The sequence below is a fragment of the Arthrobacter zhaoxinii genome, from assembly GCF_024385505.1.
GTDB lineage: Bacteria > Actinomycetota > Actinomycetes > Actinomycetales > Micrococcaceae > Arthrobacter_B > Arthrobacter_B zhaoxinii.
Window position 1 is genome coordinate 285,019 of the sequence record NZ_JANFLT010000005.1, and the last position, 56,221, is coordinate 341,239.

Consider the following 56,221-nt stretch of genomic DNA (forward strand, 5'->3'; position numbering starts at 1 on the left):
AGGAGTTGCCGGCGGAATCGGTGTTGTTCTTAAAGAGATAGACGCTGCCGTTGAACCCTTCGGCTTTCAGCCGGTCTTCCGCTTCCTCCACCAGGTCCTCGAGGATGAGCTCCCCCGCGCGGTCGTGTGCCACCAGCTGCGCCAGATCGTCACACTCGGCGGTGGCGTACTCGGGGTGCGATCCCACATCGAGGTACAGGCGTGAGCCGTTGGTCAGGAAAACGTTGGAGGAGCGGCCCCAGCTGACAACCTTGCGGAACAGGTAGCGGGCTACTTCCTCGGGGGAAAGGGGACGTGAATCGGGTCCGGAGTAGGCGATGCCGAATTCGGTTTCCACCCCGTAGATCCTGCGGTCCATCAGTCTCCTTCCGCGCTGGACAACAGACGGTCCAGCTCAACGGTGTTTATCCTGCGGAATGCCCTCACGGTACCGCGGGTGGACAGCGGATCCCGGTCCAGGACGGCTACTTCCAGCAGCCCGGCACCCAGTGGTTCCGCCGCCTGTCCGTTGCCGGAACCTTCGGGCGACCGCGTGGCTGAGAGTGCCTTGACGGCCGTGCGGACGGCGGAAGCGAAATCCGCGTCCTGGTTCCAGCTCCGGCTGAGCGCTTCGTTGACGATTTCAGCCTGGCCGCCCATTACCGTGTAATTGCTTTCGTCCGCGATGGAGCCGTCGAAGTTCAGGCGGTAGAGGCGGTCCGAATACGGGTCCTCCCCCACCTCCGCTACGGCAAGCTCGACTTCGAACGGTTTTCCCTCGGTGGTGAACACCGACCCCAGGCTCTGCGCGTAGACACTGGCCAGGCCCCGCGCCGAGACGTCGTCGCGGGAATAGGAGTACCCGCGTACGTCGGCGAACCGGATGCCGGCCTGGCGCAAGGACTCGAATTCGTTGTACTTCCCGACGGCGGCGAAACCGATCCGGTCGTAGATTTCGCTGAGCTTGTGGAGGGAGGGTGAGGGGTTCTCCGCCACGAGGGCGATGCCGTCGCGGCAGGTCAGGACCACTACCGAGCGTCCCCTGGCGATGCCTTTCCGGGCGAAGTCCGCCCGGTCCTTCATCAGCTGTTCGGGCGAGACATAGAACTGCTGGGTCACGGCTACGCCTCCAGTCCGGCGGCGGTGCGCCTTGAGATCAGGTCACGGGACAGCTGCTGCAGTTCCCGCTCGGGGATCTCCCGGTTGCCTGCACTGTTGACCACATAGACCACCGGCCAGAGCCGGCGCACCATGTCCGGGCCGCCGGTGGCCGAGTCGTCGTCGGCCGCGTCGTAGAGGGACTCCACTGCCACCCGGACCGCATCCTCCTCGTCAAGGTTCGGCTGCCAGAGCTTCTTCAGGGCACCGCGTGCGAACACCGAGCCGGAGCCGACGCTGTGGTGCTCGTACTCCTCATACCGGCCCCCGGTGACGTCGTAGGAAAAGAGCCGTCCGGTCCGCCGCTGGGTGTCGAACCCGGCGAACAGCGGCACCACGGCCAGCCCCTGCAGGGCCAGTGGAAGATTCGAGCGCACCATCGCTGCGAGCCGGTTGGATTTGCCGTCCAGGCTCATGGGTGTGCCTTCGATTTTTTCGTAGTGCTCCAGTTCCACCTGGAACAGCCGGATCATGTCCAGGGCGAGCCCCGCCGTTCCGGCGATGCCCAGCACGGAGAAGTTGTCCGCCGGGAAGACTTTCTTGATGTGCCGGCTGGCAATCATGTTGCCCATCGTGGCCCGCCGGTCCCCTGCCATCAGCACTCCCCCCGCGTAGGTGAGGGAAACAATGGTGGTGGCCTGCGGTGCCAGCTCCGCCGCGGAACCGTTCGACGCCGGCCCCAGGGACCGGGAGGAGGGCAGCAGTTCCGGGCGGTGGCGGGTGAGATGGTCGGTAAAGGAAGAAGACGGGGCTTGATGAATGGAGTCGGCAGGGTCCCGGGGGGCCATCCGTTACTGACCGCCCTTCTGGATGAAGCCGCGGACGAACTCCTCGGCGTTGCTCTCCAGCACGCCGTCGATCTCGTCCAGCAGGTCGTCCACGCCCTCTGTCTCGGTAGAGGCCTCCGCTTCGGCTGCGGGGGGCGGGACGGCCTCGGTTTCCTCTTCTTCGACGGGATGCGTTCCGGTGTTTCTGCGGTCCTGGGTTGCCATGATGCCTAGCCCTTTCTTGCCCGGGGGTTGAATCCTAGTCCTATGGTGCCACGGCGGTGTCGGAACCGGTCAGGAGTCTGGTGACAAAATCCTCCGCATCGGCCGAAGCGTTGAAAAGTTCCTCGGTCAGTGCCCGGGTTCCGCGGAGCGGTTCCCGGGTGGGGATCCGCTGGAGCCGCCGGCGGGAGGGTAATTCGAAGATGATCGAATCCCAGCTCGCCCCGATCACTTCCTTCGGGAACCGGGTGAGGCAGTTCCCCCGGAAGTAGGCACGGGTGTCATCCGGCGGGGAGGCGACGGCACGGGCAATCTCCTCATCGGTGAGCACCCGTTCCATCTGCCCCCGGGCCGCCAGGCGGTAGTACAGGCCCTTCTCGGGCCGCATGTCGGAGTACTGCAGATCCACCAGGTGCAGCCTTGCGTCGGACCAGGCCAGCCCGTCGCGCTCGCGGTAGGCCTGCAGCAGTTTCAGCTTGGCCACCCAGTCCACGGAAGCGGCTGCCTCCAGCGGATCCCGCTTCAGGGTGCCCAGCAGCCCGGACCAGCGGGCAAGGATGTCTTCGGTGTCCGGATCCGTTTCGCCGCCGGCCCGGGAATGGGCCGCAGCCGCTTCGAAGTAGATCTCCTGCAGGTCCAGGCCCGTGACCATCCGCCCGTCGGCCAGCTCCACCAGCTGCTCCAGCGACGGGTCGTGGCTGATGGCCTGCAGCGCGCCCACCGGGTCGCGGAGCTCGACGGCGGGGGCGGTGCCGGCTTCGATCATGGACAACACCAGCGACGTGGTGCCGATTTTCAGCAGGGCGGACACCTCGCTGAGGTTGGCGTCCCCGATGATCACGTGCAGGCGCCGGTACTTTTCCGCCACCGCATGCGGCTCGTCCCGGGTATTGATGATGGGGCGGCGGATCGTGGTTTCCAGTCCCACTTCGGTTTCGAAGAAATCCGCCCGCTGGCTCAGCTGGAAGCCCTGCCGCTGGTTGTTGGTGCCGATGCCCACCCGGCCGGAGCCGGCAATGACCTGCCGCGACACGAAGAACGGCACGAGTCCGCTGGCAAGGGCTCCGAACGGGACGCTGCGGGGAACGAGGTAGTTCTCATGGGACCCGTACGAAACACCCTTGTTGTCGGTGTTGTTCTTGTAAAGGTGCACGGGTGCGAATCCGGGCATCCTGGCAATGTGCCGCATGGCGGCCAGCACCACTGCATCCCCCGCCTTGTCCCACAGCACCGCGTCGCGCGGGCGGGTCACTTCGGGCGAGGAATACTCGGGATGGGCGTGGTCCACGTACAGGCGTGCACCGTTGCCCAGGACCATGTTCATCAGTACCGGATTGTCCTGCGTCTGCTCTCCGTAAAGTGCTGCCGGGCCGCCGCCCTCCATGGCGATCTGTTCCGCGTCCAGCACCGGCGGTTCGTCCGTGAGCTGGGTGGGATCCGCTGCAGCCCGGGGAACGGCAAACCCCCGGGCGTCATTCAGCGGTGCCTCGTCCGTATAGTCCCAGCGGGTACCGGACAGGTTGCCTGCACCGGTCCGCAGAGTAGCGGCATAGGCGTTGACGATCTGGCTGGAGAGCACGGTGGCGTTGGCGGACGGCAGGGACGGAGCCAGGACGCCGTACTCGGTTTCCGTCCCCATGACGCGGCGCACGGTCACAGATACTGCCCCGGATTGGCGGCGGTTTCGATGGTCCGGCCCGGTTCCTGGCCGGCCTTGCCCTGGACGATGGTGCGGATGTACGTGATCCGCTCGCCCTTCTTCCCGGAGATCCGTGCCCAGTCGTCCGGATTGGTGGTGTTGGGCATGTCCTCGTGCTCACGGAATTCGTCCACGACGGCGCGCATCAGGTGTTCAATGCGCAGGCCGCGCTGGTGCAGCTGCAGCAGGTCCTTGATGGCGTACTTCTTGGCCCGGTCCACCACGTTCTGGATGACGGCACCGGAGTTGAAGTCCTTGAAATAGAGCATCTCTGTGTCGCCGTTGGCGTAGGTGACCTCCAGGTATTCGTTGGCCTTGTCCTCGGCGTACATCTTCTCCACCGTGCGCCGGACCATGTCGTTGACCGTTTCCACCGGATCGTAGCCGTGCTCGGCCAGGTCGTCCCTGTGCAGCGGCAGGTCCGGTGTCAGGTACTTCGCGAAGATCTCCGCCGCGCCCTCGGCATCGGGCCGCTGGATCTTGATCTTCACATCCAGGCGGCCCGGACGCAGGATGGCCGGATCGATCATGTCCTCGCGGTTGGAAGCGCCGATGACGATCACGTTCTCCAGCTTCTCGACGCCGTCGATCTCGCTGAGCAGCTGCGGAACAATGGTGGTTTCGACGTCGGAGGACACCCCGGTGCCGCGGGTGCGGAACAGCGAGTCCATTTCGTCGAAGAACACCACCACGGGGCTGCCGTCGGAGGCCTTCTCCCGGGCGCGGCCGAAGATCAGCCGGATGTGGCGCTCGGTCTCCCCCACGTACTTGTCCAGCAGCTCGGGACCCTTGATGTTCAGGAAGTAGCTGCGGGCGCCGAGCGTGCCGGTCTGCTCCATCACCCGTGCCGCCAGGGCGTGTGCCACGGCCTTGGCGATCAGCGTCTTGCCGCAGCCTGGAGGGCCGTAGAGCAGGATGCCCTTGGGCGGCTTCAGTCCGTGCTCACGGTAGAGGTCGGGGTGCATAAACGGCAGTTCGACGGCGTCGCGGATCTGTTCGATCTGCGGACCGAGGCCGCCGATGTCCGCGTAGGAGATGTCCGGCACTTCTTCCAGGACCAGGTTCTCCACTTCGCTGCGCGGGATCTTTTCCAGCGCGTAGCCGATGCGGGTGTCCACGGTGAGGGCGTCCCCCACCCGGACCTTTTCCCGGCCCAGGGGGCCGTTGAGCCGGACCACGCGTTCGTCGTCGGCCCGTCCGATCACCAGCACCCGGTCCGGGTCCAGGAGTTCCTTCACCGTGAACAGTTCTCCGGCGCGTTCGAAGCCGAGGGCGGCAATGACGGTGAGGGATTCGTTCAGCAGCACCTCCTGGCCCGGGACAATCTGTCCCAGGTCCAGGAGGGGCGACACTGCCACGCGGAGCTTGCGGCCGGACTGGATGATGTCCAGGCTTTCCTGGGCAGCCGCGATGGTGGTGACGCCGGGAACTGCGTCGCGGCGCTGATTCACGGCGATCACCGTGCCGAAGCTGAACGGCGTGGCGCCCTCGTTTTCCAGGGCGTCCTTCAACCGGATGATCTCGGCTTTCGCGGTCTCCAGCATGGCCACGAGCCGGGCGTTGTTGTGGGTAAGGGCAGCAAGCTGCCGGTCCAGATTCCTGAGTTTGTCCCTCAGGACGTTCAGTTGGCGTGCCTCGGTGCCTGTTACGGCCGCTGCGGACGCGGGCCGGGATCCCCCGGTCCCGGTCCCTGCGTTTTCGGGTTCAGCCATGATACCGACCGCCTTCACGTAGGTCTGGTTCTGTCCAATGACAGTAACCCAGCCCCGCGGAAGATACACCGGGTCCGGCGTCTTGTGTTTCGCCGGTTACCCCCGCTATGGGGTATCGGTCTCCTGCTGGAATTTCTCGGCGTTTTCGAGGGCTCCGCGCTGCACGGTGGAACTCGCATCCTTAGCCGCGCGGCGCAGCTTGTGGGCGGAGACTTCCCGCTCTCCCACGGCCGCGGGAGTCCAGGCGTTGAGGTCCTCTTCGCTGAAGTTGGTTTTCGAGGCCCGGCGCTTGGCGACGAGCCCGGTGGCACCTTCGGCCAGGCGGCGGGCGGTCAGGAGGAAGCCGGTGTGGGCCACCATGCGGTGGTCCGGGCGAACGGCCAGGCCCTCAAGGTGCCAGCCGCGGACCATGGATTCCCAGCCGTCCGGCTCGGTGAAGCGGCCGTCGGCGCGGATGGCTTCCGCGGTGCGGGAGAGCTGGGTGACGGTTGCCACGTACGAGATCCAGACCCCGCCCGGGGCGAGCACGGTGGCTACGGCGTCGGTGCACTCCCACGGGGCGAGCATGTCCAGGACCACGCGGTCCACGCTGCCCGGCTCCTGCGTCTTCACTACTTCGTCCTGGAAGTCCCCGAGGGTGATGTCCCAGGCTGGGTGCGGTCCGCCGAAGAAGGTTTCCACGTTGCCGCGGGCGATCTGCGCGAATTCCTCGCGGCGTTCGTAGGAGTGCAGGCTGCCGTGGTCACCGACGGCACGCAGCAGCGAGATGCTCAGCGCGCCGGAGCCGACGCCGGCTTCCACCACGCGGGCGCCCGGGTAGATGTCCGCCATGGTGACAATCTGGGCCGCGTCCTTGGGGTAGACGACGGCGGCACCGCGCGGCATCGAGAGGACGAAATCGGAGAGCAGCGGGCGCAGGATCTGGTACTGGTGGCCGGCGGTGTTGGTGACCACGGATCCTTCGGGCAGCCCGATGACGGTGTCATGCTGCAGGTACCCGCGGTGGGTATGGAAGGCGCCGCCTTCGGTCAGGGTAATCGTGTTGCGGCGGCCCTTTTCATCGGTCAGCTGGACCCGTTCCCCGGGCCGCAGCGGACCCCTGCGGATCTCGGCGCCGTGGGGTGCAGCAGCGGTGGGCTGCTCCTGGTTTTCGGAGTTCATGGTGTTCCTTTGGTTCTTTTGCGGGGTTATGGGCGCCGGCATGGCTGCGCCGGGCGGGCAGTTGAAGCCGGAGGTGTCAGCGTCCCGGGCGGGCGGGTTTTCCGGTCACGGCGGCGACGACGGCGGCCTGGCGCAGGAGGCCGGTCACGGTTCCGTCGCGGTCAATGACGGCGTATTCGCTGCCCTGCAGCTGGGCCAGGTACTGGACGAGTTCGGATCCGGCGGCGGCTTCGGGAACATAGGCGCCGGCAGCCAGCGGACGAGCGGCGGCACTCACCGGGACCAGTTCGGCCTGGTCGGCGGGAACGGAGGCCAGGGCCCCGCGGTCCACGAGGGCTTCGGGCTGGCCGGTGGCGGCAGTGATGACCAGGGTGGCTGACGGATGCTCACGCGCCAGCCGGAGGGCCTGCGACACGGGTGTTCCGCCGGGCAGGGACACGGCCGGTTCCATCAGGGCGCCGGCGCTGACCTGCGGCAGCCGCAGGCGCACCCGGGCGTTCGAAACAGCGGCCCCTGCCCCCATCCAGAGGAAACCGCACAGCAGGGCGGCCAGCAGGACCAGGCTCAGGGAGGGGGCGACGCCCCGGAGGTAAGGCGGCACAATGACGGCAGCCAGAAGCAGGACCGCGATGATGCGTCCGGCCCAGCCGGCAGCAACGGTGCCGCGTTCCTGGGACCCGGTGAGCTTCCAGACCGCGCTTTCCACCAGGCGTCCGCCGTCCAGCGGAAGTCCCGGCAGGACATTGAAAACGCCGATCAGTACGTTGGCGGACACAAAAATGAAGGTGACCAGCTCTGCCACTCCGCCGTCCGGGAGGAGCTGCAGGATGCCGAATCCGGCTGCGGCCAGCAGGAAGTTGGCTGCCGGGCCGGCCAGGGCAACGAGCAGTGAGCGGCCCGGAGTGGAGCGGAAGTCGCCGAACTGGGTGTGCCCGCCCCACAGGGTGAGCACGATCTTGGAGGTGGGCCAGCGGTAGGCCCTCGCGGTCAAAGCATGCGCTGCCTCGTGTGCCAGGACCGAGAGCAGCAGCAGGATCGCATAGCCCAGCGCAACGGCGTAGGCGCCGTTGCCAAGGCGGGGGAAGGCATCCTGCACCTGCGGTCCGAATACGGCCACAATCAGCGCCGCAATGAGGAACCAGGAATAGGCGAGGATTACCGGGACGCCGGCAATGCTTCCCAGCGGAATGCCTTCCCGGCGCTGCGTTCCGGGTCCGGTACCGCTCACCTGACGGACTCCAGGACGGAGCCGGGAAGCAGCTGGCGCAGAGAGTCCACCCCGCGTCCGGCCAGGGAGTCCCATTCATGCTCGAAGACCCCCGGCGGCAGCGGAACGAAGTTCGGTACCGTCAGCGTCACCAGTCCTGCCGCCTGTGCAGAGGTGGCACCGGGCAGGGAATCTTCAATAGCGACAACCCGGCCCTTGTCCAGGCCGGGAACGGAACGGGCAAGCGTGTCGAAGGCAAGCTGGTAGGGCTCGGGGTCCGGCTTGCCGTTGCCGACCATATCGCCGGTCACCACAACGCCGAAGGTCCCGGCCGGCAGGGCGCGGAGGATCTCCTGCGCCAGCACCTGCTCCGACATGGTGACCAGGGCACAGGGAATACCGGCGGCCTGCAGCTGGGTCAGGAGTTCACGTGCCCCCGGCCGCCAGGGCACCTCGCGGCGGACCTGCGCTGCCACCTGGCCGATCAGCCGGTCGATGATGTCACGGATTCCGAGATCCACACCGGCCTGCCGGAGCATCCCGGCACTGACTTCCAGTGCCTGTCCGACCATGGCTTCGGCCTGGGCATCCGTCCAGTCGACGCCGAAAGATGAGGTGAGGTCCTTCTCGGCAGCGATCCAGTACGGCTCGGTATCCACGATGGTGCCGTCCATATCCCAGAACACGGCCTGCAGTGCTGCGTCGGCTTGGCTGCGGGAAGAATCATCTGCGGTATTCAGGGGCATGTCCTCAGTCTACGTGGCGGCGTAAGCCGGTGTTTCTTTTGCTCTCCGCGAAGCACCGTGACGCGGTCCTGACATGCGGGTCGGACGGGGCATAGTGTGAAGTGGTGAGCAATACCGAAGGCTTTGAAGCCACAGGCCTCCAGGATTTTTTTGGCGACGAGACGTCCCCCGAGCGCGTCACGGTGATGCTGGCTGCGTTCGAAGGGTGGAACGACGCAGGTGAAGCAGCCTCCGATGCCCTGAAATTCCTGAGCCGGCACTGGGACAGCGAAAAAATAGCCAGTATCGACGCCGACGAGTACTACGATTTCCAATTTACGAGACCGTCGATCAAGCGCACCGCCTCCGGCGGGCACCGGATCAAGTGGCCCACCACGCGGATTTCCCGGGCAGAGGTCCCGGACAGCAACCTGGACGTCATCTTCGTCACGGGCGTCGAGCCCTCGTACAAGTGGCGGGCCTACACCGCTGAACTCATTGCCCTGGCCAAGGAACTGGATGTGGACTGCATTGTGCTTGCCGGCGCACTGCTCGCCGATGTTCCGCATTCGCGGCCCATTCCGGTGAGTGCGTCCTGCGAGGAAGTCGACCTGCAGGAAAGCCTGGGCCTGGAGTCGTCCTCCTATGAGGGGCCCATCGGCATTGTGGGAGTGGTGTCCGAGATGGCGGGCCTGGCGGACATCCCTTCCATCTCGCTCTGGGCCGCGGTACCGCACTACGTGGGGCAGGCGCCGTCGCCCAAGGCGCAGCTGGCCCTGTTGAACCGCATTGAGGAACTGCTGCAGGCTCCCCTGGATACGCATCCGGTGACTGAAGAGGCCGAAGCCTGGGAACGGGGCGTGGACGAGCTGGCCACCGAGGATCCGGAGGTTGCCGCCTACGTCCGCCAGCTCGAAGAAGCGAAGGATACGGCCGAGCTCCCCGAAGCCAGCGGGGAATCCATAGCCCGCGAATTTGAACGCTACCTGAAGCGCCGCCGCAGGGACTGAGCGAGGCCGCGGATACGACAACGCCGGCCGTACCCGATGGGTGCGGCCGGCGTTGTCGTATCCGGGAAGCGGTCCGGTTTCCGTCTAGAGCTGGACTCCGAGCAGCGCGTTCAGAGCGGCGCAGACGAGTTCCGCTCCGGTCTGGGTTCCCGGCGTTCCCTCGGCAGCTGCCGCGCCCGCCCAGGCGTCAACAGCCTGCAGTGCGGCCGGGGCATCCAGGTCATCGGCCAGCGCGGCGCGGATCTGCTGCAGGAGCGCGGCGGCGGCGTCGTCGTTGGTGGACTGCAGGGCACGCCGCCACGCGACGAGGCGTTCTTCGGCGCCGCGCAGCTGGTCGGAGGTCCAGAACCAGTCGGTGCGGTAGTGGTGGGAGAGCAGCACCAGGCGGATGGCTGCCGGCTCGACTCCCTCGGCACGCAGCCGGGAGACCAGGACCAGGTTGCCCAGCGACTTGCTCATCTTGGCGCCGTCCAGCCCCACCATGCCGGCGTGCGCGTAGTGCGAGGCCAGAGGGGTGCCTTCGCAGGCAAAGGCGTGGCCGGCGCTCATTTCGTGGTGCGGGAAGACCAGGTCCGAACCGCCGGCCTGCACGGTGAAGGGACGGGGCAGGAAACGCTGGGCAATGACTGAACATTCAATGTGCCAGCCCGGGCGTCCGGTTCCGAGCCGGCCGCCGTCCCAGGACGGTTCGCCGGTGCGCTCCACGCGCCACAGCAGCGGGTCCAGGGCACTGCGCTTGCCGGGACGCTCCGGGTCTCCCCCGCGTTCGGCAAAGACCGGAAGCATCTGCTCGCGGGTCAGGTGCGAGACCTGCCCCAGCCACCAGGCATCGGGGTCGCCATCGGCCAGCCGGGAGGCGGCGTCGACGTCGAAGTAGAGGTCGCCGTCGGGCTCACCGGCGGTACCGGGAACCCGGTAGGCCAGGCCGCGGTCCAAGAGATCTTCGACGACCGGAACAATCCACTCCACGGCCTCCACCGCACCGATGTAATGGTCCGGGGCCAGGACGTTGAGGGCTTCCATGTCGTCGCGGAAAAGCTGGGTCTGCTCCCGGGCGAGTTCGCGCCAGTCTGCGCCGGTGGCGTTGGCGCGTTCGAGCAGCGGATCGTCGACATCGGTGACGTTCTGGACATAGCGGACCGTGTGGCCGGCGTCGCGCCACTGGCGGTTGAGCAGGTCGAACGCCACGTAGGTGGACGCGTGGCCCATGTGTGTGGCGTCGTAGGGGGTGATCCCGCAGACATACATGCTCGCCTCGCCGGCGGGCCGCACAACCACCCGCGCCTGCGCGGCGGTGTCATAGAGCCGCACGTCGTCCGACGTGCCGGGCAGGGAGGGCAGGGAGGAAGATTTCCAGGCAATCACCCTTCCACTCTAACGGGCAGGGTTAGGCGGTAAGGACGCCGAAGCCCAGCAGGAGGTAGATGCAGACGCCCAGGAGGATGCGGTACCAGACAAAGAGGCGGTAGCTGCGGGTCGAGACGTAGCGCAGGAACCAGCCGATAATGACGAAGCCCACAACGAAGGCAACCACGGTGGCGGCGCCGGTCTGCAGGCCGGTGTAGGGCATGGGCTCGTCCAGCGACTTCACCAGCTGGAACAGTCCGCTGCCGAAGACGGCGGGAATGGCGAGCAGGAAGGCGTAGCGTGCCGCAGCCTCACGGGTGTAGCCCATGAACAGGCCGGCGGTAATGGTGCCGCCGGAACGGGAGACCCCCGGGATGAGGGCCAGCGCCTGGGCGAAACCGTACAGGATGCCGTGCCGGTAGGTGAGCTTATCCAGCGTGCGCTGCTGGCGGCCGACGGCGTCGGCCACCGCCAGGATGATGCCGAAGACAATCAGCATGGTGGCGACAATCCACAGGCTGCGGAAGGTGCTTTCGATCTGGTCCTGGAACAGGAGGCCCAGCACCACGATGGGAAGGCTGCCGATGATGATCAGCCAGCCCATGCGGGCATCCGGATCGCTGCGCGGCACGCGGCCGAAGAGGGAGCCGAACCATGACTTCACGATCCGGACAATGTCCTTCCAGAAGTACACCGCCACGGCGGTTTCGGTGCCCAGCTGGGTGATGGCGGTAAAGGCCGCCCCCGGATCCTGGGCTCCGGGCAGCAGCTCCCCCATAATGCGCAGGTGTGCGCTGGAGGAGATGGGGAGGAACTCTGTCAGGCCCTGGATCAGGCCAAGGAAGATCGCTTCAAACCAATTCACACCTAAGACTCTAATTGACGGCCGGGACGCCGCCGTCCACCCGCAGGGGCGCGCTACCGGTTGGCGGAGCGGCCCAGCGGGTTCCCGTTGTCCTGGTCCTCCGCCGCCTCCGGCTCGTCATCCAGGACTTCGTCCACCTCGTCCACGCCGTCGTAGTCGCCGTCGTCCTCGTCGTCTTCGTAGATTTCCAGCGGGGTCACCTCGCCGTAGGCGTCGTAAAGGACTTCCTCGTAGACTTCGAAGGCATCGGCGATGGCCAGATACGCACTTTCGACCACCGGATCCTTTTCGCCGCGGCGGGCGGCCGCAGCCGCGAGGTGCTCCTCGAACGCGGTGACAAGGGACTGGAGCGCGATGCGCGGATCTATGCTCATGACCTAGACGTTATCGGTAAAGTAGGGAAAATTGGAGGGAAATGCGCGAACAAATTCTTGCACCTGATGTCTCCCGCCGGCGCGAAAATTCCCGGGACTATGAGTACCTGGTGGTGTCGGTGGATCCGAACGAATCACTGCCCGACGCCAGGCGCCGCCTGGTTGAGCACGCCGAATACGGCAAATGGGAACTGCACCGCAGCCGGATCTACAGCGGCGGCGGCCGGCGGTTCTGGCTGCGCCGCAGGGTGCTGCGCGTCCAGCGGACCCCGTAGCCGCCCGGGCTGTTCTGCCCCGGCTGTTTCCGGGGCCCTACTCCACCGGACCCAGAAGCGCGTTGGCCACGCTGCCGTGCACCGAATCCTCGCTCGAAGGGTGGAACATTCCGGCGAGGACGTCGCGGTAGAGCCGTTCCAGCTCCGCTCCCCGGAAATAGCTGCGGCCGCCCGCAACCCGGACGGCGGTTTCCACCACGCCGCGGGCCGTTTCGGTGCTGCGGTATTTCAGGCCCGAAAGCAGCGGGAACCAGTAGCTGCCGTGATCCGTGCCGTCCTCAAGGTCCCGTGCCACGGCGCCGAGCTGCAGCCGGATACCGTCCATCCGCAGGGCGGCGTCAGCTATCTTCCAGCGGGTAGCGGGGTCCGCCGACGCCGGAACGCCCTCACGTGAAGAACGTTCCCGGGCGGTCTCGACCGCCAGGTCCACGGCCCGGTCCGCGATGCCCGTGTAGACAGCGGACAGCAGGGTTTCAAACAGGGCGAAGATCCCGAAGACAAAGGGATCCCGGTGCGGGCCCACCGGCGTCGTGCGGACCATCCGCGGTGCCGGCACCACGGCGCCGGCCAGACGGGTGGTGCAGGACTGGCTGGCCCGCATGCCCATCGTGTTCCAGTCGTCGGCAATGGTGATGCCCTCCGTACCGCGGTCGGCGAAACCGAAGACCAGCCGCGGCTCCTCCGGATCCGAGGCGTCCTTTCCGAAGATGCCCAGCCGCGTCCACGCCGGCGACAGGCTGGTAAAGATCTTGGTGCCGGTGAAGGCATATCCGCCGTCGCCCGTCGGACGGGCCTCAGTGTGGGAATCGAAAAGCACGGCCGGGTTCGATGGCTCGGACACTCCGAAGGCAAACAACTCCCCCGCCGCCGCCTCGCGCAGGATGAAGTCCAGCGACTCATCCCCCTTCAGTGCCAGCAGGTGGGCCACCCCGCACCAGACCAGGTGCATGTTCACGGCCAGCGCCGTCGCCGGAGCGGCCGCGGCCAGCAGCCGCTGGCAGGCAACGACGTCCGGAATGCCCATCCCGGCTCCGCCCCCGTCACGGGAGGTGAACAGGGCGAGGTAACCGGCCGCGCGCAGGTCTGCCAGGTCCTCCGTAAAGAAGCTGTTGGTCTCGTCATAGCCCGCGGCACGGGAGCGCAGGCATTCCAGCAGTTCCGGGGAAAGGACATCGGTGGCCGGCACGGGGGTTCTCCTTCGAAAGGCGGGGACGGGCTCAGTAATCGGTCAGGAGGCGGGAGAGGACCCGGGTCCCGAACTTCAGCGAGTCCACCGGCACGCGTTCATCCACACCGTGGAACATGCCGGTGAAGTCCAGGTCTTCCGGCAGACGCAGCGGGGCAAAACCGTACCCGGTGATGCCCAGCCGGCTGAGGGACTTGTTGTCCGTACCGCCCGAAAGCGTATACGGCAGCACCGGTGCCCCCGGATCCTCGGCCTGCAGGGCGGAGATCATCGAGTCGACCAGGTTGCCCTTGAACGGTACTTCGAGGGACACGTCCTGGTGCTCGTAGCTGATGTCGATGCCTTCGCCGGCAAGCTCGCGGATGGTGGCCAGCACCTGCTCCTCCTGCCCGGGCAGGGTGCGGGCATCGATCAGGGCCTCGGCGGTGCCGGGGATGACGTTGTGCTTGTAGCCGGCCTTCAGCACCGTCGGGTTGGAGGTGTTCTGCAGGGTCGCGCCCACAAACCGGGCCACGGTGCCCAGTTCAGCGAGGATCCGGTCCGGGTTGTCCGGATCGAACTCGACGCCGGTCAGTTCGGTGACGCCGTCCAGGAAGGCACGGGTGGTGTCCGTCAGTTCGATCGGCCAGGGGTGGCTGCCGATGTTGGCGACGGCGCGGGCCAGCCGGGTGACGGCGTTGTCGGTGTTGATCTGCGAGCCGTGCCCGGCACGGCCGTGCGCGACCAGCCGCAGCCAGGAGATGCCCTTTTCCGCAGTCTGCAGCAGATACGTCCGCTTTCCGCCGATGGTGGCCGAGAAGCCGCCGACCTCGGAGATGGCCTCGGTGGCGCCGTCGAACAGTTCCGGACGGTGTTCCACGGCCCAGCGGGCACCGTAGTCGCCGCCCGCTTCCTCATCGGCGAAGAACGCAAAGACAATGTCCCGGCGCGGCCGGGTTCCGGTGGCCGCCATGGAGCGCATCACGGACAGGATCATGGCGTCCATGTCCTTCATGTCCACGGCGCCGCGGCCCCAGATCAGCCCGTCCCGTTCCTCGCCGCTGAACGGGTCCACCGTCCAGTCCGCTTTCTGGGCCGGTACAACGTCGAGGTGGCCGTGGACCACGAGGGCGGGCAGGGAGGAATCGGTGCCCTCCATTCGGGTCACCACGGACGCGCGTCCCGGGGCCGACTCAAAGAGGTCGGCGGAGAGCCCGGCTTCTTCGATCAGTCCGGCGGTGTACTCGGCAGCCGCACGCTCCCCCGGACCGGAGTTGTCGCCGAAGTTGGAGGTGTCAAAGCGGATGAGCTCCTGGCAGATCCGGGCCACCTCATCTTCGGCGCGGGGCTGCTCGGCACGGACGTCTGTGGGCATGGGCTTCTCCTTCGGTGAACTGTGCAGCCAGCTTAGCCAGACCGGCGGCGCGATGGGCCGCATTTCGCTGCACGGGGGCGCCGACCGGCCCCCGGCTTGGGCCGATTCGTGCTTAGCGCCTAAACCGTGTTAGAGTTTTTCCCGTTGCTTCCACAGGTTTTGAACAACTAAAGAGCCGGTGGAAATCACCCAAGCGCGGGTGGCGGAATGGCAGACGCGCTAGCTTGAGGTGCTAGTCCTCTAACGAGGGTGGGGGTTCAAGTCCCCCTCCGCGCACAGTGAAGTCCTCCTGGAATCTACGGATTCCGGGAGGACTTTTTTGTTTGTCCGGAACGGTCCGGTGTGATCTTTACCTCACATCACCCGCAGGCCTTCGGTACGCTCGCACCATGGACGGCAGCGGCGTCTTTAATCTCCTGCTCGTGGTTTTCTTCATTCTGCTGGGCGGAATCTTCGCCGGCGCGGAAATGGCGCTGGTGTCCCTCCGCGAGAGCCAGATCAGCGGCATCGAACGGAGCGGGAAGCAGGGCAGGCGCACCGCGCACCTGGCCCGCAACCCCAACCTGTTCCTGTCGGCGATCCAGATCGGCGTGACCCTCACCGGTTTCTTCTCCGCCGCCTACGGTGCCTCGGCCCTGGCCCCTGCGTTGGTTCCCCTTCTGCGGCAGTGGGGGCTGCCCGGGTCCACGGCGGAAGCGACGGCGTTCATCCTGCTGACCCTCGCCGTGGCTTACCTGTCCCTGGTGTTCTCGGAACTGGTGCCCAAGCGGCTGGCCACGCAGAATGCGGTCCTCTACGCCCGCGTCCTCTCCCCCGCCCTGAACCTGTTCGCCGTGCTGATGCGCCCCGTTATCCGGCTCCTGTCCTTCTCGACCGACACCGTGGTGCGTCTGCTGGGCGGTAATCCGAAGGTGAAGACCGTGCCGGTGAGCAGCGAGGAACTCTGGGACATGGTGGCGGCCAGCCCCATGCTGGCCGAAGACAGCCGGCGGATCCTCTCAGACGTTTTCGGAGCAGGCACAAGGCTGGTCCAGGAGGTCATGCGGCCCCGGACCGAAGTGGTGTTTGTCCGTGCGGACCTTCCCCTGGCAGAAGCGCGACGCCGGGTGCGGCACCAGCCCTATTCCCGGTATCCGGTGACCGGCACCTCCGTGGACGACATTCTCGGGTTCATCCACGTGCGGGATCTGATGCCGGATCCGGACGCCCAGGAGCCGGACCAGCGCAGTGTGGCCGACATCCTGCGCCCGATCCTGTTTGTGCCGGGGACCGCCGCCGTCCTGCCGTCACTGGGCCGCATGCGCCGCGGAAACAGCCACATTGCGATTGTGGCGGACGAATACGGCGGGACGGACGGCATCGTGACGCTGGAAGACCTGGTGGAGGAACTCGTCGGCGAGATCTACGACGAATACGACACCGGGCAGGACCCCGAAGACCGCTACCGCAGGGAAAAGGGGCAGCTGGTGGTGGACGGCGCACTGATCCTGCAGGAATTCGAACGGCTGACCGGGTTCGGGCTGCCCGAGGGCCAATACGAGACGGTCGCCGGGTACATCCTGGAACGTCTGGGCCGCATGGCGCGGCCGGGCGACACGGTGCAGGCCCCGGGCTGCAGGCTGGAGGTCCTGGGCGTGCGGCGGCGGCGGATCGGCGCGGTCCGGGTGATTCCCGGGGCGCCTGCGTAGGGCAGCCCATTGCCAGATCCGCCGTCCACCGCGCAGAATACCGTCCAACGCGGCATCCCTGAACGTCCGGAAGGACAACCATGGCTGACATCAAAGCGGAAACCGTCCAGCCCGAGCTCAAGCGGGTCATGGGCACCAAGCTGCTGCTGCTCTTTATCGTCGGCGACATCCTGGGCACCGGCGTCTATGCCCTGACCGGACAGGTGGCCGGCGAAATCGGAGGTGCCGCCTGGGCGCCCATCCTGCTCGCGTTCGCGGTGGCAACCATTACTGCTTTGTCCTATCTGGAACTGGTGACGAAGTATCCGCAGGCGGCCGGTGCCGCCCTGTACACGCATAAGGCCTTCGGCGTGCATTTCCTGACCTTCCTCGTGACCTTCGGGGTGCTCTGCTCCGGGATAACGTCCGCTTCGACGGCCTCGAAATTCCTCGCCGAGAACTTTATTGTCGGGTTTCAGCTTGAGTGGGGACAGACCGGAGTCACCTGGATCGCTGTGATCTTCGTGCTGCTGCTCGCTGCCGTCAATCTCAGGGGCGCAGCGGAAAGCGTGAAGTTCAACATTGTGCTGACCGCCATCGAGCTGACCGGCCTCCTGATCGTCATAGCCATCGGGTTCTGGGCCATGAGCCAGGGCAACGCGGACTTTTCCCGGGTGGTGGTGTTTGAAACCGAAGCGGGCAAAAGCGTGTTCCTCGCCCTCACCGGCGCCACCGCTTTGGCATTCTTCTCCATGGTCGGCTTCGAGGACTCGGTGAACATGGCGGAGGAAACCCGTGACCCGTCGAGGATCTTCCCGAAGGTGATGCTCACCGGCCTGACCATTACGGTCTCGGTCTATCTGCTGGTGTCCATCGCCGCCGTCGCCGTGGTGCCGGTGGGGCAGCTGTCCGAATCCGCCACCCCGCTGCTGGAGGTGGTGCGGGCCGGTGCCCCCAACCTCCCCGTGGACGTTATTTATCCGTTCCTGTCCATCTTTGCCGTCGCCAACACCGCCCTGATCAACATGCTGATGGCCAGCCGGCTGCTCTACGGCATGGCAAAACAGGATGTCCTGCCCCGCGGGCTGTCGGCGGTCCTGCCCGGACGCCGCACCCCCTGGGCGTCCATTGCGTTTACGACGGCGATCGCGGTGGGCCTGATCATCGTGGTCACCAACTTCATGGGCCGGGAAACGGTGACGGCACTCGGCGGGACCACCGCACTGCTGCTGCTGGCCGTCTTCACCGTGGTGAACATCGCGTGCATCGTCCTGCGCCGAACGCCGGTTGACCGGCCGCACTTCCGCTCCCCCGGCATCATGCCCTTCATCGGTGCCGGAACCTGCGCCTTCCTGCTCGGTCCGTGGGCGCAGGACGCCATTGAGTACCGGATCGCCGGGCTGCTGCTGCTGCTCGGGCTAGTTCTGTGGGTGCTCACCTGGATCTGGAACCGGGCAGTGAAAGCACGCAGGACCCGTTTCAGCGACCCCTCGCAGCTGAGCTGAGCGAGCCAGTGGCGAAGCAGGCAGGAAGAAGGAAGCCATGACCGTCGTCGTCGGATACGTCCCCACACCGGAGGGGGAAACAGCGCTGCGCGCCGCGCTCCGCGCAGCACGGGACCTCGCCACCGGACTCGTGGTGGTTAATGTGGAGAGCACCCGCAAGCCGCGGCCGGAACATACCCCCGACTATCTGCAGACGCTGACCGGCGTCCTGCAGGGCAGCGGGGTTTCCCATGTCCTGCTTCACCCCGCCGGGGACTTTGATGCCGCCGAGGAAATCCTGAAGGCAATCCAGGACCACGGTGCCCGCCTGGTGGTGGTGGGGATCCGGCACCGGACGCCGGTGGGCAAGCTCATTCTGGGCAGCACGTCCCAGCGCGTGCTGCTGGAGGCCGCCTGCCCGGTGCTTGCGGTCAAAGCCGGCCAGGCCTGAGGCTTCAGAGTTCGGCCAGTACCGCTTCGATCCCGGTGAAGGTCTCCGCGAAGGACGTGGACAGGGGTGACAAGCCCAGCCGAATGCCGTCCGGATTGCGGTAATCCGGGATGATGCCCTGCTGCCAGAGGGCAGCGGTCGCTGCCTTGAACTTCGGATGGTCGATGGTGATGTGGCTGCCGCGGCGGTCCGGGTCGCGCGGCGAGGCCAGCACGACGCCGCGCGGTGCCAGCAGAGCGTCGACGGCGGTGAGCGCGTATTGGGTAAGCGCCTGTGACTTTGCGCGGACGGCATCCATTCCGGCCTCCCGGATCAGGGCAATCATGTCCTGCATCGCGAGCATGCCCAGGATGGGAGGGGTGCCCGAGACCAGGCGGCGAATGCCTTCGGCCGGAACATAGCCCTGCGCCATGCCGAACGGATCGCTGGACCCCAGCCAGCCCTGGATGGGCTGGGAGAAGTCCGCCTGGTGGCGGGCGGCCACGTAGGCCCAGGCGGGTGCACCCGGGCCGCCGTTGAGGTATTTGTAGCTGCAGCCGACGGCGTAGTCCGTCCCCTCGGCGTCCAGCTCGGCAGGTACGGCCCCCACCGAATGGCACAGGTCCCACAGGACCAGCCCGCCGGCGTCGTGCACGATTGTGTTGATGGCCGCTGAATCGGCAAGGTACCCGGAGCGGTAGGCCACGTGGCTGAACACGGCCAGTGCGGTCTGCGGGCCGACGGCGTCCGCCACCGCTTCGGGGGTGACTCCGCCGGCATACTCGGCGGACACCCAGCGCAGGGTCAGGCCGCATTCGCGGGCCACGCCTTCCAGGACGTACCGGTCTGTCGGGAAGTTGTCGGCATCGAGCAGAATCTCGGTGCGGCCGGGCCGGGCGGCGACGGCGGCCCGTGCCAGCTTGTACAGCAGCACAGTAGTGGAATCCGCAACGATGCACTGTCCGGGAGCGGCACCGAGCGCCACCTCGCCGAGTTCGTCGCCGATCCGGCCGGGCAGCTCCAGCCACTGCTCGTCCCAGCCGCGGATCAGCCGCCCGCCCCACTGGCGCGAGATAAAATCCTGCAGGTTTTCGGCGGTGGCGCGGAGCGGGCGGCCCAGCGAATTACCGTCCAGATACGCCCGGACGCCCTCTGCCGGCAGGAACCGGTCCCGGTAGCCCGCGAGGGGGTCGGCGGCGTCGAGTTCCTTGGCGGCAACCAGCAGGCCGGGAGCATCAATCATGAGGGAACCTTAGCATCAGGACATCCAAAAGCCCGTCCGCTTCCGGGTGCTCCCGGAGGCGGACGGGCTGTGCGGATGTGCTCAGGCGCGGGGTGCGGCGCTGAATCCCTTTCCGTCGGACGCAGGGTCCAGCGGCGTGACCGAACCGGAGAAGTGCCGCCGGTGGGAACGCGGATTCCAGCCCGTGAAGGTGGAGCCGGCCCATTCGCCCGCTGTCCCGTCGTCGTCGATCGCCACCGCAACCGTGGCAGGCAGGAACACCGGCGACTCAAAGTCGATGCTCCACTGGAACGGTCCCTCATGGGTCTGCACCGTATCGGCAACCACCCGCGAGGCCAGGTACATCCCGTGGGCCAGGGACTGCTTCATGCCCAGGGCCTTCGCCGACAGCCGGCTGAGGTGGATGGGGTTGAAGTCGCCGGAGACCCGGGCGTAGTTACGTCCGGCGTCGGCGCCCAGGCGCCAGAGCGCCGTCGGGAGCGGAGGAACGAACTCCGTCCGCACCGCCGACTTGTCCGGCCGGTCGATCTTCGGCAGGAAAACGCCCTTGGCCAGGTAGGTGGAACGGCCGCGCCAGACAGTCTCGGAGCCGCCGTCCGCCTCTACCGTGACTTCGGCGACGAGTTCCACCTGGGTTCCGGCCCGGTGGCCGGCGAGGTTTTCCGCCCACGCGGTAACCGTCAGGGGTTCGCCGTAGTGGATCGGCCGGAAATGGTGCACCTCGTTGCGCAGGTGCACCATCCCCAGCAGGGGCAGGGGGAAGTCCTCGCGGGCCATCAGGGACATGGCCACCGGGAACGCGAAGGTATGCACGTAGCCGGTGGGCAGGTAATCCGTGGCGCTGTGCAGGACCAGGCGCTGGAAATCGGTGAGCCGGGCCAGGTCTACGGAGGCCCCGCGCACCACGTGCCGGTCCGTCGGCAGGCTGCCGGTGGTTTTCGACGGCGACAGGCGCGACTTCGCCGCGCTGCCCACCGCACCGGCATAGAGGCGCCCGAGGGCGGGGATCTCGCTCAGCTGGGTATCCGTCATGCACCCACCATATTCTGCCCGCAGACGCGTACTACCTGTCCGTTGACGCCGGCAGCCGAATCGGAGGCAAGGAAGGAAATGGTCTCCGCGACGTCGACGGGCAGTCCACCCTGCTGCAGGCTGGACAGCCGGCGTGCCACCTGACGGGTGAGCGCGGGAATGGCAGCGGTCATGTCGGTTTCGATAAAGCCCGGCGCGACGGCGTTGATGGAGGCGCCGCGCGGTGCCAGCAGCGGCGCGGTGGCGCGGACCATGCCGATCACGCCGCCCTTGGACGCTGCGTAGTTGGTCTGCCCGCGGTTGCCGGCAATGCCGCTGGTGGAGGCCAGCGAGACGATCCGGCCCTCGGGGCTGAAACCGGCGGAGGACAGGAAGGTTTCATTCATCCGCAGCTGCGAGGCAATATTCACGGCAATGACCGAGCCCCAGCGGGCTTCATCCATGTTGGCCAGCAGCTTGTCACGGGTGATGCCGGCGTTGTGGATCACGATGTCCAGGTGCCCGTAGCGTTCGACGGCGTGGGTGAGGATGCGGTCCGCGGCGTCTTCACGGGTGATATCGACCTGGAGTGCCGTGCCGGAGATTTCGTTGGCTACCTTCGCCAGCTGTTCTCCGGCCGCAGGCACATCCACCACGATCACCGATGCGCCGTCGCGGTGCAGTACCCGGGCAATAGCGGCGCCGATGCCGCGGGCGGCACCGGTCACGACGGCGACCTTGCCGGCCAGCGGCGCGTTCCAATCGGCCGGAAGCTCGCCGGCGTCGGAACCGACGGTGATGAACTGTCCGCTGACGTAGGCGCTCTTGCCCGAAAGCAGGAACCGGAGGGCTGCGGCCACCGAGGGCGCCGTGGCCTGCACGCCGTTGGCCAGCACAATGCCGTTGGCCGTGGCTCCGCCGCGCAGTTCGTGCGCAATGGAGCGCAGCGTACCGTCGACACCCTGGCGGGCCGCTGCGGCTGCCGGGTCCTGTGCTTCCGCCGCCGGGCGGGAAACGGTGATGACCCGTCCGCCGGGGGCAAGGTCGCGCAGCGCTGCGCCGGCGGCCAGGGTCGGCTCGCCCAGATCCGTCGGCGCCGCGGCGTCGTCGAGCACCATCAGGATGGCGCCGAGCTTTTCCTTCGGCGTCGCGTGCCGGCGTACGTCCTGGTCCCAGCCCAGAAGCAGCCGGGACAGCTCGTCGGCGGCAGTGCTCTTGCCGAGCACGAGCACCGGGCCCGGCACCAGGGGTCGAGACGGGTCGAAGCGGCGCAGGATAGCCGGCCGGGGCAGGCCGAGCTTCTTGGACAGCTCCTTGGTGAAGCCGCTGTTTACGAGGTTCAGGTAGGTATCACTCATGGTCAGCGCGCCTCGAGGATTGCGACGAGGCCCTGGCCGCCGGCAGCGCAGATGGAGATCAGGCCGCGGCCCGAGCCCTTTTCATGCAGCATCTTGGCCAGCGAGGCGACAATGCGTCCGCCGGTGGCCGCGAACGGGTGTCCGGCGGCCAGCGAGGAGCCGTTGACGTTGAGCTTGCTGCGGTCGATGCTGCCGAGCGGTGCGTCCAGGCCCAGACGGGTGCGGCAGAATTCCTCATCCTCCCAGGCAGCCAGGGTGGAGAGGACGGTTCCTGCGAAGGCCTCGTGGATTTCGAAGAAGTCGAAATCGTCGAAGGTCAGGCGATGGCGGGCCAGCAGGCGCGGTACGGCGAAGGCCGGAGCCATCAGCAGGCCGTCCTTGCCGTGTACGAAGTCAACGGCGCCGGCTTCGGCGTCCACAATGTTCGCCAGCATCGGCAGGTCGTGTTCGCGGGCGTAGTCCTCGGAGCCCAGCAGGACCACGGAGGCGCCGTCGGTCAGCGGGGTGGAGTTGCCGGCGGTCATGGTGGCCTCATCGCCCAGGCTCTTGCCGAAGGCCGGCTTGAGCTTGGCCAGTTTTTCCATGGTGGTGTCGGGGCGCAGGTTCGCGTCCTTTGCCAGGCCGCGGTACGGGGTCACGAGGTCATCGAAGAAGCCGCGGTCGTAGGCGGCTGCCATGTTGCGGTGGCTGTTGAAGGCCAGTTCGTCCTGGGCTTCGCGGGTGATCTTCCACTGGGCGGTGGTCAGGGCCTGATGCTCGCCCATGGACAGCCCGGTGCGAGGTTCGCCGGTGGACGGCGCGTTCGGGGAGAGGTCCTTGGGACGGATCTTGGCGACGGCCGCCAGCTTCTGCTTGGTGGTCCGGGCGCGGGAGAGGTCCAGCAGTGCCCGGCGGAGGCCTTCGCTGACGGCAATGGGAGCGTCCGAGGCGGAGTCGACGCCGCCGGCAATGGCGGATTCCAGCTGTCCGAGCTTGATCTTGTTCGCCAGGCTCACCACCGTCTCCAGGCCGGTGGCACAGGCCTGCTGTACGTCATAGGCGGGGGTTTCCGGCGACAGTGCCGAACCCAGGACCGCTTCGCGGGTCAGGTTGAAGTCGCGGGAGTGCTTGAGAACGGCGCCGCCGGCAACTTCGCCGATGCGCTCGCCCTGCAGGCCGAAGCGGGCAACCAGCCCGTCAAGGGCGGCCGTGAGCATGTCCTGGTTGGAGCTGTAGGTGTACTTGCCGCCCGAGCGGGCGAAGGGAATGCGGTTTCCGCCGATCACCACCGCCTTGCGCACCGATGAGCCGGCGCCGTTGTTCGTGGGGGTAGCTCGTGCGGATTCAGGCTGTGCAGCCATTCGTCGTTCTCCTTGGGAGTCCATGGGGGTTCGATGTGACGTCAGTTACTGTTACCCAGCGTACCTGATACGCTCAGTATCGTGAACAACGTACTTGAAGATCCTTCCGCGCCGTCCCCGGCTGCGGACGGCCGCGCGCTCCGCTGGGAAGCGCACCGGGCCGAGCGCCGTCGTACCCTGATCAAAACCGCCCGCCGGGCCGTGCATACCCTGGGCTGCGCGGCGTCGATGGAAGAGATTGCCGCCGCCTCCGGCACTTCGAAGTCCGTGTTCTACCGCTACTTCGGGGACAAGGCCGGGCTGCAGAAAGCCATGGGGGAAATGGCCGTGGCCCGGATGCAGGAAAAGATCGTGGAAGCGGGCCGCACCGCAGTCTCCGCCCGGTCCGGCCTGCGGGCCATGGTGTCGGCCTACCTGCAGATGGCGGAGACCTCCCCCAATGTCTACCTGTTTGTCACCGGCCAGCTTGGCGACGGCGGGCCGGGACAGATCGACACCGCCCTCTCGTCCTTCTTCGACACCATCACGGCAATGATGGACTCGGCCGTGCGCGACTACCTGGCCGGCCGTGAGGTTCCTCCCCAGGCCAGCGCCACCGCACAGTACTGGCCCACGGCCGCCCTCGGCATGATCCGGGCTGCCGGAGAGCGCTGGATCGCCGCTCCCCCCGGCCCCGGCAAGCCGACCGAGGAACAAATGACCGACCAGCTGACTGCCTGGCTCTTTGACGGCATTGGCTACGACCGGGGGCATCTGCCCCCGACCCCTCCAGCTACTCCCTCCAACCACGAGAAGGAAACGCAATGACGCAAACGCTCTCACCCACCGAACGCCAGCTCCCGGCCAGTGCCACGATCAGCGACAACGACGCCGCAGTGGTGGACGTCGAGGCGCTGGGCCGTGTCCTGCTCGGCAAATGGGCTGAAAAGCGCCTGCAGGCCCGCAAAATCGCCGGTATGGAAGCCATGCAGACGCCTGCAGGCCTGACCCATACAGAGCACCGCGAACGGGTCATGGACCAGTTGAAGATCCTGGTGGAAAGCAAGTCGGTCCACGGTGCCTTCCCCAAGTACGTGGGCGGCGAAGACAGCCACGGCGCGAACGTTGCCGGCTATACGGAACTCGTGGTGGCTGATCCGTCCCTGCAGATCAAGGCAGGCGTCCAGTGGGGCCTGTTCGGATCCGCAGTGATGCACTTGGGCAACCGGGAGCACCACGAAAAGTGGCTGCCGGGCATCATGAGCCTGGACATCCCGGGCTGCTTCGCCATGACCGAAACCGGCCACGGGTCCGATGTTGCCAGCATTGCCACCACTGCCGAATATGACGCAGTGACTGAAGAATTCGTGATCAACACACCCTTCCGCGCTGCCTGGAAGGACTACATCGGCAACGGTGCCGTCAACGGCAAGGCCGCCGTCGTCTTCGCGCACCTCATCACCAAGGGTGTGGACCACGGCGTACACGCGTTCTACGTGGACCTGCGGGACGACAACGGGTTCCTGCCCGGTATCGGCGGCGAGGACGACGGCGTCAAGGGCGGCCTGAACGGCATCGACAACGGCCGGCTGCACTTCTCCAACGTCCGCATCCCCCGGACCAACCTGCTGAACAAGTACGGCGACGTCGCCGCCGACGGCACCTACACCTCGGACATTAGCAGCCCCGGACGCCGCTTCTTCACCATGATCGGCACCCTGGTGCAGGGCCGCGTTTCACTCGACGGCGCAGCCGTCAACGCGAGCAAGCTGGCGCTGAAGACGGCCATCCAGTACGGCACCGAACGCCGCCAGTTCAACGGCGCATCGGACATCAAGGAAGAGGTGCTGATGGACTACCAGCAGCACCAGCGCCGCCTGCTGCCCCTGCTGGCCACCACGTTCGCCGCCACCTTCGCCCACGAGGAACTGCTGCATAAGTTCGACGACGTCTTCTCCGGTGCGCATGACACCGACGCGGACCGCCAGGACCTGGAAACCCTTGCCGCGGGCCTGAAGTCCCTGTCCACCTGGCATGCCCTGGACACGCTGCAGGAATGCCGGGAAGCCACCGGCGGTGCCGGGTTCCTGGCCGAGAACCGGTTCACTGCCCTGCGCGCGGACCTGGATATCTATGCCACGTTCGAGGGCGACAACACGGTGCTGCTGCAGTTGGTGGCCAAGCGCCTGCTGGCAGATTACGCCAAGGAATTCGCCGGTGCGGACTTCGGCGTCCTCGCCCGCTACGTGGTGGGACAGGCCACGGACGTGACCCTGCACCGCACCGGACTGCGCCGGATTGCGCAGTCCTTCCGTGACTCCGGGTCCGAGAAGAAATCCGCCATTGCCCTGCGCGATCCGCGCACCCAGCATGACCTGCTGGCCGACCGCGTGGGCACCATGGTGGCCGAGGTGGCAACCGCACTCAAGGAGGCCCGCGGGCTGCCGAAGGACAAGGGCGCGGCGGTGTTCAACGAGAACCAGCACGCCTTGATCGAAGCCGCGCGTGCCCATGCAGAACTGCTCCAGTGGGAGGCCTTCACCCGGGGGCTGGACCGGATTGAGGATGCCGGCACCCGGCAGGTCATGACCTGGGTCCGGGACCTGTTCGGGCTGTGCCTGATCGAGAAGAACCTGGGCTGGTACCTCATGAACGGCCGCCTGTCCGCCCAGCGTGCACGCACCCTGGGTCCGTACATCAACCGCTTGCTGGCCAAGATCCGTCCGCATGCCCTGGATCTGGTGGACTCCTTCGGTTACGGCCAGGAGCACCTGCGCGCCAAGATTGCCTCCGGTGCGGAGAAGGCCCGCCAGGACGAAGCCATGGAGTACCAGCGGATGCTGCGCGCCAGCGGGGCCGCTCCGGTGGACGAAAAAATCCTGATTGCCCGCGAGAAGGCTTCACAGAAGAAGAAGTCCGCCCGGAAGTAGGCTCCCCGGGGTTTCCGCCGGGCAGCCGGGGAGCCAGGTAGCCGAACAGCGAAGGGTGCCGTCGCACGTACTGTGCGGCGGCGCCCTTTCTTTGTTCCGGGCGGTCCCGGGTCAGAGAGTCTGCACAGCGTCCCACGACATGGGGCTCCTGTTGCCCGCTGGGGTCACTTTCGTCACATCAGCACCAAACGGTGGGACCCTGTGCGGTAGAGCGGGTCGCCGGGCCGGGATCCAGCACAGCGTCCCAGCGGTTGGGGGCTGTGTTGCCTGCTGTGGTCCCAGGGGTCACACCAGCACCAAACCGTGGGACCCCGTGAAGTAGGTTCCCCGGGGAGCCGTAACCGGAACAGCCAAAAGGCGCCGTCGCACGCACTGTGCAACGGCGCCTTTCGGTTTCAGGCGTTAGGCCAGGACGGACCGGTAGACGTCCAGGGTCGCCTCGGCGATGGACTCCCAGGAGAACTGCTCGGTGGCCCGGACGCGGCCGGCCTCGCCCATCCGCTGGGCCAGGGCCGGGTCCGTGACCACGGAGGTCAGCGCCTCGGCGAAGTCCTGGACAAACTTCTCCGGATCCAGCGGAGTGCCGGTGCCGTCGGTGACCTGGTCGATGGGAACCAGCAGGCCGGTGACGCCCGTGTCCACCACTTCCGGGATGCCGCCGGTGGCGCTGGCGACGACGGCGGTGCCGCAGGCCATCGCCTCGAGGTTCACGATGCCCAGCGGTTCATAGACCGACGGGCAGGCGAACACGGTGGCGATCGAGAGGATCTTGATCAGCTCGGCGCGCGGCAGCATGCGCTCAATAACGACGACGCCGGTGCGGGTACGCCGGAGTTCCTCGATCAGCACGGCGGTTTCCGCAGCAAGTTCGGGGGTGTCCGCCGCGCCGAGGCACAGGACCAGCTGGACTTCCGGCGGCAGCAGCGCCGCAGCCCGGAGCAGGTAGGGCACTCCCTTCTGGCGGGTGTTGCGGCCTACGAAGACCACGCTGGGGCGGTCCGGATCAATGTCGAAGGCGCGAACACCCTCGGGATCGACATCCGGCTGCCACTGCTCCACATCGATGCCGTTGTGGACCACCCGAACCCGGTCCGGGTCCACATCCGGGTAGCTGCGCAGGATGTCCTGCCGCATGCCTTCGGAGACCGCGATGATGGCGGCGGCTGCCTCGTAGGCGGTTTTCTCCACCCAGGAGGAGACGGCGTATCCGCCGCCGAGCTGCTCGGCCTTCCACGGACGCAGCGGTTCCAGGCTGTGGGCGCTGAGCACGTGCGGAATGCCGTGCAGCAGGGACCCCAGGTGGCCGGCCATATTGGCATACCACGTATGCGAATGGACCAGGTCCGCGCCGGCCAGTCCACCCAGGATCTCGAGGTCCGTCCCGAGGGTCTGCACGGCCGGATTCGCGGACTCCAGTTCCGCCGGCACCGCATAGCTCTTTACTTTGGCTCCGTGGAAGTCTTCGGGGCGCGGGGCACCGAAACAATGCACATGGAGATCTACTTCTCCGGCCAGAACCCGGCTGAGCTCGGCAACGTGAACGCCTGCTCCTCCGTAGATTTCCGGCGGGAATTCCTTCGACACAATATCTACTCGCACTAAACCAACGTAGTGCACCGGGCAACCAGTGATCTAGTCTGAAGTCAGCAGACTTATTTTCGGAAGAGGTTCAAGACAATGGCGCCTAAGAAGGTCCTGGCAGTAGTTCTCGCAGGCGGCGAGGGTAAACGGCTAATGCCGCTCACAGCAGATCGGGCCAAACCGGCCGTTCCCTTTGCCGGGCGTTACCGCCTCATAGACTTCGCACTTTCCAATCTGGTGAACTCCGGGTACCTCCAGATAGTGGTTCTTACCCAGTACAAATCCCACAGCCTTGACCGGCATATCTCCGAGACCTGGCGGCTTTCCACCCAGCTCCAGAACTACGTGGCCTCGGTGCCTGCACAGCAGCGCGTGGGCAAGAGCTGGTTCCTCGGCAGCGCAAACGCCATCTACCAGTCCATGAACCTGATCGAGGACGCCCAGCCGGACATCGTTGTGGTCATCGGTGCGGACCACGTGTACCGCATGGACTTCTCCCAGATGGTCGAGGCACACATTGCTTCCGGCGCGTCGGTGAGCGTTGCCGCCGTGCGGCAGCCGCTGCACCTTGCGGACCAGTTCGGCGTGATCGAAACCGATCCGGAGAACCCGGAACGCATCGCTGCGTTCGTGGAAAAGCCGGAGACGACCCCGGGCCTGCCCGATGATCCGGACAGCTTCCTGGCCTCCATGGGCAACTACGTCTTCAATACCGACGCCCTGGTTTCGGCGCTGCAGTGGGACGAGGAACGCCTGGTCACCAAGCACGACATGGGCGGGGACATCATTCCCTACTTCGTGGAACGCGACGACGCCGCCGTGTACGACTTCACCCGGAACGTCATTCCCGGAGCCACCGGCAGCGACCACCAGTACTGGCGCGACGTCGGCACCCTGGATTCCTATTACGACGCCAACATGGACCTGATCTCTCCCCTGCCGGCGTTCAACCTGTACAACCTGAAGTGGCCCATCTACACGCGGCAGAGCATCTCCCCGCCCGCCAAGTTTGTCCGCAGCGCCTCCGACCAGGCCGGAACCGCCTTCGATTCGATCGTTTCCGACGGCACCGTCATCTCCGGCGGTAAGGTGACCGGCTCCGTGCTGGCGCAGGACGTCTACGTTGCCTCCAACGCGGAGGTGACCGACTCGGTGCTGATGGACAAGGTGCACGTGGGTGAGGGTGCGGTGATCCGCCGGGCCATCATCGACAAGAACGTACGCATTCCGGCGGGTGCGACGGTGGGCGTGGACCGGGAACTGGACCTCCGCCGCGGGTTCACGGTGACCGAGTCAGGCCTCACCGTGCTCAGCAAGGGACAACGCGTCCCGGAGGAGTAATCGCTCAGGAGCAGGGGCACCGGGTGTGAGATATCCCGGTGCCCCTGCCCCCGATACGGGTGCCAGCGGTCTTCTCCGGTATCCTCGGAAGGCGCACACGGTGCGCCTGCACTGTGGATCCTCCGGTGCCGATGAGCGTAAAGGCCCCCATGAGCACCCCTGAACTAAGCCCGGAAGAAATCCAGACCGCCCTGAAGGTCCTGGCTTCCATCCATATTCTGGATGAAGAAAACCCCGACTACGTCGCGGTCCGGCGGGCCACCGCCAAAATGTTCAAGTCCGTGAAGAAGCACCGAAAGAACGAAAAGCGCTCCGCCGTAGCCGAGGCGGACCGCGCCGTCGTCGCCCTCACTGCCACCGGCGCCGCCGACCGGATCGACGATGAAACGCGCGGCGCCCAGCTCACCAGCGCCGCCCACGGTCCGTCCGCCGGAACGCTGCTGAAACCGCGCAACTGCTACATCTGCAAGCAGCCGTACACCACGGTGGACGCCTTCTACCACCAGCTCTGCCCCGAATGCGCAGGCTTCAGCCATACCAAGCGCGATGCCCGGACGGATCTGACCGGCAAACGCGCGCTGCTGACCGGCGGCCGGGCCAAGATCGGCATGTACATTGCCCTGCGGCTGCTGCGCGACGGAGCGCACACCACCATCACCACCCGCTTCCCGAAGGATGCCGCACGCCGTTTCGCCGCGATGGAGGACTCCGCGGACTGGCTGCACCGGCTGCGCATTGTCGGCATTGACCTGCGCGACCCTGCCCAGGTCATTTCGCTGGCCGAGTCCGTAGCGGAGGCCGGTCCCCTCGACATCCTGATCAACAACGCGGCCCAGACGGTCCGGCGTTCCTCCAACGCCTACCGCCCGCTGACCGACGCCGAACTGGCACCGCTGCCGGACGGACCCATGCCCGAACTGGTGACCTTCGGACACACCTATGACGCCCACCCGACCGCGCTGGCCGGATCCGTCGCCGCCCACCCGGTGCTGGCGGCCGACGCCGTCACCGCGCTGGCGCTGACGGCCGGGTCCTCCTCGCTGGCCCGGTTGGAAGCCGGCACCGCGATCGACGCCGGCGGGCTGGTGCCGGACATCGCGCCGATCAACAGCTGGACGCAGGTGGTGGACCAGGTGGATCCGCTGGAGATGCTGGAGGTGCAGCTGTGCAACGTCACGGCGCCGTTCCTGCTGGTCAACCGGCTTCGCCCGGCCATGGCGGCCTCGTCGGCGCGGCGGAAGTACATCGTGAACGTGTCCGCCATGGAGGGCCAGTTCTCGCGCCGCTACAAGGGCCCCGGACACCCGCACACCAACATGGCCAAGGCCGCGCTGAACATGCTCACCCGCACCAGTGCGGAGGAAATGCTGGAAACGGACGGGATCCTGATGACGGCCGTGGACACCGGCTGGATCACCGACGAGCGTCCCCACCCCACCAAGGTGCGCCTGGCCGAGGAAGGCTTCCACGCCCCGCTGGACCTGGTGGACGGCGCAGCCCGGGTCTATGACCCGATCGTGACGGGGGAAAACGGCGAAGACCAGTACGGCGTCTTCCTCAAGGACTACAAGCCCTCCCCCTGGTAAGAAGCTGAGGGTTGTCCGGCCCGGGCCTGCCCGGCAGCCGGCCGGCGGCGGGCGGCCAGCCGCTGTACGGCCTTGCCGATCTCGGAGACCACCAGCACGGTGGCACCGACGGCGAAGCACAGCAGCCACTGCCCCGAGGTGAGCGGCACGGTGTCGAAGAGCCCGCCGAAGATGCTCAGCTGCACCACAAGGACCTGCAGCACCACCACTGCGACCAGGGAAACCCAGATGGCTCGGTTGGTGAACGTCCGCAGGGTGAAGACACTGCCGGTTTCGGAGCGGACGTTCAGCAGGTTGAACACCTGGTAAAACACGAAGGTGGTAAAGGCCATCGTGGTGGCGAAGTTGGTGCTGCCTGCACTTTCGGGGAACCACCGCGGTGCATTAACCAGGACGGTGCAGGTGCCCACCGCCATCACGATGCCGAGCATCGTCAGCACGGCAATCCGCCGGCCCGTCAGCAGGGGCTCGGCGGCCGGCCGGGGCGGGCGTTTCATGACCGCCGGATCGGTCCGGTCCACGCCCAGGGCCAGGGCGGGCGGACCGTCCATGATGATGTTCACCCAGAGGATCTGCAGTGCAGTGAAGGGCGCTCCGCCGGCGAAGCCGAAGGTCGCTGCTGCAAGGAAGATCAGCACGAAGCCCCAGGCCGTGGTCAGCTGGAACCGGACGAATTTCAGGATGTTGTCATAGATGCCGCGGCCTTCTTCGACGGCGGCCACAATGGTGGCGAAATTGTCATCAGTGAGGATCATCTTGGCCGCGCCCTTGGACACATCGGTGCCCGTGATGCCCATGGCAATCCCGATGTCGGCGCGTTTGAGCGCCGGAGCGTCATTCACGCCGTCACCTGTCATGGCCACGATGTAGCCGTCCGCCTGAAGCGCCTCCACAATCCGGATCTTGTGCTCGGGCGAAACGCGGGCCAGCACCCCCAGCTGCGGCGCCTCGGCCCGCAGCTCGTCATCGTCCATTGCGTCCAGCGCGGTGCCGGCTGCTGCCCTGCCCTCGATTCCGAGGTCCCGGGCAATCGCCGAGGCCGTCACCAGATGGTCTCCGGTGATCATGTGTACGTCGATTCCGGCGGCCCGCGCCTTGGCGATGGCTTCTGCAGCCTCCTGCCGCGGCGGATCCAGGATCCCGACGACGGCGTACAGCACCAGGTTCGCAGCCTCGGCAAACAGCGCATCCGGGCTGGACGGCACCGGTGCATCGAGCACCCGTCCCGCCACGGCCATGGTCCGCAGGCCGGCGTTGGCCAGGGATTCCACGTCGCGGGAGATGCGCGCGCGTTCCTCGGGGTCCAGCGGGACCAGGCCGTCCGGGGTCTGCAGGAATGCTGTCCGGTCCAGGACCACGCCCGGCGCTCCCTTGACGTTGCAGTGGACGGCGGCTCCGGCGTCGCGGTTGAACGTGGCCATGAACTTGTAGTCGGAGTCGAACGGAACTTCAGCGATGCGCCGGTGGGCGGTGCGGGCGCCGGCGACGTCGATCCCGCCCTTTTCCGCCAGGACCACCAGGGAGCCCTCGGTCGGGTCGCCGGTCAGCCTGCCGTCCTCGACCGAGGCATCGTTGCACAGCGCCATGGCCATATACGCCTCCGGGGGCAAGGGAGTGGACTGCCCGTCCGGGCTGAGGATCTTCCCGTCGGTGGAATACCCGTTTCCGGTCACCCGGAAGCGGCGGCCCGACGGAGAGTACAGCCGGCGTACTGTCATTTCGTTCAGTGTGAGGGTGCCGGTCTTGTCGGTGCAGATCTGCGAGGTGCTGCCCAGGGTTTCCACCGCGGCCAGCTGCTTGATGATGGCGCCGCGGGCAGCGAGCCGGGACGCGCCCATGGCCAGGGTGAAGGCGACGACGGCGGTCAGGCCCTCCGGAATGGTGGCCACGGCCAGCGAGACGGCGGTCAGGAACAGGTCTTCCCAGCTGTCCCCGCGCAGCAGCCCCAGCACGAAGACGAGGGCAACGACGGCGAGGGCGATGTAGGTCAGGACCCGGGCCAGCTGGTCGATGCTGCGCTGCAGGGTGGTCTTTTCCTCCGTGGTGCTGCCCAGGAGGTGCGCGATGGTGCCGATCTGGGTGTTCATGCCGGTTCCGGTCACCAGCAGGACGGCACGGCCGCGCGTCACGTCGGTGTCCATAAACAGCAGGTTGGTGCGGTCCGCGACCGGCAGATGCGGATCCGACAGCGGGGCGGTGATCTTATTGGTGGGTTTGGACTCGCCGGTGAGCGCCGCCTCGGCTACCTGGAGGCGGACGGCCTCCAGCAGCCGTCCGTCCGCCGGCACGCTGTCCCCCGCCTCAAGGAGCACGACGTCGCCGGGCACCAGCTCGGTCCGTTCCGCGGTCACCGCGTTGCCGGACCGGAGTACCCGGCAGCTGTCCACCGACGCGTTGCGCAGGGCTTCCAGGCTGTTCTCGGCCCGTCGCTCCTGCACGTAGTTCAGGGTGGTATTGAGGATGATGACCAGCAGGATCACCACCGGGGTTTCCCACTCGCGGGAGACCACGGCGCTGACAACCGCAGCGATGATCAGGACGATGGTCAGCCGGTCCGAGAGCAGGACCAGGATCTTCCGCCAGGCAGGTGTTCTTTTGCCCTCGGCTAGTGAGTTGGGGCCGTAACGCTCCACCCGGTCCCTCACCTCGCCGGCGTCCAGCCCGGTCTCCGGGTTTGTCTCCAGCGCCGAAGCCACTTCGTCCGCGGGGAACAACCACGGGGAAGTGATCTGCTGCTGCACGGAAGGGCCAGGGACGCTTCCATTGTTGCCTTGCGAACTCATGGGCGCTTCCCGGTTCCTTGAGGATGGTGCCCCAATGCTAGCAACGGACGGGCGGCCCGCAGTACGGCAACCGGATCTACCGCGTCCGGCGGCAGTGAAAGACGGGCCGCTTTGGATAACTGCCGCGACTGCGGCAGGGTGTAGACGTGCCAGATTCCCCCGCTTCCTCCTCCCCCGGGCCGTCCTCCCGGCCCGCCCGCCTGCGCGGCACTGTTCCGGGGCTGCTGGCCGCGGCGGCCGCCGTCGTTGTGTCCTACCTGCTGCATCTGCTCTTGCCCGCAGTACCTGTCCTGACGGCCGCGGTGGTCCTGGGCCTGCTGGCAGCGAACCTGCCCGGCACCGCGGCCAGGACGGCGGAGTCCTGGAAACCGGGGCTGGCCCTGGCTGCGCGGAAATTCCTGCGCCTCGGAATCGTGCTGCTGGGACTGAAGGTTTCCCTGGTGGACATCGCGGGACTGGGCTGGACGGCACTGCTGCTGATCGTGGCGCTGGTGCTGGCGGCGTTCGCGGGGACCTACGTCATCTGCCGGCTGTTCCGCCTCCCGGGTGACGAACCGGTGCTGATCGCTGCGGGATTCTCCATCTGCGGGGTGTCGGCCGTCGGCGCGATGGCCGCCGTCCGCAGGACCCGCACCGAAGACACGGTGGTCCCGGTAGCCCTCGTGACGCTTTGCGGCACCCTGGCCATTGCTGCGCTGCCGGTAGCCGGCGGGCTCCTGAACCTGCCTCCGGAGGTTTTCGGCTCCTGGGCCGGAGCGTCGGTGCACGACGTCGGCCAGGTAGTGGCCACGGCTCAGACCGCAGGAACCGCGGCGCTGGCCGCCGCCGTCGTCGTGAAGCTGGCACGCGTAGTGCTCCTGGCGCCGATGACCGCAGCAGCAGGGCTGCTGGCCCGCCGCGCCGAGGCGGAGGGTTCCGCGGCCGGCAAGCGGCCGCCGCTGGTCCCCCTGTTCGTCCTGGGCTTCCTCGCACTGATCCTGGTCCGCACCTGGGGTGTGCTGCCGGACGCGGTGCTGGACGCCGCCGCAGTACTGCAGGAACTGCTCTTTGCGGCGGCCCTGTTTGCACTGGGCGCGGGCGTCCGGGTCCGGATGCTGCTCGCCTCGGGCGTCCGCGCCGCGGCAGCCGCCTTGACCTCGTGGGTGCTGATCTCCTGCCTGGGGCTGGCCGTGGCGGTGCTGCTGGCCGGATAGGCGGCCGGGGCCGCCCGGGACCGTGAAGAAGTGATTGAATGAACAGGTGCCTAACCAGAACCTGAGTCGTGATGAAGCCGCTCTGCGCTCCCGCCTGCTGTCCGTGACCTCCTACGATGTCCATCTGGACCTGGGGAACGCCGAGGACCCCGATGCCAGGGGCTTCCGGACCCGCAGCACCATTGCCTTCAGCTGCTCGGAGCCGGGGGCGGAAACATTCCTGGACTTTATCCACGACGGGGTGTCCTCCGTTGTCCTGAACGGCACCGAACTGGACCTGACCGAGGCCGTGGACGATTCCCGGATCCACCTGCCCGGCCTGCAGGCAGAGAACACCGTCACCGTGGACGGCACTGCCCTCTACAGCCGGAGCGGCGAAGGCCTGCACCGGTTCCGCGACCCTGCGGACGGGCGTACCTACCTTTACACGCAGTACGAACCCGCTGACGCGCGCCGCGTCTTTGCGGACTTTGAACAGCCGGACCTGAAGGCCGCCTTTCACTTCAGCGTGACGGCGCCGAGCGGATGGGAAGTGGCTTCCAACGGTGCCGAAACGCAGCGGACGCGGCTGGGCGACGGCACGCTCAGCCGCTGGGACTTCGCCCCCACGCAGCGCATCTCCACCTACATCACCTCGGTGCTGGCCGGTCCCTACCACCGGGCCGACGACGAGTGGTCCCGCCGGCTGGAGGACGGTTCGGAGCTGCAGGTTCCCCTGGCCGCCTACTGCCGGTCCTCCCTGGCCGAGTACTTCGACCCGGAGAACATCTTCGCCGTGACCAAGCGCGGGCTGGACTACTTCCATGAACTCTTTGACTTCCCGTACCCCTTCGGCAAGTACGACTCCGCCTTTGTCCCGGAGTACAACCTGGGCGCCATGGAAAACCCCGGCCTCGTGACGTTCACCGAAGCGTACGTCTTCCGGTCCCGGGCCACCGAGGCGCAGTACGAGGCCCGGGCCAACACCATCCTGCACGAGATGGCACACATGTGGTTCGGGGACCTGGTCACCATGAAATGGTGGGACGACCTGTGGCTCAAGGAATCCTTCGCCGACTTCATGGGTGCCCTCGCCGTAGACCGCGCCACGGACTTCACCAACTCCTGGGTCAGCTTCGCCAACCGGCGCAAGGCGTGGGCCTACGTCCAGGACCAGCTGCCCACCACACACCCCATCGTTGCGGACATCCCCAACCTGGAAGCGGCAAAACAGAACTTTGACGGGATCACCTACGCCAAGGGTGCCTCCGTGCTCAAGCAGCTCGTGGCCTACGTCGGGTTCGATACCTTCATCGAAGCAGCCCGGGGATACTTCCGGGCCCATGCCTTCGGCAACACCACCCTCGCGGATCTCCTTGCCGCCCTCGAAACGGCGTCGGGCCGGGATATGGCCCTGTGGTCCGGCCGGTGGCTGCAGACCGCCGGCGTTCCGGTCCTGGTTCCGGAGACGGAAACCGACGACGCCGGCGCCTACACTTCCGTGGTCATCCGGCAGAACGCTCCGGATCCGGTCAGCGGCGAACAGGTCCCCCGACCGCACAGACTCCGCATCGGCCTCTACGATTTCGACGCCGCCGGCGCCCTGACCCGCACCGACAGCGTGGAACTGGACGTTGACGGTTCCCGGACCGAGGTACCTGACCTGATCGGCCGGCAGCGTCCGGCCCTGCTGCTGCTCAATGACGAGGACCTGACCTACGCCAAGATCCGTTTCGACGACGCGTCGCTGGCCACTCTGCTGGAGTCCCTCCACCGGCTGAGTGATCCCCTCGCCCGGGCCATCACCCTGTCGGCACTGTGGAACAGCGTCCGCGACGGAGTCCTGAGCGCCAAGGACTATGTGCGCCTGGTCCAGCGCGTCACGCCCGTGGAAAGCGGTGCCGGCGTGCTGCAGGTGCTGCTGGACAATGCCCTCAGCGCCATTGAGTACTACGCACCGGCACCGCTCCGCGGCAGCCTGCGCGAGGAGTTCTCCGCGCATATCGCCGAGGAGCTGAAGGCAGCGGCGCCCGGCAGCGACCGGCAGATCATCTGGGCACGGGCCGCCGCCGGAGCCGGACGGCGCACCGGCACCCACAACGAACTGCTGCGCGGCCTCCTGGACGGCAGTGCGGGGATCGACGGCCTGGCCGTCGATTCGGACCTTCGCTGGCGCCTCTGGGTGGCACTGGCGGCAACGGGCTCGGCCACCCGCGCGGAACTGGATGCGGAACTGGCACGCGACACCACGGCGTCGGGACGGGTGGGCCACACCACCGCCGCCGCAGCATTCCCCGATCCGGACATCAAGGCCGCGGCCTGGCAGGCTTCGGTCCACTCCGATGCGCTCTCCAACGAGCTGCTTTCGGCCACGATTACCGGCTTTAACCTCGGCAGCCACGAGTTGCTGGACGGATATCTGGAGGACTATTTCGCGTCCCTCACCGAGGTCTGGTCCGGGCGCAGCATCGAGCTGGCCTCCCGTGTGGTCGGCGGGCTCTACCCGGGACACCAGGATGCGTTGCAGGGCCTGGTGCCGGCGGATCATCCAGTGGTGCAGAAGTCGGTGGAATGGCTGGAACTGCACCGCGGGGCTCCGGCGGCGCTGCGGCGGATCATCATTGAACAGCAGGACCAGCTGCTCCGGTCCCTGCGCGTCCAGGCGGCAGCCCTGTAGGTCCGCCGGTCAGGCCAGCTGCAGCTTGGCCACGGTGAGGAGGATGGCCGAGTCTTCCAGCGCTTCGACGGAGTGCCGGGCCTGCGGAACAATCAGCAGGTCTCCGACGGAGCCGTCCCAGGTGTTGCCCTCCGCGGACAGGGCGACCCGGCCCTTGAGGACAAAGACCGTGGCCTCGCCGGGATTTTCATGCTCGTCCATCACGAACCCGGCCCGAAGGGCGATCACTGTCTGCCGCAGCACGTGTTCGTGGCCGCCGTAGACGGTCGACGCGCTGCGTCCGCTGGCCGCCTGCCGTGAGGTTTCCAGATGTTGGCGGGCAAGGGCGGTCAGCGACTTTTTCTCCATCTCCGCAGTGTAGGCCTACGGACCGCCGCCGGGGTAGCTCGGCGGTCCGGAGGTTGACGGCTTAGGGTACGCGCTTCAGCCACTCCGGGGTGTCAAACTTTTCCGCGACTTTCTGCTCCGCAAGGGCCAGCTCCTCGTCGCTGATGCCGGCCTGCACGGCGCCGTACCGTGTGGCGAAGGTGTCCATCATGGTGGCAATGATGTCCTCGCGCGAGAGGCCGGTCTGCCGTTTAAGCGGGTCCACCCGTTTCTTGGCGCTGGTGGTGCCCTTATCCGAGAGCTTTTCCTTGCCGATCCGCAGCACCTCCACCATCTTGTCCGCGTCGATGTTGTAGGACATGGTGACGTGGTGCAGCATCCCGCCGCTGCTGAACCGCTTCTGGGCGGCACCGCCGATCTTGCCCTGGTCGGTAGCCATGTCGTTCAGCGGAACATACCAGGCGGAAATGCCGAGCTTCTTCAAGGACTCCATTACCCAGGCATCCAGGAAGGGGTAGGAATCCGCGAAGCTCAGCCCGTCCACGAGGGACTGGGGAATGTAGAGGGAGTAGGTGATGGCGTTGCCGTGTTCCATGAACATGGCACCGCCACCGGTGATGCGGCGGACCACGGTGACCCCGTGCCGCCGGGCCCCTTCGGGATCGACTTCGTTCTTCAGCGACTGGAAGCTCCCGATCACCACGGACGGCGACTCCCATTCCCAGAACCGGAGCGTCGGATTGCGTTTGCCGGCACCGACTTCCTCCGCCAGGACCTCGTCCATCGCCACGTGCATGTGCGTGGAGAGCGGGGTGGGCGGGATGATTTCCCACTGGTGGTCGCCCCAGCCGGTGGCCTTGCCCAGGGCGCGTCGCACGGTGGTGGCTACGGCCTCGGGCGAGAAACCGAAGAGGACCGCATCCGGCGACAGCCCGGAACGGACCGCTGCGGCGATGTCACCGAACGACGTCTCGACAGGCAGCCCTTCAAGCGCGGCATTGATGTCCCCGAGCGCTTCATCCGGTTCCAGGAAGAAGTCGCCGCCCAGGGAGACATCGGCCAGCCGGCCGTCACGGACGTCCAGGTCCACGACAACCAGTTTGCCGCCGGGAACTTTGTATTCGCCGTGCCGGCGTCCGCTGTTGTCTGCGCTTGCCATCATGACTCCTCTGATCCGAACCGGTGCCGGGACTCCAGTGGTCCCCTTACAGGGAAAGGCCCGCCGGGCTGATGCCGGCGGACCTTTCTCCAAGTACTGCTGTGTATTTCTGAACTGCTACTTCTTGGCGCCGAAGCCCTTGAAGCGGGCGTTGAAGCGCTCCACGCGGCCGGCGGAGTCCATGATGCGCTGCTTGCCCGTGTAGAACGGGTGCGATGCGGAGGAGATTTCCACCTCGATGAGCGGGTAGGTGTTTCCGTCTTCCCACTCGATCGTCTTGGAGGAGGTGGCGGTGGAGGCCGTCAGGAAAGCGGTGTCGGACGCGAGGTCACGGAAGACAACCGGAGCATACTTGGGGTGGATATCAGACTTCACAGTTTTACCTTCTTTTGGTGCCTGGATTTTGCCAGGCACAGTGTGGTTGAAAGCTTTATCGGCCGTACATTCGGCCAGCAACCCATACTAGCGCATTTCGTTCCGCGGCAGGAAACGGACCGGCACGTGTTTCAGGACAGCGGGCGGGTTCCCCACTGCGCATTGACCGCGGTGATGGTCGAGGTGATCCCCTGGTTCAGCCCGGAGATTTCGATCCGGACGGGCCGGTAGTAGTCGTCCAGATAGAGCGAGAACGAACCCGCCGGCAGCACAGCGGATGAGTCCGGGTCCTGCCCGCTCCCCGGTCCGGTGTCCGCGGTGTTAAAGCTGCCGCTGATCTGCGTGTACGCCTCCCCCTCCAGGGCTGCCCCGTACCGAACCGCCACCTCTGCCGCCGGTGAGAGCAGAGCGGCCACTTTTTCCGGCCGCACCGTCAACTCGGCGGCGTCGGCGAGGACCGCGGCAGAGGCCGCTTCGGCTGAGCCTTCCGGGTCCGCGGAAATCTCCTTGCCGCCTTTCCGCAGCACTCGCTTTCCGTCCCGGATGCTCACGGCCAGGTCTTCATCCATGCCCTGCAGGGTCATGGCGAAACCCGGAGCGGTGGCGAACCGGACGCTGTACGTGCCGGCGGGAAGCCAGCTGGTTTCGGTCTGCAGGGTCTGGATGCCGCCCTCCCCTGCGGCCATGGCCGCGGAGACGCAGGCCCCCGCTTCTGCACCGGACATCGGCTCCCGATCCCGGCGAAGCAGCCATTGGCAGGCGTCCTGGACCCGCTGCGGCATCCCGGTCTGGCTGCCCGTGACGCCCACTCGCGGCGGAGCGGCCGTTTCGGAAACGGGCGGCGACGGCGGCGGTGAGGGAACGGCGGTTCGGGACGGTGCTGCCGGAACGGGCCGGCTAGCGGATGGCGACGCCGACGCGGAGGCCTCCCGTTCCTGCAGCTGCTGCGCGGTGGGCCCGCAGGCCGAAACGGTCAGCAGCAATCCCGTGCACAGCACCAGGAGCTTTCCTGGCCGGGTCCTTGCACGGGATTCCATGGCAGCTCCGCTGGCATCCTCAAAGGGGTGGGTGACTGGCCACAGTCTGGCACCCGGGCGGCTGCAGGGTAAGGGCAGCGGGCTGCCCGGGGGCTTTAGGGGCGGCACTCCCAGAAGGCCACGGCGCTGGCGGCAGCCACGTTCAGCGAATCGACGCCGCCGCTCATCGGGATACGTACGGCCAGATCGACGCCGGCAAGGGTGGTTTCGGCCAGGCCGTCACCTTCGGTGCCAAGGACGAGGGCAAGACGCTCGTCGCGGCGGGCGCTGAGTTCATCCAGGGTCAGGGAATCCTCGCGCAGGGCCAGTGCAGCAGTCACGAAGCCGGCGTCCCGCAGCTGCTCCAGCTGCCCGGGCCAATCCGTCAGGCGCACCCAGGGAACCTGGAACACGGTACCCATGCTCACCCGGATGGCGCGGCGGTACAGCGGATCCGCGCATCGCGGCGTGACGAGGACGGCATCCACCTGCAGGGCCGCCGCCGAGCGGAAGATGGCGCCGATATTGGTGTGGTCCACGATGTCTTCGAGTACGGCGATGCGGCGGGACGCGGCCAGCAGCCGGGACAAATCCAAGGGAGCGGGCCGCTCCATGGCCGCCAGGGCGCCGCGGTGCAGGTGGAAACCGGTGATTTCCTCGAGCACCTCGGCGGTGCCGACAAAAGCCGGCACCTCAGGAAAGCGGTCCAGGATGTCCTCCAGGTCCGGAAGCCACTTCTCGGCCAGGAAGAAGGACCGCGGACGGTGGCCGGCGTCGACGGCGCGGCGCAGGACCTTGGAGGACTCGGCAATGTACATGCCTTCCTCCGGCTCGCGGCGCTTCCTCAGGGATGTGTCCGTGAGGGAGGTGTAGTCGGAAACGCGCGGATCGTCGGCAGACTGCAGGTACTGGAGGTTCACCCGGGGACCGCCCTCCTAGCTGCGCCGGGCGGTGGCTGAATACCGTCCGCCCTCGCGGCGCAGCTCCAACGGCAGATCAAAGGCAGTGCTCAGGTGTTCTTCGGTGAAGACCTCTTCGATGGGACCGGACGCCACCACACCGCCGTCGCGCAGCAGCAGGGCGTGCGTGAAGCCGGTGGGGACCTCTTCGAGGTGATGGGTGACCAGCACCATGGCCGGCGCTTCCTCGTCACGGGCCAGCTCGCCGAGACGGAAAAGCAGGTCCTCGCGCCCGGCAAGGTCCAGGCCGGCGGCCGGCTCGTCCAGCAGCAGCAGCTCCGGGTCCGTCATCAGGGCGCGGGCAATCTGCACCCGCTTGCGCTCACCCTCGCTGAGCGAGGAGAAGCGGCGGTTCATGAAGGTGGACATGCCCCACTCGTGCAGAAGATTAAAGGCACGGCGTTCGTCGAGCTTTTCGTACTTTTCCCGCCAGCGGCCGGTCATCCCGTAGGACGCCGTGACCACCACGTTGAGAACCGTCTCGTCGTCGGGGATCTGCCCGGCAAGTGCAGCGGAGGCCAGGCCGATACGGGGGCGCAGTTCAAAAACGTCCACTGCGCCGAGGACTTCCTCCAGGATTCCCGCTACGCCGCGGGTGGGGTGCATCCGTCCGCCGGCAATCTGCAGCAGCGTGGTCTTTCCGGCGCCGTTGGGGCCCATAACCACCCAACGCTCCCCCTCCTTGACCTGCCAGTTAACGCCGTCCAACAGGGTCTTGCCGCCGCGCACAACGCTGACGCCGGCAAATTCAAGAACATCACTCATAGCACTAGACATTAGGCTAAGGAAAGGGGCATTGGCGAAACGATACGCCGCAGCGGCCACGCAGATGCGGCCGGGAAACCCCCGTACCGAACAGGTACCGCAGCGCTGAACCGAGCAGAACGGAAACCATGCCGAACTCCCCCGAATACAGTGTCGTCAGCTACGGGACGGACCTTTCCGACGCCTATCTCGGCGCGGTACAGGCCGCCGTCTCCGGCCTGGGGGCGCGGATCCTGGAACTGGAGAACGCTGCGGGGACCGGTTTCACTGTGTCCAAGCTTTATGTGGGGTACGACGGCGGCCTCTCCCGGCTGCGGCGCACCGTCGCCGCAGCTTCGGCTGCCGTGCCGGCAAAGCCGGGCGGGGAGCAGAGCACCGTGGTGCCGCCGTCGCTGCTGAAGGAAGCACGGAAGCTGCTGGTGATGGACGTGGACTCCACCCTGATCAAGCAGGAAGTCATCGAGCTGCTGGCGGCCCACGCGGGACGGGAGGCCGAGGTGGCGGCCGTGACCGAGGCGGCCATGCGCGGTGAACTGGACTTCGCCGCGAGCCTGCATGCCAGGGTGAAGACCCTTGCGGGACTGCCGGCGTCCGTCATTGACGAAGTGGGGGCTCGAATTGAGCTTTCCGACGGAGCCGAACTGCTGGTGAAGGAGTTCCTGGCCGCCGGGCACGGCGTTGCCGTCGTGTCCGGCGGGTTCAGCCAGGTGCTGGATCCGCTGGCCGACCGGCTGCGGCTCACCTTCCGGCGCGCAAACCTGCTGGAAATCCAAAACGGGGTGTTGACCGGCGCAGTGTCCGGGGAGGTGGTGGACCGCGCGGTCAAGGCCCGCTCGCTGGCCGAATGGGCGCAGGAGCTGGACGTGGCACCGGAGCACACCATCGCGGTGGGCGACGGCGCCAATGACCTGGACATGCTCGCGGCGGCCGCACTGGGAGTGGCGTTCAACGCCAAACCGGCAGTGCAGGCCGCCGCGGATGCCGTGCTGAACCTGCCACGCCTGGACGTGGTGCAGCACTTCGTGAAGCTCTAGGCGGGGTGAAGCCCTAGGCGGGATCGCCCGCCCGGTCGGCTGCTGCACCGGCGGACAGGTAATCCGCGCCGCCCACATATTCGGTGTGTCCGGACGGAACATCGGCAGTGGCCATGCGCGCCACCTCGGCGCCGAACTCCTGCACCGAGTAAAGCCGGCCGGCTTCCTCACGCCGGGCTTCGATGGCGCCGGGGTTGGCCCGGTCCAGCAGGGTGGCCGTCACGGTGCCTTCGATCATGTCACCGGAGACCACCACCAGGGAGATGCCCTTTTCCTCCAGCTGCGGCAGCAGAGCCCGCAGGGCATCCTCGCCGGCGCGCTTGCTGAGGGCCACCGCTTCGTATTCGGGCATGGTCGGCACGGAGCGGATGAAGTGGGCCTGGTGGCTGGTCACGAAGACCACCCGCGAACCGGCCGGCATAACGTCAAGCGCTGCACTGAGCATGTTGACCTGCGCGTCGCGGTTCAGCTTCAGCGCGTAGTCCTCCTCCACACCGGTTTCCATGCCGCCTGAGGCGTTCAGCACGAGGACGTCGAGCCCGCCGAAGTTCTCCTGTGCTGCCGCCACAAGGGCAGCCGGGCCTTCCGCGGCGGTGAGGTCCGCGCCCACGGCCACCGCACGTCCGCCGTCGGCCTCGATAGCAGCGACCACCTTGTTGGCGCGCGGTGCCTTCTGGCGGTAATTGACGACGACGCCGGCACCCTCGGCGGCCAGGAAGCGCGCCACCTCGGCTCCGATTCCGCGCGATGATCCGGTGACGATCGCGGCTTTGCCCTGCAGCAGGCCCATGGGATCTCCTTTTGTAGAAAGTATCTAAGCGTTCAGCTCTCCGAACCCATCCTGCCAGCCGGTGTCCCGGCCGGCAGTTGAGGAAACCTCCAAGGATTCGCGGGCAGGGCGTTGGCCGGGGCTAGTGCCCCATGCCCAGGCCGCCGTCGACCGGGATGACCGCACCGGAAATGTAGCCCGCCTCGTCGCCGGCAATCCAGCGCACCACGTTGGCAACTTCCTCCGGCTCGGCGAACCTGCCGGCGGGGATCGAGGACAGGTAGTTCTTCTGCGTATCTTCGGGCAGGGCGCGGGTCATATCGGTGTTGATGAATCCCGGGGCCACGACATTGGCGGTGATGTTGCGGGAACCGAGTTCGCGGGTGAGGGACCGGGCAATGCCGATCAGTCCGGATTTGGAGGCGGCGTAGTTGATCTGCCCGGGCGAACCGTAGAGTCCGACCACCGAGGAAATCAGCACCACCCGGCCCTTCTTCATCCGGAGCATGCCCTTGGACGCCCGCTTGACCACCCGGAAGGCGCCGGTGAGGTTGGTGTCAATCACGTCGGAGAAATCGTCTTCACTCATCCGGAGCAGCAGCGTGTCCCGCGTAATCCCGGCATTGGCTACAAGGACTTCCACCGGACCGTGGGCGGCCTCCACCTCGGTGAACGCCGCGTCGACCGATGCCATGTCCGTCACATCCGCCTTGACTCCCAGCATGCCCGCGGGAACCTCGCCGCTGCGGTAGGTGATGGCGACGCGGTCACCGCCGGCGAGGAACGCCTTGGCGATTGCCAGCCCGATTCCGCGGTTTCCGCCGGTCACCAGGACACTGCGGCCGGAGGGGTTTTCTGGAGTGTTCTGCACGGATGTTCCTACTTTCAGCCAGGGATTGGGGGTTGCTTCGATCCTACGTGCGCCGGATTCAACTTCTGCAACGACGCTGCGAGTGAGAGAATGAACGAACCTGTTTGGAGGGTGAGGAAGACTACCGATGGCTACTGATGGCTAGGGACACAAACCGCGGGGAGAGCGTCCCCAGAATCACCGACGCACCCAGCCCGCACACCGATGAAATGCGCACCCGCATGATCAAGTACGGCGTGTCCATGGGCATCCGCGTGGTCTGCCTGTTCCTGATGTTCTTTGTCCACGGCTGGCTGCTGTGGGTGGTGATTGCCGGTGCGGTGGTGCTCCCCTATTTTGCGGTGATCATGGCCAACGGCGGCTCGGATACCCGCCTGATGACCTCCAGCGACGCGATGATAGACCGCCCGCCGGCCACCGCACTCGACGCGCCGCGGGCGGCGGAAGAACCCGAAGAAACCCCCGAAACCACTGTGTTGTCGGGGGAAATCGTAGACAATGACGACGACATCAAAGACGACGAAGACAAGGCCTGATCCCCCAGCATGAACCTCCTCGATTCTCTTTCCGGCAACTCTGCCGACACAGGCGCCGGCACACCGGTGTGCTCCCGGAAAGCCTGCCGGCTCGACGCCGCCTGGCGGCTGCTGTGGAACAACCCCCGGATCCACACGCCGGAGCGCCGCAAGACCTGGCTGTCCTGCGACGAACACCGGGACTGGCTGGAGGATTACCTGCGAACGCGCGGCCTCTGGAAGGAAACCCTCCCGCTGGGTGAAGGCGGGACGGAGTAGATGTACCGTTTCCTCTTTTCGGCCCGCTGGTTCGGCTGGTTTGTGCTCGTCTGCGTCCTGGCGGCTGCCTGCATCGGCCTGGGCAGGTGGCAGATGGACCGCCGCGACGCCTCTCTGGCCGACAGTGCCCTCATTGAGTCCAATTACGACGCCGAGCCCGTGCCGTACGAGGAGGCCGGCAAATACTTCGATACGTATGACGAAGCAGCCGAATGGCTGCCCGTGAAGCTTGAAGGGACGTACGACTCCTCCGAGCAGCGCATCATCCGCAACCGTCCCCTGAAGGGCCGGCCCGGCTATGAGGTCCTGGTGCCGCTGAAGCTTGATGACGGCACCAGCGTGGCGGTCAACCGCGGCTGGCTGCCGATCGGCGACGACGAGGCCGGCAGGCCGGACAGCATCCCTGCCGCCCCCGAGGGACGGGTGAGCGTGGTGGCCCGGATCAAGGCCGCCGAACCCACCCTCACCCGCTCCGCCCCTGAAGGCCAGCTTCCCTCGATCGATCTGGGCGCCTTCGCGGAGCAGCTGGACTATCCGCTGCACCAGGGCTCCTACGGGCTGATGGCGAGCGAGGATCCGGGTGCCGCCGTCGCACCTGAAGGCGCACCGCGGCCGGAGGTGGATGAGGGGCTGCACCTCTCCTACGGGCTGCAGTGGTACGGCTTTGCGCTGATGATGTTCATCGGCCTGGGCTATGCCGCGCGGCAGGAAGCACTGAACCGCTACTACGACGGCGTCGACGACGACGACGACGAGGACGACATCATCGCCGCCCACCCGGCTCCGTCCCGGCGTCGTCCGCCGCGTAAGAAGCGCGGCCCGACGGGCGAAGAGGAAGAGGACGCCATCCTGGACGCCCAGGGCTACTAGGCACACGCCCCGCCAGACACTAACGGCCCTGCTCCAAATCGGAGCAGGGCCGTTAGTGTCTGTGCAGGGTCCGGCTAGGCCAGGGTCACCAGGTCAAGGTAGTTCTCGTTCCAGTGGTCCTCGTCGCCGTCGGGCAGGAGGACTACGCGTTCCGGGTTCAGTGCGGCAACGGCCCCCTCATCGTGGCTGACCATCACCACGGCTCCGGTGTAGTTGCTGAGGGCGCCCAGGATCTCCGCACGGGAAGCGGGGTCCAGGTTGTTGGTGGGCTCATCCAGGAGCAGGACGTTGGCGGAGGACGCAACGATGGTGGCCAGGGCCAGACGCGTCTTCTCGCCGCCGGACAGGACTCCGGCCTTCTTGCTGACGTCGTCGCCGCTGAACATGAAGGAACCCAGCACGCTGCGGACCTCGGCATCGTCCATGTCCGGGGCGGCGGACCGCATGTTCTCCAGCACGGTCCGTTCCGTGTCCAGGGTTTCGTGCTCCTGGGCGTAGTAGCCGACCTTGAGCCCGTGTCCGGGGATGACCCTGCCGGTGTCAGGGGTGTCTACGCCCGCCAGCATCCGCAGCAGGGTGGTCTTGCCGGCACCGTTGAGGCCCAGGATGACCACCTTCGACCCGCGGTCGATGGCCAGGTCCACGTCGGTGAAGATCTCCAGGGAGCCGTAGCTCTTGCTGAGGCCTTCGGCAGTCATGGGGGTCTTGCCGCACGGAGCCGGATCCGGGAAGCGCAGGGCTGCCACGCGGTCATTGGCGCGGACGGCGTCCAGGCCGCCCATCAGGCGGTCCACGCGCTTGAGCATGCTCTGCGCCGCGGAGGCACCGGAGGCGCGGGCCTTCATCTTGTTGGCCTGGGCCAGGAGGATGCCGGCCTTCTTTTCGGTGTTGGCACGCTCACGCTTACGGGCACGCTCGTCAGTCTCGCGCTGGACCTTGTAGCGCTTCCAGTCCATGTTGTAGATATCGATGGTGGCGCGGTTCGCGTCCAGGCTGAAGACCTTGTTGACGGTGGCTTCAAGCAGTTCGGTATCGTGACTGATCACGATCAGGCCGCCGGTGTGGTTCTTCAGGAATTCCCGCAGCCAGGCGATGGAATCGGCGTCGAGGTGGTTGGTGGGCTCATCGAGGAGCATGGTCTCGGCATCGGAATACAGGATGCGGGCCAGTTCCACGCGGCGGCGCTGGCCGCCGGAGAGGGTCTTCAGGGGCTGGTTCAGCAGCCGGTCCGGCAGGGCCAGGTTGGCGCAGATCGAGGCTGCCTCGGACTCTGCCGCGTAACCGCCGGCGGAGAGGAACTCCGACTCCAGCCGGTCATAGCGGTTCATGGCCTTCTGCGAGATCTTCGGATCGTCGCTGGCCATTTCGTCCTGGCACTTTTTCAGCTGCGCGGAAACCTTGTCCAGGCCGCGGGCGGAGAGGATGCGGTCACGGCCAAGCTGATCCATGTCCGGCGTGCGGGGATCCTGGGGAAGGTAGCCGATCTCGCCGACGCGCTTGACTGTGCCGGCGGCGGGGAGGGCCTCGCCCGCGAGGACTTTGGTGAGGGTGGTCTTGCCGGCGCCGTTACGGCCCACCAGCCCGATCTTGTCTCCCTTGTCCACACGGAACGAAACCGCTTCCAAGAGAAGGCGTGCGCCTGCGCGCAGCTCAAGACCAGATACGGAAATCACTCAGTGGACCTTTCGAAGGTTTTTGTCTTGCGGATACGCTGCGCGGTGCGCGGGCCTCGAAACGGTGGGAATCCACCGAGGCGGGAAGGGTCACATTGACCGGTCATATAGGCCTGGTTGGCCGGAACAGCCTTCCCAGTCTAGCCGCAGGACCCCATTTGTAGAAAACCTCCAATGGAATCCGCCACCGGCGCAGCTACTGTTCAAAACGTTATGCGGTCCGTTTTTCTTCCCCTATAAGGAAAAGTGCAGCGATGAACAACACTTCAGCCGATGCGCCGCAGTCTGTCCCCGGCACCGGCAGCCAGGGTTCTTCCGGCACCCGGCCGCGCCCCCGAAGCCACCGGTGGACATCGGCGGACCTGTCACTGATTGCCGTTTTTGCTGCCCTTACCGCGGTTTTCTCCCTTCTCCCAGGGGTGCCGCTGGGAGCCGGCGTGCCGATCACCCTGCAAACACTGGCGGTCATGCTCACCGGCATGCTCCTGGGACCGGCGCGGGGCGCGGCCGCCGTCGGCCTTTTCCTGCTTGCCGGTCTGGCCGGACTGCCGGTGTTCAGCGGCTTCAGCGGAGGCCTGGGCGTCCTGGCCGGCCCGTCCGCCGGCTACCTGCTGTCCTTCCCCGTGGCCGCCGCCGTCGTCGGACTGCTGGCCGGTCTAGTGCTGCGGCGGACGCGCCGGGCCCGCCCCGCCCTGCTCTTCGCCGCGGCACTGGCCACGAGCTTCCTCGTTGTTCATCCCGCGGGGATTGCGGGGCTGATGCTCAACGCCCATCTGTCCTTCCCCGCAGCACTGGCAGCGGACATGGCCTTCTGGCCCGGGGACGTCATCAAGAACGTGCTTGCGGCCGTCGTGGCGGTCAGCGTCTTCAAGGCCTTCCCGTCGATGGCCGCTCCGGAGCGCCGGAGCCGCTGATGCCCTCGATCCTCCTGCAGGACGCCGGTGTGCTGCCCGCCGACGACGGCGGCACTGCGTCCGGTGAGCCGATTCTGCATCCGCTGTCGCTGGAGCTGAATACTGCGCGCACCGCCGTCGTCGGCGCCAACGGCTCAGGCAAGTCAACGCTGCTGAAACTGCTGAACGGACTGGTGCTGCCGGACACCGGCACGGTCAGCGTGGACGGCCTGGATACTGCCAGGCACGGGGCGGCCGTGCGGCGGCGCGTCGGGTTTGTCTTCACCGATCCGCTCTCGCAGCTGGTGATGCCCACGGGGCGGGACGACGTCGAACTGTCCCTGCGCGCATCCATCCGGCACCGGGGTCAGCGCCGTGCCGAGGCCGAAGCCCGGCTGGATGCCCTCGGGATGCTGGAGCTGGCGGACCGGAGCATCTACGACCTCTCCGGCGGTGAACGGCAGCTGATGGCGCTGGCCTCCGTGCTGGCAGTGGAGCCTGCTGTGCTGGTGGCGGATGAGCCCAGTACCCTGCTGGACCTGCGGAACACGGCACGGCTGCGGCGGATCTTCGCTTCGCTTCCCCAGCAGGTCATCTACACCACCCATGACCTTGATTTCGCGGCCGATGCGGACCGGGTGCTGGTGATGGACGGCGGTGCGGTGGTGTTCGACGGCGGTCCGCGCGAGGGCATAGCCGCTTACCGCGCGCTGGCGCTGGGGGTGGGATGAAGCGTTCAGCGCGGTCTGCGGATCTGCTCGGGGCGTACCGGCCGGGCACCTCTCCGGTGCATACGGCGCCGCTGGGGCTGAAGGCGGCTGCCCTGGTGGTTCTGTCCGTGGCCGTGCTGGTGCTGCGCTCCCCTGTGGTGCTTGCGGTTGCCGTGGTCCTGGTGGTTGCCGGGTACACGGTTGCACGCCTGCTGCGGACGTCCTGGCAGCCGCTGCGTTCGATGTGGCCGATCCTCGCGCTGTTGGGAGCGTTCCAGTGGTGGGCTTCCGGTGCAGAGGCTGCGGTGATGGTGACCGGCAATATTGTGGTCTGCGTGACGGCGGCCCGGCTTCTGACACTGACTACTCCCCTGCAGGACCTCCTGGAGGGACTGGTGTCCCTGGCGCGTCCGCTGCGGCCGCTGGGCGCAGACCCGGAACGGTTCGGGCTGACCCTGGCGTTGATGCTGCGCAGCATTCCGTTCCTGCTCGGCTCGGCGCGGGATGTCCGGGAATCGGCCATGGCACGGGGGCTGGAACGTAATCCCCGTGCACTCACCGTTCCGGTGGTCATCCGGGCTGTTGCCTATGCCCGGCAGACCGGTGACGCACTGGCGGCGCGGGGCATCGGCGAAAGGTCCTCCGACGCGGAGGTTGCCAAAGGCAACCGATAACCTGAGGGCATGAGTTTCAATAACAACGCGCGTCTGGATTCCTCCCGTGTCAGTGACCGGCGCGGCAAGGGCAAAGGCATCGCCGTAGGCGGCGGACTGGGCGGTGGACTGCTGCTGATCCTGTCCCTGTTCTTCGGATCGGACGTGATTGACGGGCTGGGCCTGAGCGACGGATCCGGTGTCGCTGCCGGCCAGGCGCAGTCGGAAAGCATCGACACCTGCCTGAACGGTGAAGATGCCAACGAACGGCTGGACTGCCGCATCCTTGGTACTGCCGAAAGCCTCGACAGCTTCTGGGCACCGTATCTGGACGGCTACGGGCTGACCTATACCGAGCCCGGGGTGGTTCTCTTTACGGACCGAACTAGCACCGGCTGCGGTTCTGCCACCAGTGCTGTCGGTCCGTTCTACTGCCCTGCGGACGAGCAGACCTACTACGACACTGCGTTCTTCTCGGACCTGGTCACGAACTACGGTTCCTCCGGCGGTCCGCTGGCGCAGGAATACGTTGTTGCGCATGAGTTCGGGCACCATATCCAGCAGATCACCGGCTCCAGTGCGGGCCGGAATGCGGACCCCCAGGGTGCGGAGTCCGCGTCGGTGCGGACCGAACTGCAGGCCGACTGCTATGCCGGCCTGTGGGCGCGGCATGCGGCGGACCAGCCCGCTCCCGGCTCGGACGTGCCGTTCCTGGCACCGTTCACCGAAACGGACATCAGCGATGCCCTCTCTGCGGCGTCTGCCATCGGCGATGACCGGATCCAGGCTTCGGCCACCGGCCAGGTCAACCCGGAAAGCTGGACCCACGGCTCCAGCGCCCAGCGCCAGGCCTGGTTCCTGGCGGGCTACAACGACGGCGGCAGCCTGGAAACGTGCGATACCTTCAGCGCATCGGACCTGTCTAACCCTTAGGGTCTGGGCCTTGCCTGGCCTGCGGAATTGGGAGCAAACCCCAGAACCCAGGACCGAGGCAGGCCCGTGGTCCGAAGCGGACCACGGAACCGGCGGGCGTGGACCGAACCGGACCCTGTCCCCGAAGGGTCCGTCCGTTGGATGCTCGCTCCTATACCGGTCCGGATTAGAAGGGCGCTGTTGCCAATTGCCGATGTTCCGCTGCTGTGTCCGGTGGTCCAGCTTGCGGCCGGCCCAGTTCCAGGAAGGGGTCGGTCCGGTAGATGCGTCCGGTCGGTGAGGTCCACTCGATCACTCCGGGGGTCGGTTGGCAGGCTGTCCAGTAGCCGAGTGTCTTGAACCGGTGGTGCCTGCGGCAGAGGTGTTCCAGGTTTCCGTGATCCGTGGGTCCGCCTTTCGCCCAGTCTGTGGTGTGGTCGATGTCCGCGTTCTCGGTACTAACCCGGCAGCCGGGAAACCGGCAGGTTCCGTCCCTTGCCCGGAGCCAGCGGCGAAGCCCGGCCGGAACTTTTCGTCGCCGCCCTACCCCTAGAATCTCCCCTGTCTTTGGGTTCTGGGCGAGTCCGGTCCAGCCGGCGGCGTCCCGGGCGAGCCTGCGGGCTGCTTCTGCACTGATGGGGCCGTAGCCGTGGAGTTCGGCGGGCTTATCGTCGGCGCCGAAGAGTGTTTCGGCGTTGATGAGGACCATGATCTCGGCCCGCGGGACGATACTGCCGTCATCGCAGCCGGTCCCGCGGCCCCCGCCCGTCACACTCTCGATATCGCCTCCCGGACCGCGAACACGGCCGTCACCACCGGCCCCCTCGTTCCCCTCAGGGACGTCAATGCTGCCGGCACCGGCACCGGCACCGGAACCGGCACTCGTCAGGTCAAGACCGCCCATCAGCAGCTGCGCGAGGATGTCCGCACGCAGCTGATCCGTGGACCGGGAATCCCCGGCCGCCTGCTCACCCCGGGCCGCCGTGCTGAGTGTCGTGTAGATCTGCTGGGCTTCCTCGGCCCGCAGGTACGCGGAGAGGCAGGACATGCCGTCCTCTTCCCGGTCCAGGGTGACTTTGCGCTGCTCGAACGCGGTCAGATGCCGTTTGCTGACGGTGTCGGGGAATGTCGTTTCTCGCAAGCGTCTGGCCTTGGCTGAGAACTGGGCCCGGGTCTTCCCTTCTGCGGCTTTCAGCAGGTCTGCTTCAAACTCGGGCAGTTTCCCGGCGGGAACGGTCTCGCACTGCTCCAGCACCACCTGCGCATGCTGGTAACTAAGCTGTCCTTCTTCCAGCCCGGCCAAGGTGGCGGCATGGGGTCCGCACAGCAGGCCCGCTTCGAACATCAGCCGCTGCGCGGTGACCTGCGGGACGTTCAGGATGACCGCGCATTCGGACGCCGCGAGGCTGAACGCCATTGCCGGTTCGAGCCGTCCGGACGCGGCATGGAAATCGTCGCGGACAGCCTCCTGCATCCGGTTCATCAGCCGCGCCTCCTGTGCCTGCACCCAGGACTTCAGATGCGCCATCCGGGACAGGGCTTCCCCGACGGTCTGCGCGTCGAAGGCTTCGAGGTTCTGCAGGGCCAGTGTTCCGGTGAAGCCGTCCGGATATCCTTCGGCAGGACTCCGGGCTTCGGAATCGGAAACTGCGGGACCTCCGGAATCGTGGGCTGAACAATCGTCTCCGGAATCGGGGGCGGTGGGAGCTCCGGGATTGGCTGGTTGGGAAACGGATGGGGCCGCGGCGCCAGACCCGGCATCAGGTCCGGATTTCTCGGCTGGCTGGGTGCCAGCCTCGCCATCGTTCTCGGGAGTGGCAGCAGAAGTTTCGGTACCCGCGTCAGAGTCAGCATTCCCGACGGGTTCGGCAGTCAGTTCCGCCCGGTACACCGACAAAGAGCAGGCCGCACGCGGCGTATCTGCTTCACCAGTCTGCCCGGTTGGCTGCTGGTCTTCACTGCCTGGTTCTTCGGTTGTCCGTTCGGTGTTCCCGAGCTGATCCATACCCTCAGGATTTCACCCGGCACTGACATTTCCGGGCCAAAAACAGCCCCAAAACGCCCCCTCGCAAAACCTTAAATACCTGTCTTTCTAAGGCCACTACCTAGTCCCGAAACAGCCACCGATTGGCTCGCCAATGATCACTGGCGGGGACCCATTCGGACGCCAGGCAGCAGTTGCCGCGGGGACGACGCCGGCCCGCCAAGCGAACACCGGCCCGCCAAGCGAACCCCGGCCCGCCAAGCGAACCCCGGCCCGCCAAGCGAACACCGGCCCGCCAAGCGAACACCGGCCCGCCCCGTAGGTCCGCCCATGCCTCGTCGGCCCCGACGCCTCACAGTGGTTCCTGGAAACCACTCCGCAAACGGTCGCCGGGTTCGCCCAGCCAGCGCCCGCCGATCCGGGTCGCCCAACCGGCATCCCGGAGACCAGCTCATCCCTGGCTTTCACCCGGCGGCCCTCAGCTCAGGCCTCCAGCAGCCCCACGGCAGAAGCAGGAATGGCATCGGACAGCCAAACGCCCGACGCCGATCGGTAGAAACGTACTCCCTGTGCAGCCGCGATGTCCGTATCCACCGTAAGGATCACGGGATCGGAGTCCTTGCGCCTGCCGACCTGACGGGCCTGGTCAACGGTTTCCGCAAGGTGGACGGACTGCCGCTTCATGGGCAGGAGTCCGGATGCACGGATTGTGGGAACGGCAGCACGGGCAGTGCCGTGGAAAAGCACCGCCGGCGGCGAACCCGGCTCCCCTGTCGGCTTGACCGCCACGGAATGGCCATGCACTGCGCGGATGCGTCCGCTGCTGATCTGGTGCCGCTTCTTCTCCGCCGCGTCAAGCACCTCGTGAAGCACCTGCTCGTCCACGGATTCCCACTCCGGACCCAACCGGTGCAGAGCGGCGAGCACGTCACCCACCGGGGCCCATCCTTCGGGATCCAGCTCAAGGGCATACTCCTCCGGAGCATGACGGAGCGCATGGGACAGCACACGGCTTATTTCGGTACGGCTGGGACCACGGCCCATCTGGGTGCCGCCTTTCGGTACTGATGCCACTTTCCTCAACTTCAGTCGAACTCGCGCCGGTCCGGGAAGACCTGGCCCGGCAAAGAGTGCCCCTGCACCCTAGGCCCCCGGCTGCCCGACGTTTACTTCCGTAAAGTCGCGGCAGAGCAGCCAGCGCCCGTCATCAAGCCGCCAGGATTCCATCAGCAGGGCCCGCCCGGTCACGTCGCCGCCCGAACGGTACGTCATTTCGTAGAACACCACTGCTTCGTCCCGGCCGCGGGGCGTGACGGTCCGGAAGTCCGCATGCACGGTACTCCCCCGCAGCGCGGAAACCGTGCCGCCAAACCCTTCCCGTGCCGTCGCCGCGTCAAACGGCTCAGTGGCGGCGGCTTCGGACCCCAGCCACCCGTGATAGTCCGGCGACAGGAAGGTTTCGATCGGAGTGCTGTCCCCGGACGCCATGGCTTCGTTCCAGGCCGCCAAATACTGGTCATGAAAATGCGTGCTGTTCCCCATGGCGGACACGCTAGCACGCGCAAAAGGGCCGCTCCCCGTATCGGGAAGCGGCCCTTTCTGGTGGTGGTTCCGCTGCAGGCAGCGGAAACCTTTAGATGTTGAAGCCGAGGGCCCGCATCTGGTCGCGGCCGTCGTCGGTGATCTTGTCAGGTCCCCACGGCGGCATCCATACCCAGTTCAGTCGCCACTCATCGACGACGCCGTCCAGGGCCTGGGCAGTCTGCTCTTCGAGCACGTCGGTCAGCGGGCAGGCCGCCGTCGTCAGTGTCATGTCGATCAGAAGTGCACCGTCTTCGGCGTACTTCAGTCCGTAGAGCAGCCCGAGGTCAACGACGTTCACCCCGAGTTCGGGGTCGATGACGTCCTTCAGTGCCTCTTCGACGTCCTCAAGGGACGTGGTGGCCAGTTCGGAGTCGCTCATTTTTGCTCCTTCAGCTGTCTTTACTACGCGCCGGCTGCGGCAGCGTTGGCGCCGGTGAAGCGGTCGTAGCCTTCTTCTTCGAGGCGGTCGGCCAGTTCCGGGCCGCCCTGCTCGGCGATGTGGCCGTCAACGAAGACGTGTACATAGTCGGGCTTGATGTAACGAAGGATACGCGTGTAGTGCGTGATGAGCAGCGTACCCATGCCACCCTTGGAGTGCTCGCGGTTAACGCCTTCGGAGACGATCTTCAGGGCGTCGACGTCGAGGCCGGAGTCGGTCTCGTCGAGGATGGCGATCTTCGGGTGGAAGAGTTCCATCTGCAGGATCTCCACGCGCTTCTTCTCGCCGCCGGAGAAGCCTTCGTTGACGTTGCGCTGGGCAAAGTCGGCGTCGATGCGCAGCTCGGCCATGGCTGCCTTGACGTCCTTGGTCCAGTGGCGCAGCGAGGGGGCCTCGCCGTCGAGCGCGGTCTTGGCGGTGCGCAGGAAGTTGGTCATGGTGACGCCGGGAACCTCTACCGGGTACTGCATGGCCAGGAAGAGACCGGCGCGGGCACGCTCGTCAACGCTCATCGCGAGGACATCTTCGCCGTCGAGAGTGATGGTACCGCTGTCCACGCTGTAGCGCGGGTGGCCGGCGATGGTGGAGGCCAGGGTGGACTTGCCGGAGCCGTTCGGGCCCATGATGGCGTGCGTTTCACCGGTGTTGATGGTCAGGCTGACACCCTTCAGGATCGGCTTGCGGCCCTGTTCGGTCTCAATGCTGACGTGAAGATCCTTGATCTCAAGAGTAGACATGCGAGTTGGCTTTCTCCTTTGCACCCGCGGGTGCGTTACTAAGCTTTTGGGGATGGAAGGCGACCAAAGTCCGG

The 56,221-nt window shown here is 66.6% G+C and carries 53 protein-coding genes and 1 tRNA gene (1 of these 54 cut by a window edge); 20 read left to right on the forward strand and 34 right to left on the reverse strand.

All coding sequences use genetic code 11. The features are described 5' to 3' along the window. The 9 genes from pafA to NNX37_RS08770 all read right to left on the reverse strand — a co-directional run. Nucleotides 1-358, reverse strand: the 5' portion of a protein-coding gene (pafA, locus tag NNX37_RS08730; protein ID WP_255792030.1) for a Pup--protein ligase. It extends 1,004 nt beyond the left edge of the window; only the first 358 of its 1,362 coding nucleotides appear in the window; its start codon is at nt 356-358; its stop codon lies off the left edge, out of view. Continuing rightward, a complete protein-coding gene (gene prcA / locus NNX37_RS08735; protein WP_255792031.1) occupies nt 358-1,098 on the reverse strand; it encodes a proteasome subunit alpha in 741 nt (246 codons plus the stop codon). Before prcA ends, pafA begins: the two co-directional genes overlap by 1 nt. A 2-nt stretch (nt 1,099-1,100) precedes the next feature. Beyond that, the gene (gene prcB, locus NNX37_RS08740; protein WP_255792032.1) at nt 1,101-1,925 is read right to left on the reverse strand and encodes a proteasome subunit beta; all 825 of its coding nucleotides are present in this window, start codon (nt 1,923-1,925) and stop codon (nt 1,101-1,103) included. A 3-nt stretch (nt 1,926-1,928) separates the two neighbouring features. Continuing rightward, nucleotides 1,929-2,129 (reverse strand): ubiquitin-like protein Pup, encoded by a 201-nt coding sequence (locus tag NNX37_RS08745; RefSeq protein ID WP_255792033.1) that lies wholly within the window; start codon nt 2,127-2,129, stop codon nt 1,929-1,931. Nucleotides 2,130-2,169: 40 nt separating this feature from the next. After that, nucleotides 2,170-3,765, reverse strand: a complete 1,596-nt coding sequence (gene dop / locus NNX37_RS08750) for a depupylase/deamidase Dop (protein WP_304659298.1) — start codon at nt 3,763-3,765, stop codon at nt 2,170-2,172. 14 nt (nt 3,766-3,779) lie between these two features. Continuing rightward, nucleotides 3,780-5,537 carry a proteasome ATPase gene (gene arc / locus NNX37_RS08755; RefSeq protein WP_255792034.1) on the reverse strand — a complete coding sequence of 586 codons (1,758 nt, stop codon included), beginning with the start codon at nt 5,535-5,537 and terminating at the stop codon, nt 3,780-3,782. A 105-nt stretch (nt 5,538-5,642) separates the two neighbouring features. Continuing rightward, the gene (locus tag NNX37_RS08760; RefSeq protein ID WP_255792035.1) at nt 5,643-6,698 is read right to left on the reverse strand and encodes a tRNA (adenine-N1)-methyltransferase; all 1,056 of its coding nucleotides are present in this window, start codon (nt 6,696-6,698) and stop codon (nt 5,643-5,645) included. Nucleotides 6,699-6,774: 76 nt separating this feature from the next. After that, nucleotides 6,775-7,926 (reverse strand): site-2 protease family protein, encoded by a 1,152-nt coding sequence (locus NNX37_RS08765; protein ID WP_255792036.1) that lies wholly within the window; start codon nt 7,924-7,926, stop codon nt 6,775-6,777. Next, entirely contained in the window at nt 7,923-8,651 is a 729-nt protein-coding gene (locus tag NNX37_RS08770) for an HAD family hydrolase (protein WP_255792037.1), read from the reverse strand. The genes NNX37_RS08765 and NNX37_RS08770 overlap by 4 nt, the downstream gene beginning before the upstream one ends. 104 nt (nt 8,652-8,755) lie before the next feature. Here NNX37_RS08770 and NNX37_RS08775 point away from each other — a divergent pair, with 104 nt between their 5' ends. Continuing rightward, complete coding sequence (locus NNX37_RS08775) at nt 8,756-9,640, forward strand: PAC2 family protein (protein WP_255792039.1); 885 nt, start codon at nt 8,756-8,758, stop codon at nt 9,638-9,640. 84 nt (nt 9,641-9,724) lie between these two features. Here the strand turns inward: NNX37_RS08775 and mshC are convergent, their stop codons facing one another. Genes mshC through NNX37_RS08790 form a run of 3 tightly spaced genes read right to left on the reverse strand, consistent with a single transcriptional unit; the run spans nt 9,725 to nt 12,226 of the window. Beyond that, nucleotides 9,725-11,005, reverse strand: a complete 1,281-nt coding sequence (gene mshC, locus NNX37_RS08780; RefSeq protein ID WP_255792040.1) for a cysteine--1-D-myo-inosityl 2-amino-2-deoxy-alpha-D-glucopyranoside ligase — start codon at nt 11,003-11,005, stop codon at nt 9,725-9,727. Nucleotides 11,006-11,027: 22 nt separating this feature from the next. After that, entirely contained in the window at nt 11,028-11,852 is an 825-nt protein-coding gene (locus NNX37_RS08785) for an undecaprenyl-diphosphate phosphatase (RefSeq protein WP_255792041.1), read from the reverse strand. A gap of 53 nt (nt 11,853-11,905) precedes the next feature. Continuing rightward, on the reverse strand, nt 11,906-12,226 hold the full coding sequence (locus NNX37_RS08790; protein ID WP_255792042.1) for a hypothetical protein: 321 nt from the start codon (nt 12,224-12,226) through the stop codon (nt 11,906-11,908). A 41-nt stretch (nt 12,227-12,267) separates the two neighbouring features. Here NNX37_RS08790 and NNX37_RS08795 point away from each other — a divergent pair, with 41 nt between their 5' ends. Beyond that, nucleotides 12,268-12,501, forward strand: a complete 234-nt coding sequence (locus NNX37_RS08795) for a DUF5703 family protein (protein WP_255792043.1) — start codon at nt 12,268-12,270, stop codon at nt 12,499-12,501. A gap of 37 nt (nt 12,502-12,538) precedes the next feature. Here the strand turns inward: NNX37_RS08795 and NNX37_RS08800 are convergent, their stop codons facing one another. Continuing rightward, the gene (locus tag NNX37_RS08800) at nt 12,539-13,687 is read right to left on the reverse strand and encodes an acyl-CoA dehydrogenase family protein (protein ID WP_255792045.1); all 1,149 of its coding nucleotides are present in this window, start codon (nt 13,685-13,687) and stop codon (nt 12,539-12,541) included. A gap of 31 nt (nt 13,688-13,718) precedes the next feature. Further along, on the reverse strand, nt 13,719-15,041 hold the full coding sequence (locus tag NNX37_RS08805; protein ID WP_255792047.1) for a M20/M25/M40 family metallo-hydrolase: 1,323 nt from the start codon (nt 15,039-15,041) through the stop codon (nt 13,719-13,721). Between the two features lie 193 nt (nt 15,042-15,234). Here NNX37_RS08805 and NNX37_RS08810 point away from each other — a divergent pair. The 4 genes from NNX37_RS08810 (at nt 15,235) to NNX37_RS08825 (ending at nt 18,643) form a co-directional block, all read left to right on the forward strand. Continuing rightward, nucleotides 15,235-15,317, forward strand: a tRNA-Leu gene (locus tag NNX37_RS08810). A gap of 113 nt (nt 15,318-15,430) precedes the next feature. Continuing rightward, entirely contained in the window at nt 15,431-16,729 is a 1,299-nt protein-coding gene (locus NNX37_RS08815) for a hemolysin family protein (protein WP_255792049.1), read from the forward strand. A gap of 80 nt (nt 16,730-16,809) precedes the next feature. Further along, on the forward strand, nt 16,810-18,213 hold the full coding sequence (locus NNX37_RS08820) for an APC family permease (protein ID WP_255792051.1): 1,404 nt from the start codon (nt 16,810-16,812) through the stop codon (nt 18,211-18,213). A gap of 37 nt (nt 18,214-18,250) precedes the next feature. Beyond that, complete coding sequence (locus NNX37_RS08825) at nt 18,251-18,643, forward strand: universal stress protein (RefSeq protein ID WP_255792052.1); 393 nt, start codon at nt 18,251-18,253, stop codon at nt 18,641-18,643. Between the two features lie 4 nt (nt 18,644-18,647). Here the strand turns inward: NNX37_RS08825 and NNX37_RS08830 are convergent, their stop codons facing one another. The 4 genes from NNX37_RS08830 to NNX37_RS08845 all read right to left on the reverse strand — a co-directional run bounded on the left by NNX37_RS08830 (nt 18,648) and on the right by NNX37_RS08845 (nt 23,574). Beyond that, nucleotides 18,648-19,865: a kynureninase gene (locus NNX37_RS08830; protein ID WP_255792053.1), complete on the reverse strand. Its 1,218-nt coding sequence runs from the start codon at nt 19,863-19,865 to the stop codon at nt 18,648-18,650. Nucleotides 19,866-19,946: 81 nt separating this feature from the next. Then, a complete protein-coding gene (locus tag NNX37_RS08835; protein WP_255792054.1) occupies nt 19,947-20,897 on the reverse strand; it encodes a MaoC/PaaZ C-terminal domain-containing protein in 951 nt (316 codons plus the stop codon). After that, a complete protein-coding gene (locus NNX37_RS08840) occupies nt 20,894-22,234 on the reverse strand; it encodes a 3-oxoacyl-ACP reductase (protein WP_255792055.1) in 1,341 nt (446 codons plus the stop codon). Before NNX37_RS08840 ends, NNX37_RS08835 begins: the two co-directional genes overlap by 4 nt. Before the next feature lie 2 nt (nt 22,235-22,236). After that, the gene (locus NNX37_RS08845; RefSeq protein WP_255792057.1) at nt 22,237-23,574 is read right to left on the reverse strand and encodes an acetyl-CoA C-acetyltransferase; all 1,338 of its coding nucleotides are present in this window, start codon (nt 23,572-23,574) and stop codon (nt 22,237-22,239) included. Between the two features lie 81 nt (nt 23,575-23,655). Here NNX37_RS08845 and NNX37_RS08850 point away from each other — a divergent pair, with 81 nt between their 5' ends. Beyond that, nucleotides 23,656-24,381, forward strand: a complete 726-nt coding sequence (locus tag NNX37_RS08850) for a TetR/AcrR family transcriptional regulator (protein ID WP_255792059.1) — start codon at nt 23,656-23,658, stop codon at nt 24,379-24,381. Then, nucleotides 24,378-26,483 (forward strand): acyl-CoA dehydrogenase family protein, encoded by a 2,106-nt coding sequence (locus tag NNX37_RS08855; RefSeq protein WP_255792060.1) that lies wholly within the window; start codon nt 24,378-24,380, stop codon nt 26,481-26,483. The genes NNX37_RS08850 and NNX37_RS08855 overlap by 4 nt, the downstream gene beginning before the upstream one ends. A 402-nt stretch (nt 26,484-26,885) precedes the next feature. Here the strand turns inward: NNX37_RS08855 and glgA are convergent, their stop codons facing one another. Then, a complete protein-coding gene (gene glgA, locus NNX37_RS08860) occupies nt 26,886-28,082 on the reverse strand; it encodes a glycogen synthase (RefSeq protein ID WP_255792061.1) in 1,197 nt (398 codons plus the stop codon). A gap of 78 nt (nt 28,083-28,160) precedes the next feature. On the opposite strand from glgA, the gene glgC reads away from it, so the two are divergent. Both glgC and NNX37_RS08870 read left to right on the forward strand, forming a co-directional pair. Beyond that, complete coding sequence (gene glgC, locus NNX37_RS08865) at nt 28,161-29,405, forward strand: glucose-1-phosphate adenylyltransferase (protein WP_308206310.1); 1,245 nt, start codon at nt 28,161-28,163, stop codon at nt 29,403-29,405. Nucleotides 29,406-29,554: 149 nt separating this feature from the next. Continuing rightward, on the forward strand, nt 29,555-30,991 hold the full coding sequence (locus NNX37_RS08870) for an SDR family oxidoreductase (protein WP_255792063.1): 1,437 nt from the start codon (nt 29,555-29,557) through the stop codon (nt 30,989-30,991). Here the strand turns inward: NNX37_RS08870 and NNX37_RS08875 are convergent. Next, nucleotides 30,970-33,774, reverse strand: a complete 2,805-nt coding sequence (locus NNX37_RS08875) for a cation-translocating P-type ATPase (protein ID WP_255792064.1) — start codon at nt 33,772-33,774, stop codon at nt 30,970-30,972. The two genes, NNX37_RS08870 and NNX37_RS08875, sit on opposite strands and share 22 nt — an antisense overlap. Nucleotides 33,775-33,920: 146 nt before the next feature. Here NNX37_RS08875 and NNX37_RS08880 point away from each other — a divergent pair, with 146 nt between their 5' ends. Both NNX37_RS08880 and pepN read left to right on the forward strand, forming a co-directional pair. Next, nucleotides 33,921-34,967, forward strand: coding sequence for a YeiH family protein (locus NNX37_RS08880; RefSeq protein WP_407079938.1), 1,047 nt, complete (start codon nt 33,921-33,923; stop codon nt 34,965-34,967). Nucleotides 34,968-35,013: 46 nt separating this feature from the next. Then, entirely contained in the window at nt 35,014-37,623 is a 2,610-nt protein-coding gene (pepN, locus tag NNX37_RS08885) for an aminopeptidase N (RefSeq protein WP_255792066.1), read from the forward strand. A 9-nt stretch (nt 37,624-37,632) separates the two neighbouring features. On the opposite strand, the gene NNX37_RS08890 is transcribed toward pepN, so the two are convergent. The 6 genes from NNX37_RS08890 to NNX37_RS08915 form a co-directional block, all read right to left on the reverse strand. Continuing rightward, entirely contained in the window at nt 37,633-37,971 is a 339-nt protein-coding gene (locus tag NNX37_RS08890; RefSeq protein WP_255792068.1) for a cupin domain-containing protein, read from the reverse strand. 61 nt (nt 37,972-38,032) lie between these two features. Further along, nucleotides 38,033-39,109 carry a lipoate--protein ligase family protein gene (locus tag NNX37_RS08895; RefSeq protein WP_255792069.1) on the reverse strand — a complete coding sequence of 359 codons (1,077 nt, stop codon included), beginning with the start codon at nt 39,107-39,109 and terminating at the stop codon, nt 38,033-38,035. Between the two features lie 117 nt (nt 39,110-39,226). Then, a complete protein-coding gene (locus NNX37_RS08900; protein WP_146361982.1) occupies nt 39,227-39,484 on the reverse strand; it encodes a type B 50S ribosomal protein L31 in 258 nt (85 codons plus the stop codon). Nucleotides 39,485-39,615: 131 nt separating this feature from the next. Beyond that, nucleotides 39,616-40,521 (reverse strand): hypothetical protein, encoded by a 906-nt coding sequence (locus tag NNX37_RS08905; protein ID WP_255792070.1) that lies wholly within the window; start codon nt 40,519-40,521, stop codon nt 39,616-39,618. A gap of 95 nt (nt 40,522-40,616) precedes the next feature. Beyond that, complete coding sequence (locus NNX37_RS08910) at nt 40,617-41,420, reverse strand: TrmH family RNA methyltransferase (RefSeq protein WP_255792071.1); 804 nt, start codon at nt 41,418-41,420, stop codon at nt 40,617-40,619. A 15-nt stretch (nt 41,421-41,435) separates the two neighbouring features. After that, nucleotides 41,436-42,224: an ABC transporter ATP-binding protein gene (locus tag NNX37_RS08915; RefSeq protein ID WP_255792072.1), complete on the reverse strand. Its 789-nt coding sequence runs from the start codon at nt 42,222-42,224 to the stop codon at nt 41,436-41,438. 128 nt (nt 42,225-42,352) lie between these two features. Between NNX37_RS08915 and serB the strand changes: the two genes are divergently transcribed. Next, entirely contained in the window at nt 42,353-43,258 is a 906-nt protein-coding gene (gene serB, locus NNX37_RS08920) for a phosphoserine phosphatase SerB (protein ID WP_255792073.1), read from the forward strand. 13 nt (nt 43,259-43,271) lie between these two features. On the opposite strand, the gene NNX37_RS08925 is transcribed toward serB, so the two are convergent. Then, complete coding sequence (locus NNX37_RS08925; RefSeq protein WP_255792074.1) at nt 43,272-44,048, reverse strand: SDR family oxidoreductase; 777 nt, start codon at nt 44,046-44,048, stop codon at nt 43,272-43,274. Between the two features lie 121 nt (nt 44,049-44,169). Then, nucleotides 44,170-44,898: a beta-ketoacyl-ACP reductase gene (locus tag NNX37_RS08930; protein ID WP_255792075.1), complete on the reverse strand. Its 729-nt coding sequence runs from the start codon at nt 44,896-44,898 to the stop codon at nt 44,170-44,172. A 137-nt stretch (nt 44,899-45,035) separates the two neighbouring features. Here NNX37_RS08930 and NNX37_RS08935 point away from each other — a divergent pair, with 137 nt between their 5' ends. Genes NNX37_RS08935 through NNX37_RS08945 form a run of 3 tightly spaced genes read left to right on the forward strand, consistent with a single transcriptional unit; the run spans nt 45,036 to nt 46,562 of the window. Continuing rightward, nucleotides 45,036-45,434: a DUF3099 domain-containing protein gene (locus NNX37_RS08935; protein WP_255792076.1), complete on the forward strand. Its 399-nt coding sequence runs from the start codon at nt 45,036-45,038 to the stop codon at nt 45,432-45,434. A 9-nt stretch (nt 45,435-45,443) separates the two neighbouring features. After that, on the forward strand, nt 45,444-45,692 hold the full coding sequence (locus NNX37_RS08940; RefSeq protein WP_255792077.1) for a hypothetical protein: 249 nt from the start codon (nt 45,444-45,446) through the stop codon (nt 45,690-45,692). Beyond that, a complete protein-coding gene (locus tag NNX37_RS08945; protein ID WP_255792078.1) occupies nt 45,693-46,562 on the forward strand; it encodes an SURF1 family cytochrome oxidase biogenesis protein in 870 nt (289 codons plus the stop codon). A 74-nt stretch (nt 46,563-46,636) separates the two neighbouring features. Here the strand turns inward: NNX37_RS08945 and NNX37_RS08950 are convergent, their stop codons facing one another. Further along, nucleotides 46,637-48,235: an ABC-F family ATP-binding cassette domain-containing protein gene (locus NNX37_RS08950; protein WP_255792079.1), complete on the reverse strand. Its 1,599-nt coding sequence runs from the start codon at nt 48,233-48,235 to the stop codon at nt 46,637-46,639. Between the two features lie 254 nt (nt 48,236-48,489). Here NNX37_RS08950 and NNX37_RS08955 point away from each other — a divergent pair, with 254 nt between their 5' ends. From NNX37_RS08955 to ypfJ, 4 genes are read left to right on the forward strand one after another with little or no spacing between them, the layout of a single operon-like run. Next, a complete protein-coding gene (locus NNX37_RS08955; protein WP_255792080.1) occupies nt 48,490-49,149 on the forward strand; it encodes a biotin transporter BioY in 660 nt (219 codons plus the stop codon). Then, complete coding sequence (locus tag NNX37_RS08960) at nt 49,149-49,859, forward strand: energy-coupling factor ABC transporter ATP-binding protein (RefSeq protein WP_255792081.1); 711 nt, start codon at nt 49,149-49,151, stop codon at nt 49,857-49,859. The genes NNX37_RS08955 and NNX37_RS08960 overlap by 1 nt, the downstream gene beginning before the upstream one ends. After that, nucleotides 49,856-50,512 carry an energy-coupling factor transporter transmembrane component T gene (locus NNX37_RS08965; protein WP_255792082.1) on the forward strand — a complete coding sequence of 219 codons (657 nt, stop codon included), beginning with the start codon at nt 49,856-49,858 and terminating at the stop codon, nt 50,510-50,512. Before NNX37_RS08960 ends, NNX37_RS08965 begins: the two co-directional genes overlap by 4 nt. Before the next feature lie 9 nt (nt 50,513-50,521). Continuing rightward, on the forward strand, nt 50,522-51,424 hold the full coding sequence (gene ypfJ / locus NNX37_RS08970) for a KPN_02809 family neutral zinc metallopeptidase (RefSeq protein WP_255792084.1): 903 nt from the start codon (nt 50,522-50,524) through the stop codon (nt 51,422-51,424). Nucleotides 51,425-51,590: 166 nt separating this feature from the next. On the opposite strand, the gene NNX37_RS08975 is transcribed toward ypfJ, so the two are convergent. From NNX37_RS08975 to sufC, 5 genes are all read right to left on the reverse strand, one after another. Next, nucleotides 51,591-53,408, reverse strand: coding sequence for a DUF222 domain-containing protein (locus NNX37_RS08975; RefSeq protein ID WP_255792085.1), 1,818 nt, complete (start codon nt 53,406-53,408; stop codon nt 51,591-51,593). A gap of 462 nt (nt 53,409-53,870) precedes the next feature. After that, nucleotides 53,871-54,461, reverse strand: a complete 591-nt coding sequence (locus NNX37_RS08980; RefSeq protein ID WP_255792087.1) for an RNA 2'-phosphotransferase — start codon at nt 54,459-54,461, stop codon at nt 53,871-53,873. Nucleotides 54,462-54,530: 69 nt separating this feature from the next. Beyond that, nucleotides 54,531-54,929 (reverse strand): nuclear transport factor 2 family protein, encoded by a 399-nt coding sequence (locus NNX37_RS08985; protein WP_255792088.1) that lies wholly within the window; start codon nt 54,927-54,929, stop codon nt 54,531-54,533. Nucleotides 54,930-55,020: 91 nt separating this feature from the next. Next, a complete protein-coding gene (locus NNX37_RS08990; protein WP_229948292.1) occupies nt 55,021-55,350 on the reverse strand; it encodes a metal-sulfur cluster assembly factor in 330 nt (109 codons plus the stop codon). 23 nt (nt 55,351-55,373) lie between these two features. Next, nucleotides 55,374-56,147: a Fe-S cluster assembly ATPase SufC gene (gene sufC / locus NNX37_RS08995; protein ID WP_255792090.1), complete on the reverse strand. Its 774-nt coding sequence runs from the start codon at nt 56,145-56,147 to the stop codon at nt 55,374-55,376. Between the last annotated feature and the right edge of the window lie 74 nt (nt 56,148-56,221).

What these genes read in the sequence shown, in the direction of transcription:
- prcB (WP_255792032.1), bottom strand. Translation starts at nt 1,925, where the DNA reads ATGGCCCCCCGGGACCCTGCCGACTCCATTCATCAAGCCCCGTCTTCT.
- NNX37_RS08745 (WP_255792033.1), bottom strand. Translation starts at nt 2,129, where the DNA reads ATGGCAACCCAGGACCGCAGAAACACCGGAACGCATCCCGTCGAAGAA.
- dop (WP_304659298.1), bottom strand. Translation starts at nt 3,765, where the DNA reads ATGGGGACGGAAACCGAGTACGGCGTCCTGGCTCCGTCCCTGCCGTCC.
- arc (WP_255792034.1), bottom strand. Translation starts at nt 5,537, where the DNA reads ATGGCTGAACCCGAAAACGCAGGGACCGGGACCGGGGGATCCCGGCCC.
- NNX37_RS08760 (WP_255792035.1), bottom strand. Translation starts at nt 6,698, where the DNA reads ATGAACTCCGAAAACCAGGAGCAGCCCACCGCTGCTGCACCCCACGGC.
- NNX37_RS08770 (WP_255792037.1), bottom strand. Translation starts at nt 8,651, where the DNA reads ATGCCCCTGAATACCGCAGATGATTCTTCCCGCAGCCAAGCCGACGCA.
- NNX37_RS08790 (WP_255792042.1), bottom strand. Translation starts at nt 12,226, where the DNA reads ATGAGCATAGATCCGCGCATCGCGCTCCAGTCCCTTGTCACCGCGTTC.
- NNX37_RS08795 (WP_255792043.1), top strand. Translation starts at nt 12,268, where the DNA reads ATGCGCGAACAAATTCTTGCACCTGATGTCTCCCGCCGGCGCGAAAAT.
- NNX37_RS08805 (WP_255792047.1), bottom strand. Translation starts at nt 15,041, where the DNA reads ATGCCCACAGACGTCCGTGCCGAGCAGCCCCGCGCCGAAGATGAGGTG.
- NNX37_RS08815 (WP_255792049.1), top strand. Translation starts at nt 15,431, where the DNA reads ATGGACGGCAGCGGCGTCTTTAATCTCCTGCTCGTGGTTTTCTTCATT.
- NNX37_RS08820 (WP_255792051.1), top strand. Translation starts at nt 16,810, where the DNA reads ATGGCTGACATCAAAGCGGAAACCGTCCAGCCCGAGCTCAAGCGGGTC.
- NNX37_RS08825 (WP_255792052.1), top strand. Translation starts at nt 18,251, where the DNA reads ATGACCGTCGTCGTCGGATACGTCCCCACACCGGAGGGGGAAACAGCG.
- NNX37_RS08830 (WP_255792053.1), bottom strand. Translation starts at nt 19,865, where the DNA reads ATGATTGATGCTCCCGGCCTGCTGGTTGCCGCCAAGGAACTCGACGCC.
- NNX37_RS08835 (WP_255792054.1), bottom strand. Translation starts at nt 20,897, where the DNA reads ATGACGGATACCCAGCTGAGCGAGATCCCCGCCCTCGGGCGCCTCTAT.
- NNX37_RS08840 (WP_255792055.1), bottom strand. Translation starts at nt 22,234, where the DNA reads ATGAGTGATACCTACCTGAACCTCGTAAACAGCGGCTTCACCAAGGAG.
- NNX37_RS08845 (WP_255792057.1), bottom strand. Translation starts at nt 23,574, where the DNA reads ATGGCTGCACAGCCTGAATCCGCACGAGCTACCCCCACGAACAACGGC.
- NNX37_RS08855 (WP_255792060.1), top strand. Translation starts at nt 24,378, where the DNA reads ATGACGCAAACGCTCTCACCCACCGAACGCCAGCTCCCGGCCAGTGCC.
- glgC (WP_308206310.1), top strand. Translation starts at nt 28,161, where the DNA reads ATGGCGCCTAAGAAGGTCCTGGCAGTAGTTCTCGCAGGCGGCGAGGGT.
- NNX37_RS08870 (WP_255792063.1), top strand. Translation starts at nt 29,555, where the DNA reads ATGAGCACCCCTGAACTAAGCCCGGAAGAAATCCAGACCGCCCTGAAG.
- NNX37_RS08875 (WP_255792064.1), bottom strand. Translation starts at nt 33,774, where the DNA reads ATGAGTTCGCAAGGCAACAATGGAAGCGTCCCTGGCCCTTCCGTGCAG.
- NNX37_RS08890 (WP_255792068.1), bottom strand. Translation starts at nt 37,971, where the DNA reads ATGGAGAAAAAGTCGCTGACCGCCCTTGCCCGCCAACATCTGGAAACC.
- NNX37_RS08895 (WP_255792069.1), bottom strand. Translation starts at nt 39,109, where the DNA reads ATGGCAAGCGCAGACAACAGCGGACGCCGGCACGGCGAATACAAAGTT.
- NNX37_RS08905 (WP_255792070.1), bottom strand. Translation starts at nt 40,521, where the DNA reads ATGGAATCCCGTGCAAGGACCCGGCCAGGAAAGCTCCTGGTGCTGTGC.
- NNX37_RS08915 (WP_255792072.1), bottom strand. Translation starts at nt 42,224, where the DNA reads ATGAGTGATGTTCTTGAATTTGCCGGCGTCAGCGTTGTGCGCGGCGGC.
- serB (WP_255792073.1), top strand. Translation starts at nt 42,353, where the DNA reads ATGCCGAACTCCCCCGAATACAGTGTCGTCAGCTACGGGACGGACCTT.
- NNX37_RS08925 (WP_255792074.1), bottom strand. Translation starts at nt 44,048, where the DNA reads ATGGGCCTGCTGCAGGGCAAAGCCGCGATCGTCACCGGATCATCGCGC.
- NNX37_RS08935 (WP_255792076.1), top strand. Translation starts at nt 45,036, where the DNA reads ATGGCTAGGGACACAAACCGCGGGGAGAGCGTCCCCAGAATCACCGAC.
- NNX37_RS08940 (WP_255792077.1), top strand. Translation starts at nt 45,444, where the DNA reads ATGAACCTCCTCGATTCTCTTTCCGGCAACTCTGCCGACACAGGCGCC.
- NNX37_RS08945 (WP_255792078.1), top strand. Translation starts at nt 45,693, where the DNA reads ATGTACCGTTTCCTCTTTTCGGCCCGCTGGTTCGGCTGGTTTGTGCTC.
- NNX37_RS08955 (WP_255792080.1), top strand. Translation starts at nt 48,490, where the DNA reads ATGAACAACACTTCAGCCGATGCGCCGCAGTCTGTCCCCGGCACCGGC.
- NNX37_RS08960 (WP_255792081.1), top strand. Translation starts at nt 49,149, where the DNA reads ATGCCCTCGATCCTCCTGCAGGACGCCGGTGTGCTGCCCGCCGACGAC.
- NNX37_RS08965 (WP_255792082.1), top strand. Translation starts at nt 49,856, where the DNA reads ATGAAGCGTTCAGCGCGGTCTGCGGATCTGCTCGGGGCGTACCGGCCG.
- ypfJ (WP_255792084.1), top strand. Translation starts at nt 50,522, where the DNA reads ATGAGTTTCAATAACAACGCGCGTCTGGATTCCTCCCGTGTCAGTGAC.
- NNX37_RS08975 (WP_255792085.1), bottom strand. Translation starts at nt 53,408, where the DNA reads ATGGATCAGCTCGGGAACACCGAACGGACAACCGAAGAACCAGGCAGT.
- NNX37_RS08985 (WP_255792088.1), bottom strand. Translation starts at nt 54,929, where the DNA reads ATGGGGAACAGCACGCATTTTCATGACCAGTATTTGGCGGCCTGGAAC.
- NNX37_RS08990 (WP_229948292.1), bottom strand. Translation starts at nt 55,350, where the DNA reads ATGAGCGACTCCGAACTGGCCACCACGTCCCTTGAGGACGTCGAAGAG.
- sufC (WP_255792090.1), bottom strand. Translation starts at nt 56,147, where the DNA reads ATGTCTACTCTTGAGATCAAGGATCTTCACGTCAGCATTGAGACCGAA.